Raw genomic sequence first — 57671 nt, forward strand, 5'->3', positions numbered from 1 at the left:
TTAGATTGTTAGTTTATTATCTTAAACATCGTTGTATTCCAATGCCGAGGCTTTGCCCCCCTGAGAATATGGCGATCGCATAATTCATATTGTGATTCAGCAACGCCAATTTTTTTAATACTTCATTAAATTTACTTTGATTTTTCTGTGCAGTAAATAATCGGTATGCAAACTCATCAACAGCTGATGTACGAACAGTAGGAAATCCTATTTGCGTTATATAAACGCTACGAGTAGATTCAGAGCGTGAAAAGTAGGGGTTGAATGTACGCCGTGAAGGTAAAACCAAAAGCTTATTTAAATCTATCTCTGACGGATTGGGATATCGTTCTGTTTCGCTTGAACCAGAAACTACACTGCGAAGCTCCTCTACTTTGTCAGTATGATCTGTGATACGAATTTTTACCATGTCTTCAGCTTTCCGATTTCGTCTTCCTTGCGTAAAACTGGGATTCGGATTTCGCTTTGCTAAAGCACGGAAGGCTTCAATTACTGTTGACTTTCCTACATTATTTGCACCAACCAAGATTGTAAGACCACTACCCAATCCCTGTCCGGCTTGAGCCAATTCGAGAGTTTGAAGCGTAGCGAATCCACGTAGTCCGATTATTTCAAGTTTTTTTAGCATTTCTTTATTTTTAAGAATAAGCAAAATTATAAAAACTAGATAAACAATCTGTGAATAACTTTTGCTAACCTATCTTTTTTTCTACTTCAGTAAAAATTTAGATAAATGCTAAAAGCAAAGTATAATCGCGCCTCTTAGCTAAGTTATTAGGTTATGTAAAACCTATTCTATACCCTCAATTCGGTCTTCAACTTCTTGGTACAACTCGCGGAGGCGGTCTAAATTCTCCTCGCTAGTTTCCCAATAACCGCGACCATTCATTTCCAACAAAGTTGAGACAATCTTGCGAAAAGAATGGGGATTTAGGTTTAGCAACCGTTTCTGCATTTCTTCATTTTCTTCTAAACCAGTGTCATAATTTGTTCATATTCTTCTTTATGGCTTTGTCAAGCAATTTGCAATTACTTCACCAGGATGTATTGGTCTGACTAATCTAGTATCAGTAATATTTTGCAAATTATTCATAATTGAAAAATCAATTACCAAATCATCCCCAAATTCAAAACAAAACCATTTAAAACATCTTCACCCGATACTGTAACAGGAGATTCCAAAACCTCAACTTCCTTACCTTGTCTATAAATTTCTACTTGTCGGGATTTACGATTAATTAACAAACCTAAACGCACACCATTATCTAAATATTCTCTCATCTTTTCTTGAGTTGCTTTCAAGCTATCACTCGGCGAAAGTAACTCAATTACAAAATCAGGACAAATGGGGGGAAACTTTTCCTTTTCTTCATCTGTTAAAATATTCCATCTTTCTAACTTGATCCAAGCAGCATCAAGAGAACGGTCTGCACCATTAGGTAATTTAAAACAAGTAGAAGAATCAAAAGCAATGCCAGTCAAATCGGTATCTGACCAATTAAATAATTGTTGGTTTAGTCTCCCATTACGGTTTCCTGTTTCTCCCCCCGTGGGTGGCATGATAATTAATTCTCCCGTAGCAGTGCGTTCAAATTTTAAGTCACGGTTTGCTTGACATATCTGAAAAAATTGCTCATCTGTCAATTCCAACGCTGGTTTCAAATTTATTGTTAAAGCATTCATAAGGATATCTCTGATTAAAAGATTAAGGCAGGCGTAAAGCCTGCCCATGTAATCCTATTCTATGCCCTCGATTCGGTCTTCAACTTCTTGGTACAACTCGCGGAGGCGGTCTAAATTCTCCTCGCTAGTTTCCCAATAACCGCGACCATTCACTTCCAACAAAGTTGAGACAATCTTGCGGAAAGAATGGGGGTTGAGGTTCATCAACCGTTTCTGCATTTCTTCATCTTTGATGAAGGTTTCGTTGGTGTCCTCGTAAATCCAGTTGTCCACTGCGCCGGCTGTTGCACTCCAACCTGTGGTATTCACCAACCGCTTGGAAAGTTCCCGTACACCTTCGTAACCGTGAGACAGCATACCTTCATACCACTTGGGATTTAACAGTTTGGTACGGGCATCTAAGCGCACTGTTTCGGATAATGTGCGGACTTGGGCGTTAGCTGTGGTGGTGTCTGCAATGTATGATGATGGTTTTTTACCATCTCCACGCAGACTTGCTACTAGCTTGGTGGGGTCTGAGTCGAAGTAATGGGAAACGTCCGTCAAACTAATCTCGGAAGAATCCAGGTTTTGGAAGGTTGCATCAGCAGTTTTGAGAGTGCTTTCAAAAAGCTGCCGGGATTCGTCCATGATTCCGGGGTTATCGGAATTGAAGGAGAAGGATTTGCGTTTGAGGTACATTTCTTGTAACTCGGCTTCGCTGTCCCAAGTACTGTTTTCTACTGCCAAGTTGATGTTTGACGAGTAGGAACCGGAAGCGTTGGAGAAAACACGGGTTGCTGCTTGTCTGAGGTTAATTCCCATTTCCTCAGCTTGCTGCATGGCGTGTTTGCGGACAAAGTTCATTTCTAATGGTTCATCCGCTTCCGCCGCCATCTTCACCCCTTGGTCTAGCAGGTTCATCTGGTTGATGAACAAGTCGCGGAATACGCCAGAACAGTTGATGACTACGTCAATTCTGGGTCTTCCCAACTCTTCTAGGGGTATTAACTCCAACTTGTTCACCCGTCCCAAGGCATCGGGAACCGGACGTACACCCACCATCCACATAATTTGGGCTAGGGATTCGCCGTAGGTTTTGATGTTATCGGTTCCCCAGAGGACACAGGCGATGGTTTCCGGCCATTTGCCATCGTTTTCGGCTTTGTTTCTTGCCAATAGTCGATCTACAACAATTTTGGCTGATTGGACGGCGGCGGCTGTGGGGATGGATTGGGGGTCTAGGGCGTGGATGTTCTTACCTGTGGGCAATACATCCGGGTTGCGGATGGGGTCGCCACCGGGGCCTGGTAGGACGTATTCGCCTTCTAAGCCTTGGAGTAATGCGCCGAGTTCGTTGTCTGCACAAACTTGTTGCAAGCAGAACTCTAAATACTCGAACAGGGGTTTTAAGGCTGAGGTGTCAACTTTGGGATAACCTGCTTTGTGCAGAGATTCTACCCAAGGTTCTTTTTTGCCCATGTTAAAGAAATTCAACTTGGAAACCAGGGAAACCCTTCCTTCCGCGTTGGTTTGTTCTTCTACCAAGGCGCGGACTGCGGCGCGAGTTGCGAGGGTGATGTCTTGCAACAGTTGGACATCTTCTAGTATGCCTCTGTCGCTATTTTGGTAAATGTCGTCAATGTTGCGTCCTAAGCTGTTGGCAATAATGCGGGGTAAGCTGAGGATTTGCTCTTCTTCACGGTCTAAGCTGGCAATGTTTACCAGAGTAGCGATCGCTTCTTCTGCACTTGGGGGTTTACCAATGACGTGCAAACCACAAGGTAACAACCGCGATTCGATTTCCATTAACTTACGGTAGACGCTGCCGACTATATTATCCCGTTCTTCCGGGGTCATATCTTTGGCATCGGTTTCGGGCAAGTTAATATCTCTATCCAAGTTGACGATGCGGCATTTATCCATGATCGTGTTGACGATGGGGATACCGCGACCGCTATCTTTTAAGGTTTGATAAGAAGCAATTAACTCGCTGAGTTCTTTCAAACCTTTGTATAAACCAGCGTTTTCCGCAGGTGGTGTTAGGTAGGAAATCGTCTCGGCGTAACTCCGGCGTTTAGCGATGGTGGCTTCGCTGGGGTTGTTGGCTGCGTAATAGTACAGGTTGGGAATTGTGCCAATTAGATTATCGGGGTAACATTCGCCTGACATCCCCATTTGCTTACCAGGCATAAATTCCAAGGAACCATGTGTACCAAAGTGCAGTACAGCATCAGCGCCCCAAACTTGTTCTAGGTAAGTGTAGTAAGCAGCAAAACCGTGGTGAGGGCTGGCGGAACGTGAAAATAACAACCGCATGGGGTCGCCTTCGTAACCAAAGGTAGGCTGTACACCAATGAAGACGTTACCGAATTGCTTACCGTAAATTAACAGGTTTTGTCCGTCACTGTTGAGGTTTCCTGGTGGTGGCCCCCAGTTTTCTTCTAAGCGTTGGGAATAAGGTGTGAGTGCTTCATATTCTGGCACTGACATCTTATAAGCAATGTTGAGTTCTGGGCTGGCATACTGTGCTTGTGCGTCGTGGATGACTTGTTCCATCAACTCTTTAGCGTTTTCTGGCAAGTCTTGTACGTCGTAGCCGTTGTTTCTCAACGCCTGCATCACTTCGTAGATGGAACCGAATACATCTAAGTATGCAGCCGTCCCTACGTTGCCTTTATCTGGTGGGAAGCTGAAAACGGTGATGGCAACTTTTTTGTTTAACTTGGGTTTGCGACGCAGATTAGCCCACTTTAAAGCACGTTGGGCGACGGCGGCGATACGGTCTTGGAGAGCGATCGCTTTCCCTGTTGCCCCATCTCTACCCGATAATATAATCGGCTCAATTGCCCCATCTAGTTCCGGAATGGCAATTTGCAACGCCACCTGAATCGGATGTAACCCTAAATCGCTATCTAACCACTCCTCGGTAGTTTGGAATACCAAAGGCAACGCCACCATATAGGGACGATTTAGGCGTTTGAGTGCATCAATTGCTTTGGGATGGTCTTGTCTTGCTGGTCCACCTACCAACGCAAAACCAGTTAAAGAGATGACTGCATCTACTAACGGGGTTTTGGTAGTTGGTTCGTAGAAGTAAGCATCCACAGGCTTGGAAAAATCCAATCCACCAGCAAATACAGGTAATACTTTTGCCCCTAGTGCTTCCAACTCCTGCACCATTGCCACGTAATGGGCATCGTCACCAGTTACAAGGTGAGTACGTTGTAATACTAACCCCACACAGGGAGCTAAGGGATCTTTTAAATCGCTGGATATATCCTTACGAGCTGTGTACCAGTTGAGGTATTCTCTGACATCCTCAAACATTGTCGGCGCTAAAGGATGCCAAATGCCCAAATCAGGGTACACCACTGGTGCTTCATAATCCAGGGATGCAGAACTTTGTTTTTCTACAGCTTTTAATACATATTTATCAGTCAGCATCAGCAAGAAGTTTTCCAGGTTTTCTGGTGAACCTCCCAGCCAATACTGGAAACTGAGCATAAAATTGCGAGCGTCCTGTGCCTTTTCCACTGGTAAATACTTCAGCACTTGCGGTAAAGTTCGCAACAGCTTCAGCATTCCATCTTGAAAGCCAGCACCGGATTTTTCCTTGCGTTTCCGCATGAATTGAGCGATCGCACTCTTGGACTGTCCCAATTGTGCCAGGGAAAAGCTGCCCATTTTGTTGAGCCGCATTACTTCTGGCATAGAAGGAAAGACGACGGCAACGTCCAAACTATCACGGTGCGGTTCTACTGCTGCAACTACTTTCTGTGCTAAGTCTTCGATGAAAATCAATGAAGCGATAAAAATATTGGCACTCTCGATCTCCCGCTTGAACTCTTCGTAGTTCTCTGGATCTCTCAGTTCCTCAATCAAATACCCACTGATTTCAATCGCCAGGTTGGGATTGTTCGAGTTAATCGTGCGAACTGCTTGCGACAATGCACTCTGGTACTGGGACTCAAGCACGACATAGACCACCTTAATTAAATTACGTCCGCGCAGGTTATCAGGCGAAATGTGTCTAATGGTGGACTTGACGTGGGTGAACATGCTTCCTCTGCTCCTTTGATGCGTGTTCTCTAGTGGATTTTCTTGGCGACTTATGCCGCCAAAGTTTAAAGATTTTGTTCGGCAATATCAGTTTTTTATCAGAAAAACCTTGCCCAATGGGCATTTTGTCCTCTAACTGACATAAATCGATATAAAAATCGCAAACTTTATTAACAAACATTAATAAATAATAAAAGTAAATGCTCACAATATGTAACAAAAACTTAATATTTGCTTATTGGTGATTGTAAATTGGGATTAAAGAGAAATTTTGACTATAGAATTTGGTTGAGGGATTTTGGGTAAAACTTGGTGATGACTGTTCTGAAGTGAATATTTTCCTAGTTTTGTCCCCTTTTTCCAATGCTAGTAGCAAAGAAACAGCGATCGCGTAATCGCCGAGCATAGCTAATCGCCACCCTCAAAGCCAACTCTGTGTCTGGCAAAAAGCACAAAGAGACGTAGCAATAATGCTACGTCTCTTTGGTGGAATTACGAAAAAGCTTTCCATGATGAGTAGTCTATACTACAGAATATAACTACATAACTCACAAAATCCTTCCCCTTCAGCCGCAGTGGTGACGTAGCTAGGTTGATGCTGCAACTGGTCAACATATTTCAACACATTTGCTACACCTACAGAAATCGGAAAATAACGCCGATCAAATAAACTTTCATCATTAGGGCTATCACCAACCGTCAAAACCTGATTTGAGAAATAGTGAGGAAAATATTTTTGTAACACCTGTAATAGAGCGATCGCTTTTTCCTGCCCTTGTGGTTTGATATGACACTGGACATTGCTGTAAGTAAATCCCCAACCCATTTGTTGACAGAGATTACCCATAATTTGCAATTCATCGAGAGTTAAGCCAGCTACATCAAATGTCCAATCGGTGATACGGAAGCGATTATCGCCCGATTCTTGAATTTGAGGAAACTTAAGTTGTAATTCCTGAAAAACCACAGCCAATTTCTGTCTATGCTCAGTTAATTCGGCAATGGCTGTTAATAATACTGGATGCTCACTACCAGCAGGATAAAACAAACCCCCATTTTCTGCTATAGCTCCAGCGACTGGCATTAAGCTACTAAGCCCACTCACCCAACCGGCTGAACGTCCGGTGACAATTAGTACTGTAATCCCCGCAGTCGTTAAATCTTCTAAGGCTTGCAATAAAGCAGCAGAAAATTTTCCTTGCTTAGTCAACGTCCCATCCATATCTGTGGCAATGAGGCGAATATTGCTTAAGCCAGCAACAGCATCTTGAGAAAGTCTTTGCAGATTTGTCGGATGCCCAGCAGCGACATTTGGATTTATGTACATATGCGGTTGAAGAGAAGCTGTAAAAAATACCAATGATACAGCAATGTACAAGCCAAAATTTGGGAATCCTAACACTAAGTAGTCAAATTTTTCTGTTTCCTTACTATGGTAAATTCAATACTCCTAGCTCAATCCTCACCACCAAAGACAAAAACAGGAATCCAGCAAAAACCAGCAACCGAATCTCAAGTCTCACCTGTTCTGCTTGCAACCTCTGGGGGATTACTTTTAGCGGTGATCGCTCTGGTGGTTTATGGTAGGCTCCAAATTAAGCAAATGGAGAAAACACTGAAGTTTGAAAAATTCCGTGCTAAAGAGCTAGAGAAAAAATTTAAACTCGCTCTCGAAACAATCCGCAAAATGGAAACGAATCCCGACCTGGTGAACTCGCGGGACTTTAACCTCGATTATCTGCGGATGCGGATGTCAGAGGAAGTATTTCATTTTGCAATTCTCAATCAAGTGAAAATTAGGATTAAAGACAAAATATCTCAAGCTTTGCGTCCCAATCAATCGCAGCAAGGGACTGTGGGTATCGCCAATAGTGCTGGGCGACAGGTTGATGAAATCTTTGATGTCGAGTATGAAACTGGTACTCCCCCAAACACAGCTAAACGAGTACTATTTCGGATTCAAATTCGCTTAATGAAGTTACCGACACAGGCAACTTCTACCACTATTAGCCAAATTATCGACTGTATTGAAACTTATCTCAGCCCAATGGATGATGAAGATACATGGCAACCAACTATTCAAGGTCGGATTGCTCATATGCACTGGGATCAGAAGGCTAAACCAACGCCTCTATTGGTGTTAGAGCAATCTAATGATGGTGTCAATGTAACTTTCCGTACAAGTCGCCAAGCAAATGTCTCAACACCACAGAAGCAGTCTGGGGTTAAATAAATTCAAAATTCCTTAATTAGTCAGAACTTATGGTGTTTCGCTCCAAGCACCGGAATCGTAACTAACGATCGCTGTTTGGGAATCACGAGCTAATATACCATCTTCCATTTCGACGATGCGATCGGCTATGTCGAGAATGCGGTTGTCGTGAGTGACTAACAAAATGGAAGTACCTTGGTCTTTAGCGAGACGCTGCATGATTTCCACTACATCCCGTCCTGATTGTTTATCCAAGGCGGCGGTTGGTTCGTCGGCTAGTACTAAGGGCGGATTATTCACTAGGGCGCGGGCGATCGCTACTCTTTGTTTTTGTCCACCAGAAAGATTGTCTGGGTAGTAATCAACGCGGTTGTCTAAACCTACGGCTTTCAGCATGGCTTCGGATTTGGCGATCGCTTCTTCTTGAGAGATATGCTCGTTTAGTTCCACCGCCATCTGCACATTTTGCCTTGCAGTTAAAAAACCCAACAAGTTATGAGCTTGAAAAATATAACCAATACTGCGGCGAATCTGCACTAGTTTACTTTGACTAGAGCCTGACAACTCAACACCTAAAAATTGCAGATTTCCCTCTTGGACTGACCGCAACCCACCAATTAAGCTTAGTAATGTAGTCTTACCTGAACCTGATGGCCCGGTCATAATCACAATTTCGCCGGGATAAATTTCTAGGTTAATGTCAAATAAAATCTGCTTTTTGAGTGCGCCTTTACCATAGTAATGGTTGAGGCTTTTAATGGCAATTACAGCTTCTTGTCTCATGATATTTAGGGTTGTTAGGAGTGAATAGTTCCGAGACGGAACTGTAGTGCCGGGAACAATTCAAAATTCAAAATTATTTTATTTGCAATACATAAATAGGAACTTTTTCTTTCTAATATGATAAATCTTGATATTAAATTATCAATGATAATTAACATTGAATTTATAATTTTAGAAAATATCTGCTGGGTCAGCAGAACGTAATTTGCGCACAGCAATTGAGCCAGAAACAAAACACATAATTATTGTGAGAATCAGCACTGTGATAGCGCGATCGTAACTCATAAAAACTGGCAATAATGTAGCTTGTCTAGCGATTTGATACAGAACCATCGCAAAAACCCATCCAGGTAAATAACCCAAGCAAGCTAATAAAAATGCTTCTTGTAAAATTACCGTTAATAGATACCTTTGGGTATATCCTATTGCCTTTAAAGTGGCATATTCAGATAAATGGTCAGCAACTTCTGTATAGAGAATTTGATATACAATCACAGTACCAACAATAAAACCCATGATTGTACCCAAACTAAAAATAAAGCCAATAGCTGTACTACTCGCCCAATAATTACGCTCAAAATCAATAAATTCTTGTTTAGTCAATACATTAATATCTTCAGGTAAATAACTCCGTAATTCTTGAACAACAGTATTCACATTAGCCCCTGGCTTTAATCTAATTAAGCCAATATCAATTAAACCCTGCTGACGGATAGGAAATAGCCGCAGAAAATTGACATCACTGGTAATTAAATTACCATCCGCTCCAAAAGATGCGCCTAATGTAAAAAGTCCCACAACATTTACTCGTCTGCCACGTACTTCTGCGGAAATATTTTTACCCTGATCAAAATCCGTAGCAATAGTTCCGTATTCTGGTCTAGAAGAACGGTCGAATAAAACAGCATCTGGTAGTTTGATTTTATCTAAATTTTCTGGAACTCCTTGCAAGTTAAATATGTTGGTTTCTGGATTAATGCCAAAAACTAAAATACTCCGAGTCACCCCAGTATCAGGATTTTTCCAAATAGAATAATCCAAATATATAGGATGCACAGATTGTACTGAGGGTAACTCCAAAGCTCTATACAAGCGCCGTTGTGAAAAAGTTTTCATGGCGAGTACGGCGTTAGATTGTTTATTAATTAAAACAATATCGCCTTGCAAACTTGTATGTAAGCGAACATTACTGTAGTAAAGAGCATCGCGGAAACCGATTTGCATAAACATGAGAATATCAGCAAAGCCGATTCCCGCGAGAGCAATAGCAAGGCGAGTTTTTTCTCGCGTTAACTGTAGCCAAGACAGAGGTATTTTTTTACGATTCATTCCCGTAATTATTTATATTTACTAATCAATGAAGAATTGATTATTGATTAATTTCAACCAATACCTTGGCGTAGGTTAAACCAGAGACTTTTTGGCTATCTTCTGGCGTTAACGCAATTTTGACTTCAACAACTCTGGCATCAACATCGGCTGCTGGGTCTGTATTTAAGACATCTTTTTTGCCAATTTTTCTGCCAATTTCGCTGACAGTTCCTCTGATTTCGCCGCCAAAGGCTCCGTTATTGCTGTTGACAGTGACAGTTTGACCGATTCTGACGCGACCAATACTATCTTCAGGAACTTCCGCAATTACCATCATTTGATCGGTTTGTCCCATTTCCGCAATACCATCGGCGTTGATGGCTTCTCCTGATTTGGCGTAAATTTTTAAAATTTCTCCAGCTGAGGGTGCTTGAATGTAGCTTAATTTTAATTCGGCTTCGGCTTTTCTAACGCTGGCGATCGCATTACTGACTTGGGCTTGAGCCATCTGCACATCAGTAGGGCTAACTTCCACCAATCTTTTCAGTCTGGCTTTTTCTTCATCAATTTGTCTTTGTAAGGTTGTTACTGTTTTTTCGCGGGTAACTCTGGCTTCGATTAGTTGCTGTTGCAATGATGAGAGAGTTTTGATTTGATTCGCTCTCGCCTCAGCAACCTGCTGTCTGAGAGTTGCGAGTGCTTGTCTCAAAGCTGCTTGGCTTTCAATTACCTGTTGATTAGCAGTAACCGCAGTCAATCGTCTTCTGTCTCGCTCTTGCTGGGAAATAGCACCTTCACGATACAGAAAATCATAACGTCCAGCATCAACTTGAGCATTACGCTGTTCGGCTTGGATGCGGCTGAGTGTGGCTCTTAAAGTATCTTGCTGTCCTCTCAGTTCAGCCTCTAAACGATTAACTAATGCTTGTTGAGCTACTTTTTCTGCACTTAGTTGGGCTGCAATGCGAGTAATCATCGCTTGTTGAGCATCCCTTTCACCGACTAACTGCGCCTGTAAGCGAGCAATCACTGCTGTTTGAGCTTGAATATCCCTCGGCGAACCAACTCTGACTTGAGCCAAACTAGCGCGAGATTCTAACAATTTAGCTTTTGCTTCTTCTACAGCTGCTAGTTGCGTATCATGGTTGTCTAGGATTGCTATCACTTGACCCTTCCTGACACGCTCTCCTTCTTTAACGAAGAGTTGTTTAACTCGTGAGGCTGATTGTAGTCCTCCCACGGGGGCTGAAAGTTTAATTACTTCTCCTTGCGGTTCTAAACGTCCCACAGCACTAATACTACTAACGACTGGTTTAATAGGTACGGATGGAAGTCTTCTTATCTGCTCAAATTTAGCTGTAGCTAGTAACCCCGCAGCCACGGCTACTGGTAGGGCTACAGCAAGACCCCACCAAATCTTAGGTTGTTCTAGATCAAGTGGCTGCTCTCTTGACCTACGTTCTTCCGTCACCCTTGACATGGTTTTTTATCCGTTTATCTGAATTGTGTTGATGAAATTAATACCAATTCAAAATTCCAAAAGCTAGATTCTTTGAGGGTTTCTAAATTTGAATACATCGGAGAATTTTGGAGAATTGGTATAACAAAAAGTCAGGAGGTAGAAGCAAATAAAAGTTTTTTGTTAAACTTTTTAGTCTTTGTCATTTAAATATTTTTTCCATCACACCGTGCTAGTTTTTGAAGACAAAAAACATTGGCTTGACTCTAAGTATTAGTTAAACTTTGATACCTGATAAATATTTATCTCAACAGCTTTTGTCATATTGATCAGCTACAATGGGCGGAACGCCAAGGTCTACAATAAGACGTAGTCCATAGCCAATAGCAGCCTATGAGGGTAAGATGCAAAATTACTGATAGCAACCTGGTATTTATTAAACTGGCGTAGAGTAAATTATTTAACCCTACCAACAAGAATAATTTCAAGTTTTACCCAAAAATAACAGAGGTCTGGGATGACTTGATGTTGAAATTTTTAGTAGATAATTCCTGTGCCAGTCAATTTGAGTATGCAGATAGATTTCAGTTTGCCAAATCTTTCACATATTTTCTGCAACTTACATGACTTTATTTGTTTTTTTTAATAGCTTATGCAGTTAGGTTTGGTTCAGTAACATAACATTTTACCAAAACTATTACTAATTCGTAATTTGTAATAGCCTAAACATAGGTTTGAACCTACGTAATTTACTATCTAAATTTGGTGATTTACTGCTAATTTATGCTGATTTTTTAGATGATTTGATTTGACTCCATCAAACTCTATTTGCCTAAATTCTACATTTCTCTTTTTGAGATAAAGGTAACAGAGTGTACAAATGTAGGATTAGTATTTAATTTTTGAAATACACATAGGGAAGCCACTGCGCTTTTGTAGGTTTCCTTGTTTAAAGCAATTAGTGTTGGGCATTGTCCACCGTATCATGGTTTTGGTGGGCATTGCCCACCCTACAAATACCTCAGGATTATTCTGGGAGGTCAAACAAGACTGTAGTCATGTAATATTCTGCCCAATCTGTACCAAAAGCTTTTTCTAAAACTCTGCGGGTTTTATCATTTTGTTGCTGTTTGGTACAGTAGTTTTTTTGTCCCGCCAGAATTTGCTGAGTTTGTTCTGGTGAAACAGGACTAGAGGCGATCGCTGCTTGACAATGAACTTCTAAAAACTCCCGCACCCGTCCCAAAAACATGGTTTCTTCTTCTGGGGAACTAGGACGTACAAAAATGCAGAAATCAGAGAATATATTACCCCATTCCGGTAATTCTCGTGGTTGGGAAAAATTGATTGTGTCGAGATTTGTCAGGGCAGAATTATAAGATTCTGGTAAGCTACGGTCTAAGTGTAGAGGAGAAAGGTCAGCGATCGCTGCACTAATTTGACCCCTACCCCCGACTAAATCACAGCCAAACATGGGTAGGTCATACTCTGGACGCGGAAACATCACACAGTGCAGAATGTCTAGCATATTTCCTACCTTGGCTAATTCCAAGTGCATCTTCCGAAACTGGGGTGTTTGATAGCACCTATTTTCAATCGTCAGTTTCTCACCCTCCAGTCTCCCTTCCACATACCCCAACTCAGCAGGCAAATTATAAGGCGACAAGTCCAAATTTTGATGCCAAACTTCTTCAATACAGTCAGCTAGTTGGCGAATGAGGGGATGTTGTTGCTCACGTAGCGAGGGAATGGAAGTAAGTGACATATTCTATTCGAGAATGCAATTTAGATGTCAGTCTACGGCCTGTCGAGCTACTTCTGTTCTGGATTGCAACATAAGTTTGGGGATTGGGGTAAATAGTTGATCTTAGGTGTTGTTCGGGATGACAGGCTAGAGTTTGGCTGATTACCTCACCTTACGTATGTGGTTGTCTAGGTAATTAACGAGAATGAAGCCGTGATGAAGCCCCTATAAAATTACTATTAATCGGAGGAATTACAGTAGTCAAATAGAAGCTAAGGTTCTAGAATCGAAGCGTAAGTAACTATACAGAACCAATTATAGTCTATCACCTATAGTAGCCCCCTGACCGGATGAAAACAACCCGTCAGGGGGTCTTAATTTTGGGCATTGCTGAAGAAAGGGATAGTGGGCATCTTGCCAGATCCGAAATACAAGAAGCAAGATGCCCATCCCACAAAAATATTGAAATCATCCCGCATTTATGCAGTGCCTAATTTTGTTAGCCATTGGCTATAAACCTTCTATATCATCTATTGAGAATAGTTCTTAATTGTTATAAATGCTTGTAGTATGTATTGATATTCTCAATTTTTACCAACCCTAAAATGTTCAACCAGCAACAAAGTAAACATTATGCCCTTGTGGGTGGATATATATTGACTGCGATCGCTTTTCTGACTGGATGCAATTCTGCTCCTAGTGAACCAACAAGCGATAACACAAAGACACTTGAAACCACTGCTCAACCCGTAGCAGGTACGGAACAAATGAGTGAGGGAGAAAAAGCCAATGCGGATTTTCAGGATAAACTCAGTGGTAAAGCCCTGCTGAATGCTTTAAAACAAGGCGGACACATAATTTATTTTCGTCATACCCAAACCGAAAAAGATTATGCTGACCAAGTAAAAGCGGTGATGGGTGATTGTTCAACTCAACGGATGCTGAGTGAAGTCGGATGGAAACAAGCTAGAACGATTGGGGAAGGATTTCGCAAGTATGCTATTCCCGTTGATCAGGTAATTTCTAGTCAGTATTGTCGAGCTTGGCAGACAGCAGATTTAGCCTTTGGTAAATACGAGAAAAATGCTAACCTCAACTTTCCCAAGGCTGAAGACTATTCCCCCGAACAAACGTCTCAGATGAAAGCCCAGCTAACACCAATGTTAACGGCTGTACCAACAAAAGGGACTAATACTGTAATTGTCGGTCATGATGATTTGTTTGAAGCCGCAACAGGGATTTATCCAGACCCACAAGGTATGGCTTACATTGTTAAGCCTGATGGCAAAGGTAGTTTTGAACTGGTTGCCAATCTGCTTCCCGAAGAATGGGCAAAATTAGAGTAAAGTTAGTGTAATCTGTCAACCCAAAAATTCCATACACTGAGTAGGGGTAATGTATCGCTTGGGCATATCCCCAACTTATCGCCATCCCAGAAACCTTAATCCTGGCACAATTAGGTAGTAACTAACTCCTAACCAAAAACTCATTAAGATACCAACAGAGCTAAAAAAGGCAAGAGGTAGGGATAAATCTGACCAGAGGTGGCGGCTAGAAACTTCTAAGATGTTGGCAGGGAATCCTAAAACTATCAACACTGCCACAGCGATCGCTGTTCCAAATGAGCTAATCATGGCATAAACTATGTGATGGCTACGGAAACCCATACTTAGGGCTAATAAAAATACAGATATGGCGGTTGCTCCTACCAATCCTTCACCACTATCTGCGGTTGATGTGATTACTTGCCAAACTAACCAGCCGAAAGCATAGCTAATTATGCCCATGAATGAGGCGACTAAAAACCGCCTTCTTTGGGCAAAACACCCGGATGCTGTGAGTCCCCAGGCTGTACCTAAGCCGGCGACAGCAAATATGAAAATTTCCGCCCCGAATCCCGATTCAGGGTTAGGGATTAATTCGGGTAATTGGCTGGCGAGAAATTCTCTGAAGCGATCGCCTAAGTTTGTCTGATATGCCAAAATAAATCCAGTGATTGTCCCAGAACTAGCACCAAGACCAGTTAACAGCATTGCCCAAATTGTTAAAAAACAAGCTTGGATGGTTTGGAAGATTGTCTGTACAATCCATCTCAATATTTTGCCTAAGGTTTGGTTCAAGTTGCTGAAAGCTTGCTCAGTTCCTTGACTCAAGAGTGTTAATTGATGAGTAAACTGGGTTAAGAATTGCTGAAAACCGTTCTGTGGTGAAGCGGAAGGGTTAATTTTAGCTAACCGTTTTTGAATCATAGCAGCGTTAGCTGGACGCGATCGCACATCTTCTTGCACCATCTCGTCTAGTAAATCTGCTAACTGAGGTCTGACACTAACTCTATTACGCCATTGCAAAACCCCTGTCTGGGAATCTTCTAATTCTGGCGGATACTTACCTGTGAGTAATTCAATCATCGTCCGACCGAGGGCATAAAAATCAGCAGTCAGACCGATATGTCCGCCTGTAACTTGTTCTGGTGGACTGTACCCAGAAGAAAATAACCTAGTGGAACTAGATTCTTGGCGCTGTCTTCCTGTGTTAAATTGTTTTGCTCCACCGAAATCAATTAAAACTAATTGTTCCCATCCTGTTCGCCCTTGAGATGCAAGCATACTGGGTGAGGGAGTGCGTAACATCAAATTAGATGGTTTAATATCACGATGTATAATCTGATGCTTATGTAATTCTTGTAAAATTTTGACTGCTTGAGTTAACCAATTTAATACCAAATCTTCTGGGCATCCTTGGGGATATTTATGTAACATTTCCTCTAGGGTAGGCCCGTTAATTTTTTCCATTACCAAACAAGGTAGTTGGCGTGGCTTGGGGTTGGATACATTAACTTGAAAATGTCCATCAGCCTCAACTTTTGGGACACCAGGATGCCTTAACCGGACTAAAACCTCTGCTTCTTGCGTAAATAATTCTAGTGCTTTTGGTGAGTCTTCTATCAACACCTTTAGCACTTTTTCCGTTTGAGTATTCTCATCCCACACGGTATAAATTTGCGCGAATCCCCCCGCACCCAAGGTTTGTAATGGCACATAGCGATCTAACAGTTGTAGCACCGCGCCACAGCTGTTACAAAATTTGTTACCCCAAGGTTGGGGATAGGGACGTTGACAGTCAGGATTTATGCAATGAACCTCAGAAGAACGGTATATCAAGGCTTCCAATCTCTAATTCATTTTCAATGCTCAAGTAATGTTGACAATGGCGGATTGTTGGTTTTGAGCATATTGAGTCAGTCCCTATGTACTATTTTTATTATGCTCAATGGATGCTCAAAATGTTCTCTTAATCAAAAAAATCAAGTTATGGCAGTAGCTAGATAGATTAGGACATTAAGGAATCATAAAACCATTACACTCAGAGGCATTCAAGTCTGTCACCTGTCACCTGCTATAGATAGATTTTGAACGAGAAAAAATAAGTGTTGTTTGATTCTGTAATCAATTTTAACTGTGTAGGTGACTTAGAGGGCGATCGCCTACGGTGGGGCGTAGCCCATCGCCTGTCTTCTGGCAGAATTTCTGAGGCGCTGGGGTTAATTTTCAGCTGGTTTTTCAAATATCATTAGGTGTTGTTGGGGTAATAAGTTTTTAGTTTCTCGCCAAATTAAACCAACATCTGCCATTTCTTGACGTACTTGTTTTTGCGTCATCTTATGCAGTCGCTTAATCATAATAAATGGATTTTCACCACGGTATTCTACCAACACCGCCCTACCTCCTGGTTTCAGGGCTTGGACAATTCCTTGCATTACTTCCTGGGGATACTCAAATTCATGGTAAGCATCCACCATTAAAGCTAAATCGATACTTGCAGGAGGAAGATGAGGATTACTCGGAGTTGCTAACACAGACTCAACATTAGTAATATTTTTCTCTTGTTTCAAATACTCCAAAATCTCTAACATTTCTGGCTGAATATCTACAGCTAAAACCTTTCCTGCTGTCAGTAAAGGCGCAATTTGCCAGGTCATGTAACCCGTACCAGCACCAATATCAGCCACGACATCATCCGGTCTTAAATTTAAGGCATTAATTATCTTACTTGGTTGTTCCTCTGCTTCACGGCTTGGTCTTTCTAGCCAACCTGCACCAGTGTGTCCCATAAATTTGGCAATTTCTCGCCCCATGTAGTATTTACCAATACCATCGGGACTGTGAATAGCCCGTTGTTCATAGACATTAGCAGATAAGGGACTGGCGATCGCTACATTAGTAGCATCTAATCCCCATATCAAACTAATCATTGCTATCAAATAAAAAAATTTATAAATCATCAGCGTTAATCGATGGATTCATTTCCATTTAAATCACAAAAGGTTGCAACTCATGCTGATTCCACTGTTCATCAACCCGTTCTGCTACCAAAGGTCGGACAATAAATTTAGGTGGATTACCATCTTGAACATCAATTCGCACACCAGAATAAGCCAGTCGCTTTGGGAAATTTTGCTCACTGCGTCCCACATACAGCAGTGAATCTGCAACTTTTCGCAGAGAACGACCCGGAATATCGCTAAAAATCTCCATTAACTCTGTACCTTCTGGTCGCTGGCGACGGGGACGGCGACCACTACCACCAGAGATAATGCAGTTGAGGTGCGAGTCTGCATAGCCTGTATCAGTGGTGCGGAGATATTCTAAACAGTGGGCGTGACCGTTAAAAATTAAATCAACTATAGGACGTTCCTTGACCAAAGAACCAAGAGTTTCTGCAACTTGGTTAAATACCCAGCGCAAGCGGTGACGTACAGCGAGAGTCTGGGCTTGATTCCACTTAGTCGCTTCTGTAACATAAGGTGGATGGTGGAAAAATAAGATTCTTCCCCGGACTTCTTTGGTGTTCCAAGATTCAATGAGGCGATTTCGTAACCAGTCTAGTTGTTCCAAGTCAATATTGGGTGCGTCGTGAGCTGCTAATTGCTTTTCGATATCGATTTTGACCTCATTGATTTGGTCTAACTTGGCGCTGAGGTCATCGAATTGTTCCGCATCATCTGGTTGATCTGGATTGAGGCGATGCCCTCCGGTCGGTCGTAGACCAACGCATTCTGCTAAAATTTGTAATTCTTCTTTGTCTATTTCTTGGCGACGCTTTTGCAACTCCCGGCGATAAATATCTCCAGCTTGGGTTGTGGGCAAAGGTGATGGTGCATTCCAAGTATTAGAATCAAGAGCAAAAAAATCAATCCCACCGTAACGAAAACTGTAATAACGGTTAGGTACACGAGTAAAGTTTCCCGGTACATAACGTAGACAGCGACCCGTATCAGTTTTACCAGTGTAGTGTAAATCTAAATGACGATGTAAATCTTCCGGGGCGATGGTCGAAGACTCACCTTCGGCGATGGCTGCTAGATAATCAATAAAGGCTCGTGCGTAAGCATCACCTTGATTAGAACCGTGCCAACCAATTTCAAAATCCTTATAGCGCAGTATCCGCCGTAACCGTAAAGTACTACCAGTTAGCCACCGATACATCAAAGGCACATCATAATAATCATGATTGCCCAGGACTGGTAAAAACGGTAAATTAAAAGTCATGCGATCGTAAGCAATATTCTGGGGAGCCTCACCACCCACTAAAAACTCCCGATAGGGTTCAATAAAATTTCCTGGGTAATACTCATGGGAACCCACCACATAAATCACATCCCCAGTGTGCAGCACAAAACGGCACTCATCCTTATGAGCCAGCATGAGTTCAGCCACTTGTCGTTGGGGATGATGACCATAGTGAGACTTTGTACCACTATCACCAATCACCATAAACGAAAATTCCGGATGATCATCCCGACCATCGTCTATCACCATACTCGTTTGGTCGATTCCCCGTTGCACAATACTAGGATGCTTCCACCGCACCCTTTCCTTCATCTTTTGTATTTTTACAGGAATCGACGGTTCGGAAATCAGTTTCATAATTTAAGTACCACTTCACATAAATTAGTTACTTTTTTAAACGCAGAGTATTTCCCAAATTTCAAATATGAAAATTCATCTCTCTGTGTGTTCCTCCGCGCTTCCCTCAGCGTACTCTGCGTTGAAAAAGAAACCTCCTCTCTACTGATAACCCGCCGCCTGCAATAAAAACAGCCTAGCGTAGTGTCCGCCATCCGCCAGCAACTCCTCATGAGTTCCCTGTTCTACCACTTCCCCATTTTCAATTACCAAAATTTTGTCAGCCATCCTTACAGTAGAAAAGCGGTGGGAAATCAAGAATACCATTTGATTTTGAGTAACAGCGCGAAAATGATTAAAAATCTCAAACTCAGCTTGAGCATCAATTGCCGATGTCGGTTCATCTAACACCAAAATATCAGCCTGAGTCCGCATAAAAGCACGGGCTAGAGCAATTTTCTGCCACTGTCCTCCAGATAATTCCTGTCCTCCCTTAAACCAACGTCCCAGCTGCGTCTGAAAGCTTTGGGGCAAATTTTCAATAAACTGTTGCGCCATACCTTTTTGAGCAGCCACTTGCCAACGTCTGTTATCCTTGAGATTTTCCACATCACCCACACCAATATTTTCACCCACCGTGAACTGGTAACGAACAAAGTTTTGGAAAATCACTCCAATACGACGGCGCAAAGCATCCACATCCCATTCTTGCAAATCCAAACCATCTAATAAAATCCTGCCAGAGTCTGGTGTGTAAAGTCGGGTCAGTAGTTTGATTAAAGTCGTTTTACCAGAACCGTTTTCACCGACAATGGCTAATTTTTCCCCAGGTTTTAAATGTAGAGAAATATTTCTCAACGCAGGCTGAAAACTACCTGGATAAGTAAAGGATACATTCTCAAAACGGATACCATCTTGGGGTTTTATACCTATAGTTGCATTTCCCCAAGGTGTGGTTACTTTCTCTTCTAAAAAGTCATAAAGATTGGAAAGATACAAGTTATCTTCATACATCCCACCAATAGAAGTCAGGGCATTAGAGAAAGTAGACTGGCCTTGACGAAAAACGGTCAGATACATTGTCATATCACCCAAGGAAATTCTACCCAAAACCGCTTCTATGACAATCCAAGCGTAGGCAATGTAGAATGCCACAGTACTCACCAAACTTAGGCAATAACTCCATATTCCTCGGCGTACAGTCAAATCTCTGTCTTCGCCATAAAGTTGATTAAATACGTTACGGTATCTTCCTAATAGCATCTCACCTAGCTGGTAGAGTTTGACTTCAGTGACAAAATCTTCTCTAGCTAATAGGTTTTCAAGATAGTGTTGCTGGCGGGTTTCTGGCGCACGCCAACTAAATAGGCGAAAGGCCTCTCCGGCAAATCTAGTTTCAACTATGAATGCAGGCATTGCCGCCAAAATTAAGGCTATCACAGCCCAGACAGAGAAGTTTACCAGCAATATGCCATAAGTGATCAGGGAAAGGGCATTTTGTACTAAACCAAAGGTGCGGTTGACTAAGGAAAGAGGACGAGTTGATGCTTCTCGTCTGGCATTGGTGATTTTGTCATAGAATTCTGAATTTTCAAAATGAGCGAGATCCAATGTCAGGGCTTTTTCTAAGATCAGAACATTGACTCGTTGGCCAAGTAACACCCGCAGTAAAGATTGGCAAATAGTCAGTCCTCTTTGACTAGCTGCAAGTAAAGCTACTGCGATCGCTTCTAAACCCACATACAATAATGGTTGCGAAATTGGGGCGTTAACTTGGGATGACAAAACTACCGCATCCACAATTAACTTACCAATATAGGCGATCGCCGCAGGTAACAACCCAGCCACTAAAGTTAAAGTAGCCAGAATTATAGTCATAGTGTGGCTAGTACTCCACACCAAATTTATCGCCCTGCCACTATAACGGAAAACTGCCAGTGATTGGCGCAGGGGATGCCGTCGCTTTTTATTCTTCATTATTATTTTTATAGCGCGATCGCTGCCCCTTTGTTGTACGGGTTATCACCAGCGCCGCAATATTTTTACCTAAGTTTTCTTAGTTCTCAGATATCTACTAGCTTTAAAATTGGGTAAAAGTATCAGGTCAATGGAAAAAATACCTTATGGCAGTTAATATTGACTCAAAAACGCCTAATCATCCTCTTTTTTCAATCAAAGTCCTGGCTTTTTTGTTGATTGCTTCAGTATTTGCCACAGTCGCCACCATTCTTTACGGTTTAATTATTGCTCATCAAACTGTTTCATGGCCTAAAGTTTTACTAATTGCAGTAGTCTTAACAGTTATAGTTACAACCCCTTTAGCAGCATTAGGCTTGTGGTCACGAGGTAGGCAAGATTTAGAAGTTTCCAGTTTTGGCAAACTCTTAATCCCAGATAGTTGGCTCATCACTCTGTTATTAGCGTTGACTCTTGGCAGTTTTTGTGGAACTTTCGTTGTTCTATCAGATCAAGCTTTTTATCCATTTCTACCCAGTGCTATCAAAGATATAGAATTACCTGGTTCCATCCCAGGGTTGCTTGCTGCATTGGGAGCCGGTATCAATGAAGAAATTTGGTTCCGTTTAGGTACACTAACTGGGTTGATGGAATTGGGACGCTGGCTAATAAAAGCATCTCAACCAAGTAAAGCCTTATTTTGGAGTGCTAACATCATTTCTTCTCTGTTGTTTGGTGCTGCACATTTACCGCAATTCGCATTCATGGCGAGTGGATTACGATTAGCAGTTGTTGGAGTGGTATTACTACAAAATGGTGTTGTAGGTTTAATTTTCGGCTGGCTTTACTGGCGAACAGGGCTTCTAGCAGCTATTTTGGCTCACATTACTGCTGATATCGTCATTCATGTCATTATGCCGAAATTTTTCTCATGAGTGATAAATCACTCATGAGAAACAAAACTATGTGACTTTACCCATAACTTTGCCGTTATTGGAATCATAACTTTGCCACACTAGAGCCTGAAATACTTATCCTCATGTCAAGCGATCTCAGTTGTTTTTTCCGACTTGGAACCATAACTTTGCCAATAGTCAAAATTGGAAGCATAAGCTTGCCGTGAGTCATATTATAGCTTTATGGCTTTAATCGCTCTACTAAAATAGCTATTAGACGACTTAATTCGTTAAGACGCATCTCTAACAAGTCAGTTTTATTATCTGTTGTCTGAATTTTTTTATTTAAATTGGATATACTCTGTTCCAACGAACTCACTCTGTCTTCAATCGTATTCTCATCTTCTGGTAAGCCTAAGTACAAAGAAATGGCTTCCCGGATTAACTGAGTTCTGTCTTTTTCTTCCAGAATAGCGCGTGCGTCCAGAGCCTCTAGCATGGACTGGGACAATCTTATTGATATAGCTTTATCTTTACCCATTATTTGACATATCATCTTTGAGATACGGACGTGATATCTTTGAGATACAAGATGTCTGGTTGAGCAAAGAGTGACATGGACATTAAGAGAATATCAGTAATGGAGTAAACTATGGCTGGAGGATTCAAGCCGAGAGATTGGCAAGACAGGTTCGTTAGGAAGTATCAAACTATCCTCAAAAAAAATTTTTTAGTTGAGGCTTGTACAGCAGCCGGTAAAACAGCTGGTGCAATACACGCTTTTGTCTCACTTCAAGGTGTTTTAGACTGGCGCTTTTTAGTTGTTGTTGTTCCTACCGAACACTTAAAGAGACAATACGCTAAAGATGCACGTAATCTTTTTGGTCTTAATCTCTGTTATTCAGGAACTCAAAAAAGGCTAGGTCGGTTGCCTACGCCAAAGGAGTTATTACTAACACGCTACCACGGATTAGTTATTAGTTATCAATGGTTAACAAAGCCTGGTAATGCCAAATGGTTGGCTGATGCCTTAAGCCAAGACGTAGCCGGTAAAGTATTTTTGATTCTTGATGAGGTTCACCATGCAAGCTCCGCACTAGCTTATGGTCAAGGATGTGAAACGGCTTTTCCAGATATGGTGATCTCTCATCGACTCATGACTTCGGGTACACCATTCCGCTCAGACAATAATAGGATACTGGGAAACTGGTTAACTTACGAAAAAGTAGAAGAAAACACTTATAGATGTGTACCTGATTTCCGGTACACATTAGCTGACGCTCTAAGCGACGGCATAATCCCTCCTTTTGCATTTGTGACAATGGAAGGAAAATTTGATTACATTCGAGGTCGTGCTGTTTACCAAGGTAAAACTTTTACCAATGCAACCAACGAACAAGAGCTAAAAGATGCGCTAAATACTGCTATTCATGTCAACGGTGATTGGGTAAAAGAGGCAATTTTATGGGCGTATAGGCGGATGCTTCGAGACCGGGCCAAGGGACTTCCTGAATGCGCTACTTACGTGAGAGTTCCTACAATTCCTGCGGCATGGCAAATGAAAGAACGGATTCGCATCCTGACTAATGAAGATGCTTTGGTTATAGTATCTGGGGATGATGACCCCAACTTCAATAACAGTCTACTGTCGGGCAAAGAACCAAGCGAACTAATTGAGAAATTTGCTGCGGAAACAGGTTCGAGCGCACAATCTTGGATTATCGGGGTTGGAATGTTAGGCGAAGGTGTTTCGATTAAGCGTTTAAAGTACCGTATTCATGCCACCAACAACTGTGCTGCCCTATCTTTCAGGCAGGATTTAGGACGCTTATTACGTCTTTTCCCTGAAGATGAGCCAGAATCTGTCGAAACACTAATTCCAGCCCATCCAACTTTAAAAGACTTAGCCTTAGAAGTTATGGACGAAGTTGCTCACATTGTTCAAGAAACAGAAAACGACATGGAGCAAGACCCAGATAGAGCGGATGATGAGGCAGATAGAAATAGCAGTGGTCAAATTACACTTTCTACATTTACACCAATTTCTTCAACTGGAGAGCTAGGGTCGCAAATTGTAGACGGAGAAGAAGTACTTTCTGAGTATGCAATTATTGCTGAATGGGCAATAGAGAATAAACCAATTTGGCAACAATGGTCAAAAACTCCTGCTCATTTGGCGCAATTATTGATGGGAGAGCAGGCTTTATTCGACTTACTGCGTCAAGAATACCAAGCATCTGGGAATCAAGTCTCAAACTCTCAAACTATTTCCTCTGTATCTATCCCTCCAGGTTTTCCTCCTGAATATGCGAACTTGTTAAATGATGACAAAGCCAGTTTTGCTAGCAAGGAAGTTAACAAAAAAGTATTTTATCTAGCAACTCTTTTATTTCCTAACTCGACTGATGAGGAACGCCAAGAAACACTCAAGCAAATTCATACACAGGCTAAAAAGACGAACAACCTTTCACTAGACGGGTTTATCAGCCATGAAGGATGGGAAAAAATTTATTTGTGGCTGTGTGACCGTATTGCTCATACAAAGAAGATGAAAGAGAAAGGAAGTAAAAACTCATGAATAATACAAACTTTAACACTATCGATCCCAATCAAGCTCATCTTCCTGATGAAGCTGTTATTCAAAAAGTTTTTTCTGATGAAGACAAGCTACCTAATGAGCAACATAATAAAGCAGTTAAAGCTTTTTTTGTATCTGATGGAATAGCATCAGGGATTGGTAAAGATTTAGCTTTTGTTGACCAAATACCCAATCTTGTCAAAGAAATAATTGAGAACAAGTTGTGGGAATGTTTATATATTGCCAAAGGTGTTTTCACCCCCTACTACTGTCGCTACATCAAAGCCACAGATTCTGAAAATTTTCGAGCATTTATTACTTCCAAGCGCCCTAATGGGCTAGAGACAAGTGTAGAGACGATAGATCGAGTTTTACAGGCAGATCCTGAAGTACAAAGAAAGTTTCGAGGCATTATTTCTGAGTCTCGTCAGGGAGAGCGGACTGACTTGATTAATGAAACTTCGGCTCATGAAGAGCCGAAGTTATTTGATCCGAGCCATCAAAAACGCATTAGAGCTGCAAACCGTGCAGCAGAAGCTATTCCAGAAGTTGCCGAGTTACTAGACCGTGGATTAATAGCCATAGATGTTGCAGCACAACTTGGACGTGACATAAAAGACCCCGAAAACCTTACAGCAGAAGAACGAGAGTATGTAGACAAGCGAGATTTAATTGGAATTCGACTTAGGCAGTACATATATACTAACCCAATTCCTGAAGATGAGGATAGAGAGCCAGCTTATAGTCGAGACATTAATAACTTTGTTAAAGACTTGCTTGGGATTAAAGACCGTTCCAAGTCTGTGCGAATGGACAATCCCAAAAAAGCTGCTGAGAAACTACTTCAGTTTTATCAGGGAGATAAGCTTCAAGAATTAATCACCCATTTAAGGACGGGTTTAAACGCAAATACTGATAGCCATGAACCGATTAAGAAGCATTCTGGTCAACAAAATAGCCAAGATTTTTCCGAACTGTCCCGTTATGACGATTCTGTTCCTTCTAGTGACATTCAAGACACTAATGGGACGCAAGCGCATAAAAATCAACCTGCCTCTGACGAAGCGCAATTAACAACTCAACAAGCTGAATTGGATGAATGGGTGAGGACAGGAAAATTACCTACGACGTTTTCAAAATCGCCATCAGGTTTAGATTCTGAAACCAAAACCAACATACCTCTCTTAAAACCTGCACCTATTGACAATCGCACATCTGAGTTTGCCGATACTTACAAAGTTACGAAGCGTGAAACAACAGAACTGCAAACCCCAGATCCAAATATGGAACTAACCGCAGATGAACTAGCAGAAAGATTGCAAGTCAAGCCGGATACACTTCGCTCCATCTTTAATAGAAATAAAGAAAAATTCCCTAGATGGGCAAAAAAACACGACCCAGATGGCATTGCTTGGCAGCGCACTGATGTGAAAAAAGGACGCTGTTGGTTGTTTGTTCCTATAAATGAAGCCACCTAGTCATCATTAATTACTATGAGGTATTCATGCTGTCAAAAGCAGAATTTGATGCTTGGTGTTGTCACCTTAATGTCTCTCAACAAACTCAAAATTTAATTGAAAAAATCCGCTCATCAGAACCATCCCGTCGTGTAGGAGGTGGACGAAAAAACGTTTCTGGACGCTATCCTAGCCGAAAAATGGGAGTTACCATTCAATTCGAGTCCCACCGTGTTGAACTTCCTACTATTTACGAATTTGAGCATGATGAGGAAGTTTTAGAGTTTTACGATCAACCATTACCCATTAAATTGGATTATCAAGGTAAAAATGGGCGGAATCTTGGAGTTTTGCATACACCAGACTTTTTTGTAATTAGGAGTAATTGTGCTGGTTGGGAGGAGTGCAAAACTGAGGAGGAGTTAAAAAAATTAGCCCAGAAAAACCCAAACCGCTATTTTTGTGATTCTGAAGGTAGGTGGCGCACTCCACCTGGAGAAAATTATGCTCAACAACTTGGACTTTACTACCACTTACGTGTAGACACTCAAATTAACTGGGTTATCCAGCGCAATACAATTTTTTTGGAGGATTATTTTCGAGCCGAGTCTCTTCAGGTAGAAACAGCAATTAAAGCCGAAGTTCAGCATTTAGTATCAGCCTCACCAGGAATTTCCTTGGCTGATCTGCTAAATAATGGGACAAAAGCTAGTGCAGATGATGTTTATGCTTTGATTGCCACAGAGCAATTATATGTTGATTTAAGTGTTGCACCGTTGGCTGAACCAGAACGAGTTTGTGTTTTTGCTGATGAGCAGACGGCTACTGCCTATGGTTTGATGCTACACACAACTTCATCAACTCCCATAAGTTTCTCTGCAATTAATCTTTCTCCTGGGACATTAATATCTTGGGATGGCAAGGGTTTAAATATTATTCATGTTGGAGACACTGAAGTTACTTTACAGGACGAACTGGAGCAGTTAATTCAACTGAAAAAGACTTTATTTTTAAATCTGGTTCAACAAGGAAAAATAAAAAGCTTACAAAAAGTTGAAATACCAGATATAAAAGCAGAGTCTTGGGAGCAATTTTATCAAGCAAGCCCTGAAGATCAGATAGAAGCCCTTCGCCGCTACAAAGCTATTGAGCCATACTTAAATGAAAATCCACCCGAAAACGAAACAGTCTCAGAAAGAACTATTCGCCATTGGAAATCGAAGTATTTAGCGGCACAACAGCAGTACGGTTGTGGTTATATAGGGCTTCTCTCGCATCGGAGTGCTAAAGGCAACCGTACTCGAAAACTGCCAGAAGAAACTTTGGTGCTGATGGAAAAATTTATCCTTGAAGACTATGAAACTCTCAAACAAAAGAAAATGTGGGAGGTATATGGTGCTTTAGTTCGGGTTTGCGAACAACAATTTGTCATCGCTCCAAGCTATAAAGCATTTACAAAAGAAATCAAAAAACGTTCTGGCTACGAACAAATCAAAAAACGCCAAGGTCGTCGGGCTGCATACAAGCATGAAACTTTTTATTGGGAACTGAGCAGAACAACACCTAGACATGGCGATCGCCCATTTGAAATTGCTCATATTGACCATACAGAATTAGATGTTGAATTAGTCTGTTCCCGTACTGGTCGTTCATTGGGAAGACCTTGGGCAACTTTCTTGATAGATGCCTATTCCAGAAGATTCTTAGCTGTTTATTTAACCTTTGACTCACCTTCATATCGTTCTTGCTTAATGGCATTACGATTGTGTGTTCAACGCCACAACCGTTTACCACAGATAATTCTGGTAGATAACGGTGCGGAATTTCATAGCGTTTATTTTGAAACGCTTTTAGCAACCTTTGAATGTACGAAAAAAAATCGACCTCCAGCCAAAGGGAGGTTTGGTTCTGTATGCGAACGTCTGTTTGGTACTTCTAACACTCAATTTGTCTATAACTTGCTTGGTAATACACAGATCACTCGTAATGTTCGCCAAGTAACCAAGTCAGTTAACCCTAAAAATCAAGCTATATGGACACTGGGTTTACTTTACGAATATCTATGTGCTTGGGCCTACGAAATTTACGATACAGATGAACATCCCGCTCTTTTCCAGAGTCCAAGGGATGCTTTTGCTGCTGGTATAGCAATTAGCGGTAGTAGGCTTCATCGCATTATTCCTTACGATGAAAACTTTCAAATTCTGACATTACCCACAACTTCACAGGCAAAGGCGAAAGTTCAATGTGGAAACGGCGTAAAAATTAACTCAATCTACTACTGGTCTAATATTTTTCGTGACCCACAAATTGAAAATGCCTACGTCCAGGTAAGATACGACCCATTTGATATCGGTATCGCTTACGCCTTTGTTAGAGGGCAATGGGTACAGTGCATTTCTCAATATTATGCAGAATTTCAAGGTCGTTCAGAAAAAGAACTGAAGTTAGCTAGTTCCGAGTTACGCAAACGCTACTCAAATCATGCACGACAATCAAAAGTTTCCGCCAAGAATCTGGCTGAATTTTTAGCTTCGGTAGAAGCCCAAGAGACCCTATTAGAACAGCGTTCTTATGATGCAGAAGCAAAAGAAGTCTTCAGGGTAATTGAAGGTGGCAAAGCTAATTTCAGCAGCAATGAACAACCAAAAGTTATTCCAATTCCTTCTAGGGATATTAATAATCTAGTGGCTGAAGATGAAGTAAATGCTCCAGAAAAACTTGTAGTTTACGAGGAGTTTTAGTTATGACAATACATAATAATGGATTCCCTCTCAAACTCCTCCAACAACCAGCTACAGAAAGGCTTGCTTACTTTGAGAATTACACGGTAGCACATCCCAGACTCAAAGAAGTATATGAAACTTTAATGCGGACAATTGCCGAACCCGCAGGTGCATCATTTATCTTTGTCTATGGCCCTAGCGGTATCGGTAAAACAACTTTGAGACTGCGAGTTGAACAGAAATTAACAGAGTTAGCATTACCTAAGTTGGAAAGCGATCGCGGTTATGTTCCTGTTGTTGGAGTTGAGGCTGTAGCTCCTGAATCCAGAAACTTTAACTGGAAAGATTACTACACACGCGCATTAATAGCTTTAGAAGAACCACTAATTGATCACAAGTTTAATTATGGTGTACGAGGTATCTATCGTGATATCTTTGGAAAAATTAACGTTGAGTCAAAGGTGGTTGCACCTGCTCTACGTAGGGCTTTAGAAAACGCTCTCAGTTATCGTCATCCAGATGTGTTTTTCATAGATGAAGCGCAACATTTTGGGAAAATGGCAAGCGGAAACAAACTGCAAGATCAGCTAGACTGTCTTAAATCTGTAGCAAATATGACAGGCATCTTGCATTGTCTGTTAGGCACATACGAATTACTGACATTCCGTAATTTAAGCGGTCAACTCTCACGTCGTAGCGTTGATATTCATTTTCGCCGTTATTGTGCTGACAATGCAGAGGATGTACAGGCTTTTAAAAGTGTGCTGTTAACTTTCCAACAGCATATACCACTAGCAGAAACTCCAGATTTAGTTAGTCATTGGGAATATTTTTATGAGCGTACTTTAGGATGTGTTGGCATACTGAAAAATTGGCTGACGCGCGTTCTTAAAGATGCTTTGGATCGAGAAGCCACAACTATCACCATTAAAGACTTACAAAAACGTGCGTGGTCAGTTGCTCAATGTCAGAGAATGTTCAAGGAAATTCAAGAAGGTGAACGACAATTATCTGAAACAGAAACAGATGTGCAAAACTTACGCTCTGCATTAGGACTTAGTGCAAAACCAATTGTGCTACCAGAAGAAACTCCAAAAATCATTCGCTCTCAAGAAAAAGTTGGCAAACGCAAACCAAAAAGAGATCCCATTGGAGTGCAGCAAGATGTTAGCTAATGGATTAACAACATACGAATATTGGGATTTAAAAAAGGTTTCCATTCCATCTCGCAGTCGTTTGTATCAATTAGAGCCTATTGGTATTGGCACTCCATTAGTAGAAAGCTTAACTGGTTATATATCTCGACTAGCAGAAGCTCATTGTGTAACCCCAAAGGCTTTAATATCAAAAGAACTTGTATCTTTTATACCCAAGACTTACAAAACTACAAATCTCTTTGAAATGCGAAGCTTGACTGGAGCAGTCAATGGAATAGGTACAATGGCATTTGATTTGGTCACAGTCCTAGAGTCATTGACTCTACATAGTGATTTGCGTTTCCTCACTCTACTAACATGGGCTGATATCTTTCCTCAAAGGAAGTTGCTTCGTTCTAAACGAGCTTGGTGTCCCTACTGTTATGAAGAGTGGTATTCCACAAAAAATAAAGTAATTTATGAACCCTTGATCTGGTTTTTTGAGGCAGTTACAGCTTGTCATTGCCACAATAAGTTTTTATGTCAGCAATGCCCTTACTGTCAACGAGATGTTCCCCCACTTGCTTCATATTCCAGACCAGGTTATTGCCCGTATTGCTTAGAATGGCTTGGTATGACTGTTAATTACCCGACTACTGATAAGACCCAAGCGAGCAAGGAAGAAATGATATGGCAAACATGGGTTATCAAAACTCTTGGAGAATTACTCGCTACTAGCCCTCGCTTATCACAACCATTGTCAAGGGAAATAGTTGCTCAAGCATTTTGTAGATACGTACAGCAATTTTCTGAAGGAAATACATCCGCTTTTGCTCGTATGCTCAAAATTCCCAAAAACAAGGTTTGGATGTGGCAGATGGGGAAAGTCCTACCAGAACTGAATGTAATATTGAAAATATGTTTTACGCTTCAGGTATCTGTGCTGGATTTTTTGACTCAAGAGACTGTTAAGGTAAACTCTCAGCACTGTCCTAGTATCCCTCAAAAGCAGGTGTTAGATAGCAGCGCCAACAAACTGGAAGTAAAATTCGATCTTCGTCGCACTCAACATTTACTTGAAAATGTGCTTCAAACGAATGAACAACCGCTACCTATGACAGCAGTAGCGAAAAGTCTTGGGTATCCTAAGCGAGTCCTTTACAGGCATTTCCCAGAGCTATGTCGAGCGATTTCAGCCAAGTACGTTAATTATATGAAAGAATCTCGCATCAAACGAATTGAATACTGTTGCGAGGAGGTAAAACAAGCTGTTAGGCAAGTTCACACTGAAGGTATTTATCCTAGTGAGGCAGCTATTTCAAGGCTATTGGCTAAACCAGGATGTTTTCGTGACAGAGAAGTTCGCGCTGCTTTAAGAACAGCGAGAAAAGAAATTGGTTTGGAACCATAACTTTGCCGCCCTTCATTGGAAGCATAAGCTTGCCGTTGCGGCAAAGTTATGGGTAAAGTCACAACTAGCTGGTAAAAGTTTTTATTTGATTGATGGGGGTGGAGGGACTTGAACCCACACGACCGTTTAAGGTCAACGGATTTTCATTCTCTCGCAGCTTTCGCTACTGCCTATTGGCTTTGAGAATTGGACTCTCTCTTTACCCTCGTCTTGACGTTAGGGTAGCTCCCGTCGAGTCTCTGCACCTTCCCTATATTTTGGATTTCCTCGCAAATCGAAAATCTAAAAATTTTAGGGCTTGGCTCAGGATTGCCTTGTCTATTAATAGATTTAGGTTTCCCTGAGTTTGAGAGCATCCACTTAAAGAATTTCTTCTTTAAGGCTCAATTATTTAAGTCCGTAGCGTCTACCATTCCGCCACACCCCCCCATTATGTTGGGAGCTTGTTATTTTTTGGAGGCAGCAAATACCTCCTCATATATTCCAGCATTAATTGCGTCTTTTGTCCAACCAGATTGAAAAATTTTTATCTCCCCTGGGAAATTAGCTTTTTCTAGCTGTGAGTTGCATTTTCTGCTTCATAATCAACTAGGTTTAGCATTTTTAATCTTGCTTAACAAGAACGCTGATTTTTTACTGGCTTTGCCATTGTAGCATTATTTTATGATTTTGATCAGCAAAATTTCTTAATTTTTGCTGGACTCATTTAAAAACCCGATAATTATGGTTTCTTCCGGCTTTCAGTTCAGCCTATGATGGAAAATAGATGCACCAATTGATCTGATCGACTCAAAGAAAGGATTTATGATTGTACCCCTGCTATATCTGGCTTTAGCCGGAGCCTACTTGTTAGTTGTTCCCGTTGCTTTAATGTTTTACTTAAAGCAGCGCTGGTATGTGGTTAGCTCTGTTGAGCGCACCTTTATGTATTTTCTGGTGTTCTTGTTCTTTCCTGGGCTTTTGGTTTTATCGCCATTTGTGAACCTGCGCCCCCGTCCACGAAAAATTGAAGTTTAATTACAATTGGTAGGTCATAACTCTCATGCGACGTATTGACGCTATTGGAATTGGCATTGGCATTTTCATTGTCGGTGGCTTGGCATATCTAGGATTCCAGCTATTCGGCTTAGATGGTCAACAAGCTGGTATTTGGAGCCAAGTCCTACTAGTAGTTGGATTGATTGGCTGGTTAGCCACCTATGCCTTGCGTGCGGTGGGAAAAAATATGACCTACCATCAACAACGGGAAGATTACGAACAAGCCTATTTCCAGAAACGCTTAGACGAACTTTCTCCCGAAGAATTAGCAAAAATTCAAGCTGAGATTGAGCAAGAAAGGCAAACTCAGGTGTAAAGTGATCATTTAGGAGTCAAGAGTCAAGAGTCCATTGTCAAAAGATAAAGACTATTGACTATTGACTCTTGACCAATGACTAATGACTAATGACTAATGACCGCCATTTCCGATCGCTTTGAAATTCTCAGACGGAATCATGAATGTGCGCTGATTCCATTTATTACTGCTGGTGATCCTAATTTAGAAACCACAGCCGCCGCATTAAAGATTTTAGATGGCAATGGCGCTGACATAATTGAATTGGGCATTCCTTACTCTGATCCTCTAGCCGATGGGCCAGTAATTCAAGCAGCCGCTACTCGGGCTTTACAAAATGGCACAAAACTGGAAAGTGTGCTGGAAATGTTAAAAGCCACTACGCCCAGTTTACAAGCGCCAGTTATCTTATTAATTTATTACAACTCCATTCTGCACCGAGGAATTGACAAGTTTCTTGAGCAAATTGCGGCTGCTGGTGTCGCGGGATTGGTAGTGCCTGATTTACCCCTAGAAGAAGCCGCAGGACTACTGAAACCAGCCAGTGAAAGGGGGATTGATTTAATCCTGTTGATTGCACCTACAAGTTCATCTGAGAGAATAGAAGCGATCGCTCGTTCTTCTCAAGGGTTTATCTATTTGGTCAGCGTTACAGGTGTTACAGGGGTGCGATCGCAAGTTGAAAGCCGTGTATCTGATTTGTTACAACAAATTCGCCATGTTACAGATAAGCCAATTGCTGTGGGTTTTGGCATTTCTCAGCCCGCACAAGCCACTCAGGTAAAAGAGTGGGGAGCCGACGGGGCTATTGTTGGAAGCGCCTTTGTGCAACTTTTAGCCGAAGGAACACCAGAACAGGGACTCAGTGCGATCGCGCAATTTTGCCACAGTCTCAAAGCAGCCATCAAAACATCTTGATGATTAAGATAAAGTAGATTAAAAAGTATAACAGTGTAGTTTTTTTACTCCTATTTGGTGGACAATTCAACATTTATGGTCTTGAATATTAACAAGACATTCTAGGTGGTAAAAAAACTAGTACAGCGCAGCGTCAATAAAATTACATTCAACATTATGGAAAAGCTTGCCATACAAGCTTTTTAAATTTTGAGGTTCGCGTAGCGGTGCTAGCTGACACAACAGCTTATATTTTGGGTATTATGTGAATTAAGTAGGCTATAAAGATTATGAGTGTGAGAGTAGGTCAGTTAAAAGTTATGAAAATTACATCGCAGATGAGGGGTGAAGGCGATGAGTGAAAGTATGGCATTTATCGGCGGTGTCGCCGTAGCTGGACTGGCGGCTCTCTTAATGCTCAGAGGGACAAGTAATTCCTTACAGCCTAACTTTGGTATTAGCCCACAAATGCCAGCTACTATAGTTGCTCCTCAAGGGATGCCGCCGCAATATTCACCTTACGGGCAAGTACCATATAATAACCCGCAACCACCCGCGCCTAATCCTGTTCAAAGTGTAGAATTAGAACGCTTGAAAATGGATTTTGAGCGCTTGAAAAGTGACAATGAACAACTAAGAGCGCAAAATCAGCAACTCCAGTTCCAATTCCAAAACTGGAACAACAACCAACAGATGCAGTTAGCCCAACAAAATACTCAAAGGGTAGCATCTGCTGCGTTACCACCTCAAAGCACTTGGTGGTCTTCACCAATCGTTTGGGCAGCCGGAGGCGCAACCCTCACCATTGGCGGTGGTGTTGTAGTGGCTGGTGTACTATCTTTATTCTCGCCACGTTCACGCCCCACCCGTACAGTACAAGTTATTCACCCATACCAAGGGAATACACAACCTTTGGTTCCCGTGCGTCGGGCTGAATTCTTGCCACCAGGGATGGAAACAAGACGAGTGGAAGCCCACGAATACGACGAAATGAGATAGTTTGAGGACTAGAGGTTAGAGGTTAAAAACGAGACAAAAATTTTTGTCTCACTCATAATCGCTTTTAACAATGCAAGAGTTTTGCTAGCCTCTAGTCTTTAGTCCCTAGTCTTCAACCTCTGAACTGGGAGTTTCTTGTGTAGATTCTTCCTTAATATCAGGTATTTCCTCTGGAAAAATATTTTGCTCCCCTTGATTGTCTGTCTTGGGGAGTGCTTGTTTTGCTACATTTTCGGCGGCTTGTTTAAACACTGGGTCTAATTTATCTCGCCAGTATTTAATATTAGGTAACTTTTCGGGATTGTTTTTGTATTCTAAAACTGTATCCCATTGACCGTCTTCCAATGCTTTGTTGATGTCATTAAAAAGAGCATCGGCTTTTTGCCAATCTTGCTGCCATTGGTTGATGATGGCTGTCGTTTCTCTAATGCCAGCAGAAGCATTTCCTGGTATTGACCTTAGCATAGCGATCGCCCCTACTAAATCCCCTGACTCATACTTCCTTCTAGCTTGTTCCACAATTTTAGGGGAATTTTCCTGCGGCTGTACTGGTTTTGGGGAATTTTCTGGTTCTGGATTAATGAAAGTATCCGATTTTGGTTTGAGTTTGGGTACTGGTCTTGCCGCAATTAGAGTACTATCATCTATTATTTTGATTGCAGTACCTTGATCACGTAGACAAGAAGTCCATTGTGGGTTATTCACAATCACATCAGAATGCGCCCAAGCTAAACGTCCAGAATTAAGTTTTATTTCTACCCAACCTCGTTTTGTCCGCTTACCCGTCGCCTCAAAGTTAGTGTTAACACCAATTGTTTGCAAAACAGTGTCAGTGTTAATCGAACTAGGTTCAGAACGGATATTCGAGTTACTAGCTACTGTAGCCAAGCATTTATTTGCTGTTGAATTATTACTCAACACATTAGCCGCTAAATTTTTCACATCAGGATAGATGTTTGCAACCAACGCCGCAGCACCACCGGCCAGTACAATCCCGATTAACAGGGGTAATGGGTCGGGTTTGTGGGAATCTTTATGTACTGGTTGGGAAACGACTTGGTTGACTGGTGCAACGGCTACAGTTTGTTGGCGGGATACAGGTGATGATGGTTTAGTTAGTTGATAGTGGGAATGATTGAGAGATTTTGGCGATGTGGATGATACAGCTATTTCTACAGGATTAATGGCATTTTGTAAAGCTTGTAATGCTTCCGTGGCAGTTTGGTAACGGTCTTTAAAGTGATAGCGCACCATTTTATTTAATACTACTGCCAATCCATCACTCACATTCACTAAATGCCGCCAAATGAGTTCTCCTGTTTGGGGATCTTCTTGTAACTGTGTTGGTGATATACCTGTCAAAGCTTGAATAGCGATGATACCCAAAGCATAAATATCACTGTTAGGACGGGGTTTACCTTGACCTTGTTCTGTAGGCATATAGCCAGGAGTGCCAATAGCCACTGTAGCTGTAGGTTGTCCGCCAACTGTCACCATTTGGGTACGCAATTGTTTGACAGCCCCAAAATCGACTAAAACTAATTTATTGTCGGCGGTGCGGCGAATGATGTTATCTGGCTTGATATCGCGGTGAATCACCCGTTGATGATGGACAAATTCCAAAATACCCAACACTTCTTGTAATAAGTGAATAACTTGGCTTTCACTCCAACGATTACCAAGAATCAGTTCTTCTGTGAGGGTGTGTCCGTCAATAAACTCTTGTACTAAATAAAATTCTTGATTTTCGTCAAAATAAGCCAATAACCTGGGTATCTGGTCATGATGACCCAGATTTTCTAAAGTTTCGGCTTCACTGTTGAACAGGCGTTTAGCTGTCTCAAATACTCTGGGGTCAGAACTGGCAGGCTTGAGGTGCTTGACAACACAGGTGGGGTTGCCTGGCCGTCTGGTATCCTGAGCAATGTAAGTTTGACCAAATCCCCCTATTGCCAGGACTCTAATTACTTGGTATCGATGATCTAGTAGCTTGCCAATCATATTCCCTCCCCAGAGTTATTACCTAGATTCTGCCGATGGTAATAAATATCTCCAATTTTTTTTACATGAAATCCGCTATCTTGATAAAAGATTTGGACTAAATAAGCAATCTTTTTAATAAACAAGACTGTAAATTTTTCTTTTAGTGCCTTTGTTAATTACCAATGCCACCCAGAATAACAAACCAAGATACATGGCAGCAGGCGGAACTCCTCATGCAACCGGCTTTTATTCGCGTTGTCGATAATCTCCGCAAGCAGCTAGATGAATCTGCTTGGAAAGGAACTTACCAAGATGTACTGATTTGGCCGTCTCACACCACTGATGAGACAAAAACTTTGGTGACACAGTTGTTGCAAGAAATGGAATCTGCAACCTTAGAACAGGCAGATGCCATCAGAGAGACTTTGGCTAAATTGCCAATGCCCCACCCAGGATATCATTTATGTTTGCAACGTCAAGACCACAGTGTCAGTATTGATTTGTGGGAACTGTGTTATCAGGTTTGTTTTATTAATTACAGTCCTGAGGGTGAGGCGGTTGATATTGATACTAGTTTAATTGATGAATCAGGTGAGGTTGATTGGCAACTGTTGGAAGTAAAGACGAAGGAGTTAGTTGAACAGGTGTTTGCTAGTTTACCAGAAGGTTGAAGAAATTGAGAGCGATTAGCTACGCTGGGTGGAACAGCAAAAAATAAATTATGCCAAATTGACGGTTAGTAGGGTGCGTCAGTGTGAGAAAACCTAGCTGTACCAAGAAATTATTCATACTGATGCACCCTACATTTTGGGTATTTTTTTATCTGGAAGTCCCTTATGTCTAGTATTTTTGACTTTACTAGTAGGACTAATGAATTGGTGTTGTACATTTCATTTACAATATGTATACTCAATACCCCAAAATAAAATTCTGACAATCTAGAGAACTCCTCCATGCACAATAAATTAACTAACGCAAATATTGAAAATTATCACGTTCTATTAACTCCAAACGAAGTAAAAGCTAAATTGCCTTTAACAGAAACTGCGGAAAAAACTGTTTTACAGTTTAGATATGAAATAGAGAAAATTTTAGATTTTCAAGATAGACGAAAATTTATAGTAGTTGGGCCTTGTTCGATACATGATCCTAATGCTGCATTAGAGTATGCCCAGAAATTAAAAAAATTGGGCGATCGCGTCCAAGATAAGTTACTCTTAATCATGCGGGTTTATTTTGAAAAACCCCGCACAACGGTAGGCTGGAAAGGATTGATTAATGATCCAGAAATGGATGATTCTTTTCGTGTAGAAAATGGCTTATTGCTTGCCAGAGATTTACTGATAAAACTTACAGAGTTAGGGCTACCCACGGCGACAGAAGCCTTAGATCCTATAGTACCTCAATATATTGGTGAGTTAATTACATGGGCAGCGATCGGCGCACGCACTACAGAATCCCAAACTCACCGGGAAATGGCTAGTGGTCTGTCCATGCCCGTAGGTTTTAAAAATGGTACTGATGGTAATATCCAAGTAGCCTTAAATGCTTTACATTCCGCCAGAACGCCTCATAATTTTTTGGGCATTAACCCTGAGGGACAGGTGAGTGTATTTGAAACTAAAGGTAACGCCTATGGTCATGTGATTTTACGTGGTGGAAATCAACCTAATTTTGATGCAGAAAATGTCAAACAAGTTGAGGAAAAATTAAAAGAATCTAAACTAACGCCTAGAATTGTCATCGATTGTAGTCATGGTAATACTAATAAAAATTACAAGTTACAATCTAATGTTTTAGAAAAAGTTGTGCAACAAATTGTTGATGGTAATACCTCAATTGTGGGGATGATGCTGGAATCGAATTTATATGAAGGTAATCAACCAATTAACTGTCAACGGGAAGAATTAAAATATGGAGTTTCTGTAACTGACCCTTGTATTGGTTGGGAGGAAACGGAAAAAGTTATCTTGGCTGCTTACGAAAAACTTAATTGATACGCTTGATGTGAATTAAAATTTCTCAAGCAATATCAAAGGTCTCGGACTTAGCTTGCATCGTAAACTTTAGTCTTATGAACGAGACTGTGTTATTTCCGCTTTCAACTTACATAAGCCGTTTGATGGAAATTTGTAGAGATGTTGCAATGCAACATCTCTACAACTGTTTTTACAAAACCGTACCGATTTCTTTGAGATAAACCCTTGTAAATGGTTCATCTTCGCCTAATGTGTAGTCTTCTATTAACCCTTTGCGACGAATGGAAATGTCGTTTCCTTTTTTAATGACGACAGTAGAACCATCGAACACATCCCGCGCCAACATCATTTCTATTTCGCTGGGATTATCCAGAACTACCAAATTACTTCCTTGATAAAACATTCCGTCTTCTTCTAGGGTATCTTCTGGATATTCAGCAATTAATAAATCGAGTTTGGGATTACGGAGCAAACTTTGAATGTTGCTATTGTAGTCTTCGCGTAATACCTTTTGCGAACGATTGACAAAAACGGCATCATGACAAACTGCGCCTATTGTCCAGTCAGGATGTTGTACCAGAATGTGGTCTATTGTGGTTTGCAGTTCCTGAATGGAGATTTTATTAAAGGTGATAATCGGTATTCTGGCATCTAAACCAGACTCAAAAAAGGTTTCTAAGACATGAGAAGGAACGTCAACACTGTCACCAACAGCTGGGTTGAGGTGCATCATCACACCTGGTGCAGCGTTGATTTCTATAATGGCAAAGTTACTCGCTTTCCAAGATTCGGACAGACTTTCGGTGATGACATCAATCCCCAGACAAGTCAGACGGAAATATTGGGCGATATCTTGTGCCAAGATGATATTGTCATCATGAATTGTGTGGGTGGCATTAATACTCATTCCTCCGACTGAGAGATTGGCAACTTTCCGTAAGTGAACAGTTTCTCCTTTATCAAGGACTGTTTTTAAAGACAAACGCTGTTCTTCTAGGTAGTGTTCCATTGCGTCATCGACAATAATCTTACTCATCGGTGAAGTTGGAGTATCTAAACGCGCTGCTTTGCGGTTCTCTTGCTGAATTAATTCCCAAATTGTTGAGTTCCCATCACCAACTACTGATGCGGGATGGCGTTCTGTGGCAGCGATAAATCGACCATTAACACACAACAAGCGAAAATCTTTGCCTGAGATGCTTTTTTCTACAATTATTCGGTTGGGTTCGTTGTCGGGAATCGCTGCTAATGCTCTATCATAAGCAACCTCAAGTTCCTCTATATCTTGCACATCTGCGGTAACACCAATTCCTTTGTGACCCACCACTGGCTTCACTGCTACGGGATAGCCAATTTTTTTGGCTACTTGTCTAGCTTCTTTTTCTGAATAGACAATTTCACCAGTTGGTACTGGAAAACCTAAAGTATGCAGAAATGCTTTGCAGTCATCTTTACGAGTGGTAAAGTCAGAATCGATATGGCTGTCGCAGTTAAAGGTTGTGGCTACACCCCGGATATGTTTTTTTCCCCAGCCGTACTGCATTAATCCTTCGTCCCACAGATAAAAGGTGGGAATACCTTTTTCGTAGGCTGTTCGCAATAAGGCGTAAACTGTGGGGCCGCCGTAAACAGATTGGCGGAACCTATTTTGTAATGTAATTAGCTGGTCATCCCAAAAAAAGTCATCATCTTGGTTAATGGCTTCAAACCAGTCCCAAACTAGGTAAACTACTGATTTAATTGTGCGCTCGTGCAGTGATTGAACGGCAATTCTTGTATATTTACTGTATGGTTTTACACTCCAACGATTGAAGTGTAAATTCATGTCTAACTTGCCGACTTCTGAGACAGTTTGGGCAAATAAATGGGCATAAGATTCATAGTTTTGCTCCCGTAGATGAGGATAGCGATCGCCTACTCTGGCAATATAATCTTCTATAGGCAAAGGATCTTTATCTTCCACAAAAGCAAAGTCAAATACTAGCGCCCCCGTATCTAGATAAGGATTAGAGCCAACATAATATCGACAGTTGAAGAGATCGAATACATCTGTCTTTCTGGCATTAATGCGGACTAAATCGGTGCTTGTTTCCTGAACCATTGATGCTAAACCTCTGGCTAAACACCTTTAAATTTAACGTTTAATTTCAAATAAACAACTTTAACAAGTTTAGATTAATTTATATGATAATTTTGGCTATTTTAAATTTACAATTGTTTTTTTTAACTTTAACTTTACTCATAAGCGTTTTCAACTATCCTAAGGCATAATTACGTCAATACTTGAATCAGTATATAAGTCGATACTTACCTAAATATATACATTAGCAATCAAAAATATACCCTTTGAAGGGTGTAAGACGTTTATAAAATTTATATAAAAGAAAGGATGCTTACAGGAAACAGTAAAGATATGAATAGCACACAAGCTGATCTAAGAGATGAAGTTAGACAACTTGCAGAAGAAGCTTTTCACCTTAAACTAATTTCTGGACACGGAGATGGGCCAGATGTAGAAGAGTATCAAATTGTCTACCAAGGTAAACCCAGACATCTGCCATTAGAACAAGCACGGCTTTTTTTAATGAACCTACTCTACAGAAACCGGATTCACTAAAAATTTTTCATTAAATATGTACTTGCTCTAAATTTTAAATTTTTTTTGAAAGAATTTAGGCAAATAAATTACTTTAGTAATAGGTAATTGGCTGAATAGATTACCTATTACAGACATTACTACTTAAAGTGCCACTAGAGTCTAATTAAATTTAGATATACTTATAACTTATTTGGCTGATTAGTAATATCTCCTCAGAAATAGTTAAGTTATTTTTTAACTCCTTTTAATCTATCGCTTGGGCGATTTTATATATATAAATGTCATGCTTTATTGATGTTACATAAATAAATTTATGTTAGGAGATATTATGACCACAAGTGGAAATAAACGGCAGTTAATAATTATTGGTGGCGCAGAAGATAAAGATGGTGATTCGCAAATATTGCGGGAGTTCGTGCGACGCGCTGGCGGTACAAAAGCCCATATTGTGATTATGACGGCGGCGACAGAATTGCCAAGGGATGTAGGTGAAAATTACATTAGAGTATTTGAGCGCTTGGGTGCAGAGAATGTTCGGATAGTTGATACAGAAACTCGTGAAGATGCGACTTCATCGACTGCATTGGAAGCGATCGCCAAAGCAACAGGTATATTCTTTACAGGTGGAGATCAAGCTCGGATTACTAGTATCCTCAAAGACACCGAAATTGACGCAGCAATTCACAAACGCTGTTCTGAAGGTGTAGTTATTGGTGGTACCAGTGCCGGCGCGGCAGTCATGCCCGATAAAATGATTGTAGAAGGCGACTCACAAACCAATCCTCGTTTAGAGATTGTAGAAATGGGGCCTGGCTTAGGTTTTCTTCCTGGCGTAGTCATTGACCAACATTTTTCTGAACGTGGGCGCTTGGGACGCTTAATGACAGCGTTGATTAGAGAACCAGCAGTATTGGGATTTGGCATTGATGAGAATACGGCTATGGTTGTGACTGACAGCCACATTGAAATCATTGGTCAAGGCTCAGTCACAATTGTGGACGAATCAGATTCCACATACAACAATATGGATCAAATCCTTAGGGATGAGGCCTTAGCAATTTGTGGCGCAAAATTACACATTTTGCCACACGGTTACAAATTCGACCTCAACACCCGCCAGCCTATTCTCAGCAATGGTGTTACTGCGGATGCTTCTGTACCAGTTGGTTCTGCGAGTGTTTAATTCTTGAGAAACAAGAGTGTAGGAGTGTAAGGGAAAAAGAAGTGTACTTTCATAGTTTGGGGGAGTGTTTTTCGCTCCCGCAACTTATACCAATTCAAAATTCAAAATTAGGAAAGCCAAACAGAATAAGGGTATGTCCGTATGTATCTGTAGCATTCTTTTTTTAAATTGGTATTAGAAAGAGATGATGCTTGTGGGGTAGCAAGATGTCCATCCCACAAAACTATGAAAATTATCCCGCATTTATGCAATGCCAGATATCTTAATTCACTACTTGACTACCATGACTGCGAGGATCGTCTTGACTACCGATAGGTGCAACTGGCGCAGAGAATTTAGAAACTGCTCCATTAGCTTGAGCATAGGGTAAAGCGGAACCACTCACCAAGGCTTCTAAATTACTTGTCATAATTGTATGTGGTTGATCGCCGATCGCCTGAGCTAAACTTTCCCCTTCTTTATTTAAAAATACAAAATGGGGAATACCATCCACCCGATATTTCAGCATCTCAGGCAACCACTTAGTATTATCTACATTGAGCATGACAAAATTTACCTTGTCTGCATATTGTTGTTCCAGTTCGGCAATATCTGGAGCCATTTTTTGGCACACAGTACACCAGTTAGCATAAAATTCAACTATTGAAGGCTTACCATTGCTGATAGCCACTTCTAGAGGTGTAGAAGCTTCATATAATTTATTTAGAGACACAGCAGATGTTTCTATCCGCAATCCCAAGACTAACGCAACGGTGAGAGCGATCGCTACAATCGCAATCAAAAAGTTTCTCAACCGCTTTCCAGCACTAGTTTCTGGCTTGATAGGTGAATTTGTAGTCATAACAAAATTTATTAAATCTTATTAAGTAATCTCATTTTTAGTGTAACTGACTAGGAGAAGAAGCAAGTGGCATAGCAGGGGGAGAAGAGAACTATTGACCAAATACTTTACGCTAGAACAGAGAGAGAAGTTTCTGCCAAATCCGTGAAAAAAAGAGTTACCCTTACCTTTCCCAAACGTGCAATACAAATGCCAGTGACTTATGTACTGGCGAAAGAGTTCAATGTGGCTGCTAATATTATCCGCGCTCAGGTTGCACCCAATCAAATTGGCAAACTGGTGGTGGAATTGTCGGGAGATATTGATCAGTTAGATGCAGCTATTGAATGGATGCGATCGCGTCATATTAATGTTTCCCTAACTCTAGGGGAAATTGTCGTTGATGAAGATGTGTGCGTTCACTGTGGCTTGTGTACTGGGGTTTGTCCTACAGAAGCTCTGACTCTGCACCCAGAAACATATAAATTAACATTCACGCGATCGCGTTGTATTGTCTGTGAACAGTGTATTCCCACCTGTCCTGTACAAGCAATTTCCACCAATCTCTAACCTAATTGAAACACATCAGCGATCGCACTATCATTCCCCACTAACCTATTTTTTGCTGGAGAGTCATAAACTACCAAAAGTGAAGGTACACCCGATACATCGTCAAATAATGTTATACCTTCAGCATGATCATGGCGATCGCCATAGGGAATTTCTTGGACTAAATTTGGTCTATTAAGAATATTTTCTTGTAAATTGACACTATTTTCTAAACGATAAACTTGTACTGGCCCGTCTAAATCCATAGTTGGGCCAGCTAAAATTAACAAGTCTTTACCAGCAGGACACAAATCCCGGATTCCTAACCCATTTAACCAAATAAAATGCTTTTTGTAGCTTTTTCCTTCTTCTCTGATGTTGCGTAGTCTCATCAAACCTGGCTGGGAATCTTCTAACTCAATTTCCAAAATAATTGCCCAACCGCGCAACACAGGGCCACGCAAACCTAGAAAAATCCTGTTTTCATAAACAGCTAAACCTTCAATATCAAAACCATTATCTTTACCAGGGATTGCAGCTTTCACAAAGAACCCTAAATGCGGATCATCCGCTAAAGCTAACATCAGCAAATTCCCTTGGTTGGTTAACTCTAATTTTGCAGCTATTAACTCCTTACTTGAGTTTTGTGGATGAGGAGAAGACTGAAATAATTGCCCATCTATAAGGGGAATTCTGCCCAAAATGTAGCGATTCTCTTCTGAAGTAACTTTGGCTAATCGAGAAATGTTTGTTTGATCTGTCTTGTCTGGTTTAACATTTTTCCGCTTGTAGCTATGAGAACCGACGAACCACAAGTAATGATCCGCAAAAGCTAATCCTTCAATATCAATTTCTTCATCTTCTGGCGCTGGTAAATCAATAAATTCCGCTACCCGAAATTGTTGGTGATGAGTAAATTTATCACCATTCACCAAAGATAAACGCTCAATCGTGGAAGTTTCATCTGACCCCAACCATAAATGCTTCTCTTGAGTAAGCAATACCGCCGAAATATCTTCCCTATGTTCTTGAAAACTATCAGCAAATGTCAAGGTTATTTGTTGGAGCAGGCGTGATTTTACCATGTCATCAAGCTTTTCTGGTTAAGAATAAGTTAATGTAGTTATTTTATTGGCTGATTTTATACTCCGCAAAAAGCAAACTCGAACATTTTACGGATTTCTTGCTCAGTTAAGTAAATATGCCTGGTATTTTGTCTGAGCCAGTAATTTATAAATTCTATCAACAAAGGTGAATAAAAAACCGTATTTTCTAACTTCTCATTTCTAGTCTCTAGACCTTTTTATTTATAAAGGAGCATAATAATACTTACAAAGGAATAATTTTCTTAAAAAGACATATCAAAAGATAGATATAAATTTTTCACTAATCCTATGATTTGCTATCATTCAATAATCTGTTTCAATAAGTAAATAATTACAATCAATGATGGAATTAGCTACAGAACCCACAGTAAAAACTCTAGGAGACTACGCTTATGAAGCTATTCAAAAACATTTCAAGAAAACCCTGAAATGGGAAAAAGCTGTTAAGAAAGATGAAGATCCAGAAGCATTACACCAAATGCGAGTAGGGATGCGTCGTTTACGAACAGCTATTAGTAGATTTGACATAGCATTAAATTTGTCGAAGCCAGCGAGTGATAAAAATATTGGTAAACTTTCTCGCCGTCTTGGTAATCTCCGCGATTTAGACGTATTAAAAGAAACCTTAGAGACTCTTTATCAGCCAAACTTACCAGAGAAAGAGCAAAAAACTTTGCAAAAAGCTTTTGATGCGTTGGCTAAACAACGAGACAATACCCTAGAAAGAACCCTAGAAACATTGAAGGATGAATCTTATAAGTCTTTAAAACACACATTAGAAGTATGGTTAGAAAAACCCAGTTATCAACCATTAGCTTCTCTACCTATCAAGCAAGTATTACCAGATTTACTGTTACCTGAAGTAAGCAGTTTCTTGCTGCATCCAGGGTTGTTAGTTGGAACCCATATTATAGATTCTGAGGTTAAAATTCGCACCGACTGGAAAGCTCAAAAGATAGAACAACAATTGACTACTAAAGGTGAAACTATTCATAATTTACGGAAACAAGCCAAGCGCGTGCGTTACCAAATGGAACTCTTTGCTGAGTTATATGGAGAGTCATACACCGCCTACATTACAGAAGTCAAAAGTATCCAAGATATTTTAGGTAACATTCAAGACAGTGTAGTTATGGGTGAGTGGCTTGTAGATGTATTCAAGTCAGAGATTCACAATCAATTACCAACACTTGCTAATTTACTAGCAGAAAATCGCTACCAGTGGTGGCAACAATGGCAACCTTTGCAAGAGCAATACTTAAAAGCCGAAAATAGACATAACTTTCATTTAACAATACTCCACCCCGTTTAAATGCTGGTCAATTCAATAGTCATTTAGTCATTAGTTAGTTATCTTCTCCCCCTGCTCCTATGACACTAGCGTGAAGACAAGATGATAGGGGCTTCCAGAGATAAAACATAAACACTACTTTGGGGAATTTGTACAACACGGGTGTTTTCTGCGGAACGCAAACCTGAGAGTAAACCTACAGCACTACCTAACATTGCTCCCCGGTCAAACTGATCTGGATCACCGTTGCTGAAAAAACCCAGGGTACTACCACCAATCCGACCCCAAACAGAACCATTCTCTACCGCTTTGTCATTAGCTCGTTTATGGGTAATGGTAGTACCGGGGATTGTTTGACTAGAGGCTTTAATGGCAACGATACGGCCGTTGATTACCAAAGACTGTGCCACAATTTTTGCACCGCCATCGGTTGGTTGGAGAACTATGGTTACAGGTGTATTTTCCGCCGCTACGATGTTACCTTGAGCATCTTTAATGGCACTTGCTAAAGGAATAGTCAGGGGATAATCTTTTTTTTGCCCTACATCTAGGGTAACGGGTACGGGAAATGAAACAACGATCGCTGTATCTTGAGGAATGCTCACTTCTGGACTTGCTATTTCTTGTTGGCTTGTTTGAGTGGGAAGTTGGGCCGTGGCTGGTAATGCTAGTGAGCCTAAAAGAGAAATAGAACAGGCTAGGCTCATTAATGTTTGCGTTTTCATGATCTTGTCTCCCTTTGATGTGAGTTGTTGGTAGTGTGTTTGATTCCCTTCACTCAATCAATAGGTAGATGATTTTGGGTTTATGCAGTCTCAGGAAATGCGATATCTGTCATATTTTTTGGGCAAATTGCTGTTGCGTTAGACAATACATCTATCTAAAGTTAAGAGCGATCGCTATCAGCCACAATATCAGTAACTGCCTCATCTTCTCACTGTTTATTTCGCAACAACCAATGCCATCCTGAACCCTCACGAGTCAGCCAATCATCCCCAAATTCTCTATGATGCTGATCTGAGTAAGGATTGTAGACTGGATAATCCGAATAGTCAGAGTCATTTTGCACGCGAATTTTTACATGACGACAACTGCCTGCGATTTCAATGGTTACAGTGTCATAGCGATCGCTTACATTGGGTCTTAGTAAACTATCTCTGATCATGCTGCGTTCTCTATTTACTTCTTGTCTAAATCGGGGAACACAACGCACTTGTACCAAAGAATTATTATGCGGATTATCTAATAAATATGGTAAAACTCCCGATTCACGAATTGAGCGAGTAGGTGTTTCAGCTCTTGCCAAAGGCGTAATAGTTAATAATAAAGCTGTACTTGTGGCAATGATTCTGCCTAATCTGCTGTTCATAGTGCCTCCTAAACATAAATAAAGCAATAGCCAGGGTGAAAACCCTGGCAATTAAACAATTCAAAATTAATTACTTGAGATTAAGGAAACGAGAAATTCAATTAATTCTCCAAATGAAGCTAAAGATTAATCTAGCTTTTGTAATTACGAATTAATCGCACTCTCAATGAATTATTTATTTTCGATGAGCTGATTTACTTGATCTCCACGACGACCAACTTTAACTTTGTAACGCTCGGTGAGGTTGTCTTGGTAGTTCATGTCTCTAGCGGCTGCGGCGTTGACAAACGCATCGCAGTTCTTACCTTGAACTACAGTTGCGGAACTGCTGCTATTTTCTTCTGTGCGGTTGATCCGAATATCTCTAGATTCGCTATTGTTCTGGCTACCTTGGCTACTACCACTACCGTTCACACCAATTCCTAAGAAACTCACCCCACCACCACCACCATTATTGTGGTTACGAGCAGAAGTGGAACGAGTGCTGGTAGAGGTTGCTAAAGCTAGTTTTCCAGAACTGTTGCTGGTGTGATTACCTAACCCGATATCGCTACATAAAGCACGAGGGTCATTTGCTAAAGTTTTGGGATCAACCCAAGATTGATGGTCACCTAAGCCTTGAATTTCACTGTTACCAACTGGATTGCTGGGTGCGCTGGAAGCAGGAGTTTTCAAATTATTTACATTGCCAATTGCACCAGGAATCACATCTACAGGTTTGAAGACACCATTCGGCTTTACATCAAAAGGGCCTGCAAAAGCTGGAAGTGTGCTGGTCAAAAGTGTGGTAGCTGTTAGCAAAGAACTAGTGAAATGGCGGAATTTCATGGTCATGCTCCTAAAGTTTCAGTGTTGATGTGTATCTTGGGTTTCAATCCCTTCACTGATTCAATAGGTTGACCTGTTTGAGTTTATGCACCATCTTGCTAATTTTCGGAAATATTCATCATGCAAAGATTATGTAGGTTGACGACTCTGAAAACAAATGTTGCAAGTTACATTTATTTACATTTATAAATTAACTATGAATCCCATACATGGAAAAGTCATTAGTCTACAGCCCAAATTCCAGATTTATACAACCAGTTAACGAGCTAATGACTAATGACTAATAACTAAACTATTCTTCTTCAGGTAAAATTTGATTGATGCTGATAATCCAAGGTATACCTTGGTTAACTGGTGAACTAATACTAATTTTTGCTTGGTTAGCAAAACGTTTTAACTTACTAGCTAAGTAAGGAACAATCATCATGATATTTTGGTAACTCTCGATATCATGACAAACCATAACTAACATGAGAATGCCGCTATTAACTTTAAAATACCAATGACAACTAGATAGCAAAATGCGTACCGTGTGCTTACAAGCTAAATAGAAGCTTTTTTTTGTCGTTTCTTCTAGTTGACTGAGCAATATTTCACTGATTAGCGTTGTTTTATGTGTGGGCAAATCATCGGGAGAGAGATATGGTTGCTTCATAGAACTTCGCCCTAATTTCATAGAGTAAAATACTGACGTTCACTGAACAACTTATAAATGATTACAGAATAATTATTTCCAGTTACTAAGTTACGTCAGGTAGAAATATCATCTAGTGTGACATCCGTTCACTCCCATACAACTGTTTATAAGTTGAGTTTGTCTAGCCTCTCATTTTCATCAGATTTCCTTAGCAATTAGTCTACAAAAGTCAATATTGGTTATCTTTTCGTGACATTCTACCTTGATTTAAAATATCTGCCTCACATTTAATATGGATGCGAGGTTAATACTTTCTGACTATCAACTATAGGATTCATACTTGATTTATGAAATAAGCGTAGGGGAGCCACTGCGTTGGTGAAGCAGTCCGGTCTTGGGGGTTCCCCCCAGGAGGAACTGCTGAAAGGGTTTCCCGGCTTATTCGCTCTTAGCCTTCCCGCAGGGTCGCAAGTGGCGTTGGGCAATGCCCACCCTACATATACTTAGATTTTTTCAATAATCAAATCGGATTCCTATATCTACTTCGACTCATGAGGAATATTGCTGTAAAATTGCCGTCAAAGAATTATGTTTACGCCAATCTAACAACTCAACCAAAGACTCTTTGCTATCATCAAATGGATTTCTCTGTTCTGCTGGCAAAACTGTCACCAGAGGCTTTTTGATAACCTGCATGGGTGTCATTGGCGGCAAGGTTTGTCTTGGGACAAACCTTGGCTGAGTCTTGAGAACCTGCTGTTCCTGTTTTTGGGTGTGGGGTGTTGTCGATAGGGCTTTATGGGAAATAGCCCGTCGTTTCTGGATTGGAGGACGCTGTGTTGGCTGGTTGAGTAAACGAAAAATTACTAAGCAACCACTGGCACAACTGAGAGCGATCGCTGCTACCATCCACAAAGGCAGAGGATTGCTATTCTCAGTGGTAGTTGTCATTGGTTGCTCAATAACTGCTGGCAGTGGTTCTACGTCTAACTTTTCGACATCGCCAACATTAGTTATGCTATACAGTGCCAGGGCCGCACTCCCCATAAGTGTTGTGAACACCCCAGTCAATAAAAGTAAGGGATGACGTGTCAGCAGATAGATAAAAATGTTGTAGCTACTGATTACTACAGACTGACCGCTTTTTAGTGCTGCTTTAGGTCTTTTTTCCTGAGTTAGCTCATGCTTTATGCTCTGATTGTTTTCCATGATCACTTTCAGATTATTTCCCCTCTAGTTCATGATTGTACTAAAGGGGTGAGCCATCAGGTATCCGTAACCAATTTGGCGATTTTAGTAGCCTTTTTGTGCCATTTTGGCTACAAAATTCAAATTTCTGCCAAAATGGCTGCTTTAGGAAATATAAGCAGTCCTGAGAGGGAAGCAGAAACCAATGAATATGGACTAATGACTATTGACTATTGACTAACACCGTGTCTTTCTATCGCCAACTGCACTAACTTATCTACCAATTCTGGAAAGGGGATGCCACTATAGGCCCAGAGTTGGGGATACATACTGGTAGCGGTGAAACCTGGTAAGGTATTGATTTCATTAATCAACACTTCTCCTGTAGCTTCCACGTAGAAAAAGTCTACTCTTGCTAACCCGGCAGCGTCAACAGCTGCGAAGGCTTGCAAAGCCATGTCTTGAATTTTACTGCTAATTTCTTCGGGAAGAGGGGCAGGAATCAGCCAACTTGCTTTACCTTCGGTATATTTAGTTTCATAATCATAAAAATCACTATCAAAAGTAATTTCACCAACTACGGAAGCTTGGGGTTGGTCGTTACCTAAAACTGCACATTCAACTTCCCTGGCGACTACTCCAGCCTCGACTATAATTCTACGGTCATAATTAGCGGCATTATCTAAAGCATTCTCTAATTCTTGACGCGATCGCACTTTGGAAATACCCACGGAAGAACCAAGGTTGGCAGGTTTGACAAAACAGGGATAACCCAAATCTGCCTCAATTTCATCGCATAATTTCGGGAATACACAAGGATTAGACCATACCTGCGCTCTTGTGACAGCCTTATACTTTACCTGGGGGATACCCGCTTGGGCAAAAGCCATTTTCATGGCGATTTTATCCATTCCTAATGCTGAACCCAAAACACCAGAACCAACAAAAGGTATTTGCATGAGGGTAAGTAAGCCCTGAATGGTACCATCTTCACCATTAGGCCCGTGGAGAATGGGAAACCACACATCTACTTCTGCAACTTGAGAAGGTGACTGCCAACGTTCGAGTGCTTTTTGTTGAGGGTTGGATACAATATTACTTTCGGCTGGTGATGGGGAGTTTGACGATTCTAAGAGAGGTACACCTGATTTCAAAACCTTTTGCGGCGCTTCTCCTGCTAACCACCGCCCATCCTTTTGGATATAAAAAGGTAAAATTTCGTACTTATTAGCATTTTCCTCAGCACTGAGAGCTTTAGCGATCGCCCGTGCTGAACTTATAGAAACTTCATGTTCTCCAGAACAACCACCAAATAACAATCCCACCCGCAACTTACTCATCTTCCGTACCTTTACACTCCTGACGCTGATAGCGTATCACAACCTGTTGAAAAATTAAGGAATGGGAATTTGATATTCTTCACCATTCCTTATTGTTTAATTAATCAAAATGTTGAATGATTGCATTAGCAAACTCAGAACATTTTAGTGGTTCTACTGGTGGTTCGAGTAATCTAGCTAAGTCGTAGGTGACTTGACGGTTAGCGATCGCCTCTGATAAACCTTTTTTAATCAGGTCTGCGGCTTCTTGCCAACCCATATACTCCAACATCATCACACCAGACAAAATCACCGAACCAGGGTTAATTTTGTCTAAGCCGGCGTGTTTAGGTGCTGTACCATGAGTAGCTTCAAATACGGCACAGGAATCACCGATATTTGCCCCTGGCCCCATCCCCAAGCCACCGACGATAGCCGCAGCCGCATCAGATAGGTAATCGCCGTTCAGGTTCATTGTCGCCAGAATCGAATATTCATCCGGTCTGGTCTGGATTTGTTGAAAGATACTGTCAGCAATGCGGTCATTCACTAAAACTTTATCTTTCCATTTACCGTTACCGTGGCTTTCCCAAATTGAGTTAAGAACTGTTTCCACTTCCTTGACAATTTGTGCTTTCTTCTCTGGTGTAAGGACATCAAAACCAGGATCAATTTGACGGGCGTTTTCTTCCAAGGAAATATTAGGGTTGTTTTCCTTGTTGCTTAAAATCCACGACTCCCTTTCTGTGACGGTTTCTTGACGAAACTCAGTTGTGGCTAATTCGTAACCCCAATCACGAAAAGCCCCTTCGGTATATTTCATGATGTTACCCTTATGCACCAAAGTCACCTGCTGCTTGTCTTTGGGTAGTGTTAAGGCGTGTTTGATAGCGCGACGCACAAGACGCTGGGAACCAGTTTTACTGATGGGCTTGATACCTATACCAGAATCTAGGGGGATTTGCTTCTTACCGTGTTCTGGGGTGGCGGGGATGAGTTCTTTGTTGAGAATAGAGATGAGGCGATCGCCTATTTCACTACCTTGTTTCCACTCAATCCCCAAATAAATATCTTCGGTGTTTTCCCGATAAACAATGACATCCAGCTTTTCCGGGTTCTTGTGGGGTGAAGGCGTACCTGCATAATAACGGCAAGGACGTACACAGGCATATAAGTCAAAAATTTGTCTTAGCGCCACATTCAAAGAACGAATACCACCACCGACGGGAGTAGTCAAAGGCCCTTTAATTGCTACGCCATATTCCCTAATTGCCGTCAGGGTATCCTCCGGTAAATACTGATAAGTACCGTATACATCACAGGCTTCGTCCCCAGCGTAAATCTTAAACCAACTAATTTGACGCTTACCTTGATAGGCCTTGGCTACAGCCGCATCTAGTACTTTTTGCGTAGCTGGCCAAATATCAATTCCTGTTCCATCGCCCTGAATAAAGGGGACAATGGGATTATCAGGCACAATCGGCTCACCATTTTTGAAGGTGATTTTTTCTCCGGTTGTAGGGGGGGTAATCTTGTTGTACATATTTCACACACTCCACAAAAATACATTGTGTATTGGAGACTGGGGAAAGATGGGGGAGTGGGGGAAGAATTTCTCCTTAACCTCATCTCCTCATCTTTCTCATCTCTCATCTCCAGTCCCTAATCAATTGAGGCGCAGATTTTCCCCCTATTCATCTTTTACAGCATTTGAAGATTCAGGTATAGGATTTCAGTGAAACCGCCGCAATTTTGTACGATCAAAAATAGTAAACTACTTTTCGCTATCACTGCTTCTTCACCAAGAAGGGCGATCGCTGACCGCTTTTTCACGCTCCCGTTAATCACAAGTAATGGCATGACAGACCCAATGATTGTATCAGGCACTGCTAATGACATCGACCCCCTCCGGCAAAAGTTAATCGCTGGGTCTATTCAAGTCCAACAACAGATAATCCTAGAGTTAGCTGATTTGGGTAATGAGGGATTAGATGTTTTGATGGAGTTTTTACTGAAACGTCGTGAAAACCCAGCGACTTGGATTGATGGAAAAGCTTACCAAGTGCTTTACAACTCCGATGCACCCCAAGCCCAGGAATTTTTGCAAAATAATTTTCCTGAGGGCATTGTAACTCTAAAATCAAGCTGCGGGATTAATTACAATCCTTTGCAACAGTTACTTGCTAAACAAGACTTCCAAGCAGCCGATCTGATGACCATTGAAACCATGTGCGAAATAGCAGGGCCAATGGCTGTAAAAAGAAAATGGCTGTATTTTACTGATGTAGAAAGTTTTCCCGCCGATGACCTGCAAACCATTAATCAACTGTGGATAGTTCATTCTGAAGGTAAGTTTGGCTTTTCGGTACAGCGAGAGATTTGGTCGAGTCTCGGCAAAAATTGGGATAATTTCTGGCCGAAAATTGGCTGGAAAAATGGTAATAACTGGACACGTTATCCCAATGGCTTTACTTGGGATTTAACCGCACCTAGAGGTCATTTACCCCTGTCTAATCAACTGCGGGGTGTGCGGGTGATTGCTTCGTTATTTGCTCATCCTGCTTGGACTAAGTGAGTAGAGAGCGAAAACTATGTTGATTGAGTGTTGACAACTAAGGATCATGGCAAAAGTTCTTTTAGAAGATATCAAGCGGAGATTTAACAACGTCACCGCGATTGAGGAAATCAGCTTTGAAATCCCTGATGGGGAATTTTGGGTGTTAGTGGGGCCTTCTGGTTGTGGGAAGTCTACGATTTTGCGGACGATCGCTGGTTTGGAAACTGCTACATCAGGTAATCTATTTATTGGCGATCGCTTGGTGAATAATATCCCCGCAAGAGCGCGTGATGTGGCGATGGTGTTCCAAAATTACGCCCTTTATCCCCACATGACGGTAGCGGAAAATATCGCCTTTGGGTTAAAGATGCGGAAAATTAACCCGAAGATTATTCAAGAACGAGTGGTGAATGTAGCGCGATCGCTTTCTTTGGATCATCTGCTGGATCGTAAACCCAAACAACTGTCGGGGGGTCAACAACAACGGGTAGCCTTAGGAAGAGCGATCGCTCGTGAACCACAGGTATTTTTATTAGATGAACCTTTATCTAATTTAGATGCCCAATTACGAGATGATACTAGGGCAGAATTAAAGCAGTTACATCAGCAATTAGGGATTACAACTATCTACGTAACTCACGATCAGGTAGAGGCGATGACCTTGGCTGATAAGATTGTGGTATTAAGTGGAGGACGGATTCAACAAATTGGCGAACCTCAAGCAATTTATGCCCGTCCAGCTAATCAAATGGTGGCAACTTTCTTAGGTAATCCACCAATGAATATTCTGCCAGCAATTTATAAGAATGATGGTTTTGATGTCAATGGACAATTGCTAGAAATTCCCGTATTTATGAGGGAAAATTTACAACTACGTCAAGGACAAAGTGTTGATTTGGGTATTCGTCCAGAACACATTTCAATTAATAATGACTCAATCAGCACAGAGAACTCAGGACTGTTAGTTGAAGTAAAATTAGTGGAACCTTTAGGGAGAGAAACATTAATTCGCGTGAGTTTACCTAATTCGAGTGTACTGTTAAATGTTCAATTGGGTGGAAACATTCGTCTACATCCAGGCGATCGCCTGGCTCTACAACTCGACTTAAACCAGTTATTCGTTTTTGATCCAAAAACTGGCGAGAGAATATTGCCTCATAATTGAATAATCCTAGTTACTGTTAGAAAAGCCTACAACAAATACTCATGATATTTTAGTTAAAGGGAAGGTTTTATACTATGTATCAAAAAATTTTGGTTGCCATAGATAACTCTGATATGGGACAACATATTTTTGAACAGAGTGTGGATTTGGCAAAAGCAACTGCGGCTGAAATCATGTTGCTGCACGTTGTGTCTCCTTTGGAAGACCCTTATATCAGTCCGATATTTTTGCAACCAGATACTATTTATCCAGCTTGGCAAGCGGAATCAATGGATCACTATATTCAGCATTGGGAAAAACAGAAACAAGAGAAACTAGACTGGTTGCGATCGCTAACTGATACAGCAATTAATGTAGGTGTAAAAGCTGGGTTTGCCCAAAAGATGGGTGATGCCGGCCGGATAATATGTGAATTAGCTCTTAATTGGCCGGCTGATTTAATTATTGTTGGTCGTCGTGGTCTTGCTGGAATCAGCGAGTTTTTCTTAGGTAGTGTGAGCAATTACGTCTTGCATCACGCTCCTTGCTCAGTTTTAGCTATGCAAGGCAAAATTTTGCCTGAAATGAAGTTGTAGGTGACTAGTACCGCAAAGTGGAGGTCAATCATACCATTGGTATATTTATTTTTGAGGCAATTTGACGGGAATTTCTATCCAGAACTCTGTTCCCTTGCCTATTTCGGATATGCACTCCATAACGCCATTATGTTTTTCTACAATAATCTGGTAACTAATGGCTAAACCTAGCCCTGTACCCTTACCTACAGATTTAGTAGTGAAAAATGGGTCAAAAATCCGATTTTTTATCTCTTGTTTCATTCCTGGCCCGTTGTCAGCAATACGAATTAACAACCGAGATTTATCTATAGAAAGTTTAGTAGAAATGTGAATTCTGAGATGTTGAGTTATCGGTTTTTTTGGTAGGTTTGCTAGGAGATTTTTTGTATTGTCAGTTATTTTCTTATTTACCCCTGACTCTTGACAATTGACACTTGATTCTTCCAAAGCATCAATAGCATTACTCAAAATATTCATGAACACTTGGTTCATCTGTCCGGCATAGCATTCTATTAATGGTAAGTCACCATAATCTTTAATAATTTCAATACCCGGAAAATTAGCAGCTGGTTTCAGCCGATGTTGCAAAATCAATAGAGTGTTGTTAATGCCTTCATGGAGGTCAACAGGCTTATTTTCCGCCTCATCTAGACGTGAGAAATTTCTTAAGGAAAGAACTATAGAACGAATGCGATCGGCTCCTAGCTGCATAGAAGCAATGATTTTCGGCAAGTCTTCTACCAAAAAATCTAAATCCATCGCTTCTATTGCTTCGCCAATTTCACTAGGAGGTTGGGGATAGTAATCTTGATAGAGTACTAAAAGTTCTAGTAGTTGTTGGGTATATTCACTGGCATGGCAAAGATTACCGTGGATAAAGTTAACAGGATTGTTAATTTCGTGGGCAACACCTGCCACTAGCTGTCCTAAACTGGACATTTTTTCATTTTGAATCAATTTTGTCTGGGTTTCTTGCAGTTGATACAAAGCCTGTTCTAACTGTGTGGCTTTAGCTTTAGCTTCAGTTTCTGCCAAACAACTCTGTTCGTAAAGTTGCGCTTGTTGAATGGCGATCGCTGCCTGATCTGCTAGTTGTTGCAATAAATCAATTTCTACATCCTGCCAATGTCTAGGGGCTGCACACTGATGGACAATAACTAATCCCCACAGTTTGTTCCCCATATTGATTGGTACTATCAAGTTAGCTTGCACTTGCAAATTATCTAAAAACTCTTGATGGCAAGCACTTAAAGAATCCGTTGAGACGTTGTGAATTGCCCTGACTCTACCTCGAAAGAAAAGGCGGGCATACTCATCAGGAAAACAATTCAATGGCATTTTTATGCCTAAAACCGAATCCCAATCGCCATGTACTTCCTCTACAACCACCTCACCATCTTCACCAGTGATTTGGTAAATGATGGCTCTATCGGAATTTAGCAAAAAACGGACTTCCTTAACAATAGTTTGGAGAATAGTTTTTAAATCTAACGTGCGACGAATTTGCTCGGTTACTTGCTTGAGTACCTCAGTCAACAAAAATGATTTTTCCAGTTCAGCAGTTTGTTCTTGAACTTGAAATTTTAAATCAGCATTAAACGCCTGTAGTTTTTGGGTTGTGTGTTGTTGCTGAATTGCTATAGAAAAGTCAGACGCTAAAATTTGCGCTAGAGAAATTTCTTCTGGACTCCATTCTGCTGCTTGTCCCTTTTTTTGTTCACACCACACATCAAAAGAAAGCTGGGGTAAGCGTTGACGTTGATTCTGCTCGCATCTCCCAGCCCACAAGATTTGTGTATTCAATTCTGGGCGAAAAATACTGATAACTCCAATCAATATTTGGCGATAATGTAGGGGCAAGACCAACATTCCCCTAATCTTTGTCGATTGGAAGGCGAAAGCCAAAACCCGCAACCGAGCTTCTTGATAAATATCAGTAATTACCGAAACATGACCAGGTTTACACTCAGTCATCCAACTTTGCCACACTGGATGTTGTTCAATGGCGCTATT

46 protein-coding genes and 1 pseudogene (1 of these 47 running past the window's edge) are annotated in these 57671 nt (G+C 41.1%); 21 read left to right on the top strand and 26 right to left on the bottom strand.

Features of this window, described 5'->3' with window-relative positions; genetic code table 11:
• Positions 1-16: 16 nt before the first annotated feature.
• The 5 genes and pseudogenes from H6G18_RS15310 to H6G18_RS15330 all read right to left on the bottom strand — a co-directional run bounded on the left by H6G18_RS15310 (position 17) and on the right by H6G18_RS15330 (position 7051).
• Positions 17-628, bottom strand: coding sequence for an AAA family ATPase (locus H6G18_RS15310; RefSeq protein ID WP_190407960.1), 612 nt, complete (start codon positions 626-628; stop codon positions 17-19).
• A gap of 162 nt (positions 629-790) precedes the next feature.
• Positions 791-967, bottom strand: a pseudogene (locus H6G18_RS15315) (cobaltochelatase subunit CobN); the annotation flags it as partial.
• A gap of 140 nt (positions 968-1107) precedes the next feature.
• A complete protein-coding gene (locus H6G18_RS15320) occupies positions 1108-1683 on the bottom strand; it encodes a Uma2 family endonuclease (RefSeq protein WP_190407962.1) in 576 nt (191 codons plus the stop codon).
• Between the two features lie 54 nt (positions 1684-1737).
• On the bottom strand, positions 1738-5724 hold the full coding sequence (locus H6G18_RS15325; protein ID WP_190407963.1) for a magnesium chelatase subunit H: 3987 nt from the start codon (positions 5722-5724) through the stop codon (positions 1738-1740).
• Between the two features lie 526 nt (positions 5725-6250).
• Positions 6251-7051, bottom strand: a complete 801-nt coding sequence (locus H6G18_RS15330; protein WP_190407964.1) for an HAD-IIB family hydrolase — start codon at positions 7049-7051, stop codon at positions 6251-6253.
• Positions 7052-7156: 105 nt separating this feature from the next.
• Between H6G18_RS15330 and H6G18_RS15335 the strand changes: the two genes are divergently transcribed.
• Entirely contained in the window at positions 7157-7957 is an 801-nt protein-coding gene (locus H6G18_RS15335) for a hypothetical protein (RefSeq protein WP_190407965.1), read from the top strand.
• Between the two features lie 27 nt (positions 7958-7984).
• On the opposite strand, the gene H6G18_RS15340 is transcribed toward H6G18_RS15335, so the two are convergent.
• From H6G18_RS15340 to H6G18_RS15355, 4 genes are all read right to left on the bottom strand, one after another.
• On the bottom strand, positions 7985-8719 hold the full coding sequence (locus H6G18_RS15340; protein ID WP_190407966.1) for a DevA family ABC transporter ATP-binding protein: 735 nt from the start codon (positions 8717-8719) through the stop codon (positions 7985-7987).
• Positions 8720-8890: 171 nt separating this feature from the next.
• Positions 8891-10048 carry an ABC transporter permease DevC gene (gene devC, locus H6G18_RS15345; RefSeq protein WP_190407967.1) on the bottom strand — a complete coding sequence of 386 codons (1158 nt, stop codon included), beginning with the start codon at positions 10046-10048 and terminating at the stop codon, positions 8891-8893.
• Between the two features lie 40 nt (positions 10049-10088).
• Positions 10089-11510, bottom strand: coding sequence for an HlyD family efflux transporter periplasmic adaptor subunit (locus tag H6G18_RS15350; RefSeq protein WP_190407968.1), 1422 nt, complete (start codon positions 11508-11510; stop codon positions 10089-10091).
• 1006 nt (positions 11511-12516) lie between these two features.
• Complete coding sequence (locus H6G18_RS15355; protein WP_190407969.1) at positions 12517-13254, bottom strand: phycocyanobilin:ferredoxin oxidoreductase; 738 nt, start codon at positions 13252-13254, stop codon at positions 12517-12519.
• A gap of 584 nt (positions 13255-13838) precedes the next feature.
• Between H6G18_RS15355 and H6G18_RS15360 the strand changes: the two genes are divergently transcribed.
• Positions 13839-14579: a histidine phosphatase family protein gene (locus tag H6G18_RS15360; protein WP_190407970.1), complete on the top strand. Its 741-nt coding sequence runs from the start codon at positions 13839-13841 to the stop codon at positions 14577-14579.
• A gap of 75 nt (positions 14580-14654) precedes the next feature.
• On the opposite strand, the gene H6G18_RS15365 is transcribed toward H6G18_RS15360, so the two are convergent.
• From H6G18_RS15365 to H6G18_RS15380, 4 genes are all read right to left on the bottom strand, one after another.
• Complete coding sequence (locus tag H6G18_RS15365; RefSeq protein ID WP_242040348.1) at positions 14655-16403, bottom strand: serine/threonine protein kinase; 1749 nt, start codon at positions 16401-16403, stop codon at positions 14655-14657.
• A gap of 371 nt (positions 16404-16774) precedes the next feature.
• Positions 16775-17485 carry a class I SAM-dependent methyltransferase gene (locus H6G18_RS15370; protein WP_242040350.1) on the bottom strand — a complete coding sequence of 237 codons (711 nt, stop codon included), beginning with the start codon at positions 17483-17485 and terminating at the stop codon, positions 16775-16777.
• Between the two features lie 58 nt (positions 17486-17543).
• On the bottom strand, positions 17544-19160 hold the full coding sequence (locus H6G18_RS15375; protein WP_190407972.1) for a metallophosphoesterase family protein: 1617 nt from the start codon (positions 19158-19160) through the stop codon (positions 17544-17546).
• Between the two features lie 141 nt (positions 19161-19301).
• Complete coding sequence (locus tag H6G18_RS15380; protein WP_190407973.1) at positions 19302-21116, bottom strand: ABC transporter ATP-binding protein; 1815 nt, start codon at positions 21114-21116, stop codon at positions 19302-19304.
• 146 nt (positions 21117-21262) lie between these two features.
• On the opposite strand from H6G18_RS15380, the gene H6G18_RS15385 reads away from it, so the two are divergent.
• Positions 21263-22030, top strand: a complete 768-nt coding sequence (locus H6G18_RS15385) for a CPBP family intramembrane glutamic endopeptidase (RefSeq protein ID WP_190407974.1) — start codon at positions 21263-21265, stop codon at positions 22028-22030.
• A 202-nt stretch (positions 22031-22232) separates the two neighbouring features.
• Here the strand turns inward: H6G18_RS15385 and H6G18_RS15390 are convergent, their stop codons facing one another.
• Entirely contained in the window at positions 22233-22547 is a 315-nt protein-coding gene (locus H6G18_RS15390) for a ribbon-helix-helix domain-containing protein (protein ID WP_313954437.1), read from the bottom strand.
• A 96-nt stretch (positions 22548-22643) separates the two neighbouring features.
• Between H6G18_RS15390 and H6G18_RS15395 the strand changes: the two genes are divergently transcribed.
• The 9 genes from H6G18_RS15395 to H6G18_RS15435 all read left to right on the top strand — a co-directional run bounded on the left by H6G18_RS15395 (position 22644) and on the right by H6G18_RS15435 (position 34528).
• Positions 22644-24569 carry a DEAD/DEAH box helicase gene (locus H6G18_RS15395; protein WP_190407976.1) on the top strand — a complete coding sequence of 642 codons (1926 nt, stop codon included), beginning with the start codon at positions 22644-22646 and terminating at the stop codon, positions 24567-24569.
• A complete protein-coding gene (locus H6G18_RS15400) occupies positions 24566-26047 on the top strand; it encodes a hypothetical protein (protein WP_190407977.1) in 1482 nt (493 codons plus the stop codon). The genes H6G18_RS15395 and H6G18_RS15400 overlap by 4 nt, the downstream gene beginning before the upstream one ends.
• Positions 26048-26073: 26 nt before the next feature.
• Positions 26074-28770 (top strand): TnsA endonuclease N-terminal domain-containing protein, encoded by a 2697-nt coding sequence (locus H6G18_RS15405; RefSeq protein ID WP_190407978.1) that lies wholly within the window; start codon positions 26074-26076, stop codon positions 28768-28770.
• A gap of 2 nt (positions 28771-28772) precedes the next feature.
• Positions 28773-29927, top strand: coding sequence for an ATP-binding protein (locus H6G18_RS15410; RefSeq protein ID WP_190407979.1), 1155 nt, complete (start codon positions 28773-28775; stop codon positions 29925-29927).
• The gene (locus tag H6G18_RS15415; protein WP_190407980.1) at positions 29917-31299 is read left to right on the top strand and encodes a TniQ family protein; all 1383 of its coding nucleotides are present in this window, start codon (positions 29917-29919) and stop codon (positions 31297-31299) included. Before H6G18_RS15410 ends, H6G18_RS15415 begins: the two co-directional genes overlap by 11 nt.
• Before the next feature lie 804 nt (positions 31300-32103).
• Positions 32104-32316 (top strand): NAD(P)H-quinone oxidoreductase subunit L, encoded by a 213-nt coding sequence (gene ndhL / locus H6G18_RS15420; RefSeq protein WP_011318871.1) that lies wholly within the window; start codon positions 32104-32106, stop codon positions 32314-32316.
• Between the two features lie 25 nt (positions 32317-32341).
• Complete coding sequence (locus tag H6G18_RS15425) at positions 32342-32653, top strand: DUF3007 family protein (RefSeq protein ID WP_190407981.1); 312 nt, start codon at positions 32342-32344, stop codon at positions 32651-32653.
• 96 nt (positions 32654-32749) lie between these two features.
• Positions 32750-33550 (top strand): tryptophan synthase subunit alpha, encoded by an 801-nt coding sequence (gene trpA / locus H6G18_RS15430; RefSeq protein WP_190407982.1) that lies wholly within the window; start codon positions 32750-32752, stop codon positions 33548-33550.
• Positions 33551-33883: 333 nt separating this feature from the next.
• Entirely contained in the window at positions 33884-34528 is a 645-nt protein-coding gene (locus tag H6G18_RS15435; protein WP_190407983.1) for a heterocyst differentiation related protein, read from the top strand.
• 105 nt (positions 34529-34633) lie between these two features.
• Here the strand turns inward: H6G18_RS15435 and H6G18_RS15440 are convergent, their stop codons facing one another.
• Positions 34634-36529, bottom strand: coding sequence for a serine/threonine protein kinase (locus tag H6G18_RS15440; RefSeq protein ID WP_190407984.1), 1896 nt, complete (start codon positions 36527-36529; stop codon positions 34634-34636).
• A 164-nt stretch (positions 36530-36693) separates the two neighbouring features.
• Between H6G18_RS15440 and H6G18_RS15445 the strand changes: the two genes are divergently transcribed.
• Both H6G18_RS15445 and H6G18_RS15450 read left to right on the top strand, forming a co-directional pair.
• Positions 36694-37182 (top strand): hypothetical protein, encoded by a 489-nt coding sequence (locus H6G18_RS15445; RefSeq protein ID WP_190407985.1) that lies wholly within the window; start codon positions 36694-36696, stop codon positions 37180-37182.
• Between the two features lie 282 nt (positions 37183-37464).
• Positions 37465-38508: a 3-deoxy-7-phosphoheptulonate synthase gene (locus H6G18_RS15450; RefSeq protein ID WP_190407986.1), complete on the top strand. Its 1044-nt coding sequence runs from the start codon at positions 37465-37467 to the stop codon at positions 38506-38508.
• 172 nt (positions 38509-38680) lie between these two features.
• On the opposite strand, the gene H6G18_RS15455 is transcribed toward H6G18_RS15450, so the two are convergent.
• Positions 38681-40591: an ATP-binding protein gene (locus tag H6G18_RS15455; protein WP_190407987.1), complete on the bottom strand. Its 1911-nt coding sequence runs from the start codon at positions 40589-40591 to the stop codon at positions 38681-38683.
• A 312-nt stretch (positions 40592-40903) separates the two neighbouring features.
• Between H6G18_RS15455 and H6G18_RS15460 the strand changes: the two genes are divergently transcribed.
• Positions 40904-41107 carry a hypothetical protein gene (locus tag H6G18_RS15460; RefSeq protein WP_190407988.1) on the top strand — a complete coding sequence of 68 codons (204 nt, stop codon included), beginning with the start codon at positions 40904-40906 and terminating at the stop codon, positions 41105-41107.
• 310 nt (positions 41108-41417) lie between these two features.
• Positions 41418-42272 carry a cyanophycinase gene (locus H6G18_RS15465; protein ID WP_190407989.1) on the top strand — a complete coding sequence of 285 codons (855 nt, stop codon included), beginning with the start codon at positions 41418-41420 and terminating at the stop codon, positions 42270-42272.
• A gap of 262 nt (positions 42273-42534) precedes the next feature.
• Here H6G18_RS15465 and H6G18_RS15470 read toward each other — a convergent pair whose 3' ends face one another.
• Positions 42535-43113: a thioredoxin family protein gene (locus H6G18_RS15470; protein ID WP_190407990.1), complete on the bottom strand. Its 579-nt coding sequence runs from the start codon at positions 43111-43113 to the stop codon at positions 42535-42537.
• Positions 43114-43257: 144 nt separating this feature from the next.
• On the opposite strand from H6G18_RS15470, the gene H6G18_RS15475 reads away from it, so the two are divergent.
• Complete coding sequence (locus tag H6G18_RS15475; protein WP_010994745.1) at positions 43258-43662, top strand: NIL domain-containing protein; 405 nt, start codon at positions 43258-43260, stop codon at positions 43660-43662.
• On the opposite strand, the gene H6G18_RS15480 is transcribed toward H6G18_RS15475, so the two are convergent.
• Positions 43659-44726, bottom strand: a complete 1068-nt coding sequence (locus H6G18_RS15480) for a DUF3616 domain-containing protein (protein WP_190407991.1) — start codon at positions 44724-44726, stop codon at positions 43659-43661. The genes H6G18_RS15475 and H6G18_RS15480 overlap by 4 nt on opposite strands.
• A 364-nt stretch (positions 44727-45090) precedes the next feature.
• On the opposite strand from H6G18_RS15480, the gene H6G18_RS15485 reads away from it, so the two are divergent.
• Positions 45091-46059 carry a CHAD domain-containing protein gene (locus tag H6G18_RS15485; protein WP_190408022.1) on the top strand — a complete coding sequence of 323 codons (969 nt, stop codon included), beginning with the start codon at positions 45091-45093 and terminating at the stop codon, positions 46057-46059.
• Between the two features lie 65 nt (positions 46060-46124).
• Here the strand turns inward: H6G18_RS15485 and H6G18_RS15490 are convergent, their stop codons facing one another.
• The 7 genes from H6G18_RS15490 to H6G18_RS15520 all read right to left on the bottom strand — a co-directional run bounded on the left by H6G18_RS15490 (position 46125) and on the right by H6G18_RS15520 (position 52922).
• Positions 46125-46763 carry a hypothetical protein gene (locus tag H6G18_RS15490; protein WP_190407992.1) on the bottom strand — a complete coding sequence of 213 codons (639 nt, stop codon included), beginning with the start codon at positions 46761-46763 and terminating at the stop codon, positions 46125-46127.
• A gap of 209 nt (positions 46764-46972) precedes the next feature.
• Entirely contained in the window at positions 46973-47407 is a 435-nt protein-coding gene (locus H6G18_RS15495) for a hypothetical protein (RefSeq protein ID WP_190407993.1), read from the bottom strand.
• Between the two features lie 171 nt (positions 47408-47578).
• The gene (locus tag H6G18_RS15500; RefSeq protein ID WP_190407994.1) at positions 47579-48235 is read right to left on the bottom strand and encodes a hypothetical protein; all 657 of its coding nucleotides are present in this window, start codon (positions 48233-48235) and stop codon (positions 47579-47581) included.
• 292 nt (positions 48236-48527) lie between these two features.
• On the bottom strand, positions 48528-48890 hold the full coding sequence (locus tag H6G18_RS15505) for a hypothetical protein (RefSeq protein WP_190407995.1): 363 nt from the start codon (positions 48888-48890) through the stop codon (positions 48528-48530).
• A gap of 531 nt (positions 48891-49421) precedes the next feature.
• Positions 49422-50081 carry a hypothetical protein gene (locus H6G18_RS15510; protein WP_190407996.1) on the bottom strand — a complete coding sequence of 220 codons (660 nt, stop codon included), beginning with the start codon at positions 50079-50081 and terminating at the stop codon, positions 49422-49424.
• 209 nt (positions 50082-50290) lie between these two features.
• Positions 50291-51400: a D-alanine--D-alanine ligase family protein gene (locus tag H6G18_RS15515; RefSeq protein WP_190407997.1), complete on the bottom strand. Its 1110-nt coding sequence runs from the start codon at positions 51398-51400 to the stop codon at positions 50291-50293.
• A gap of 100 nt (positions 51401-51500) precedes the next feature.
• Positions 51501-52922 (bottom strand): NADP-dependent isocitrate dehydrogenase, encoded by a 1422-nt coding sequence (locus H6G18_RS15520; protein ID WP_190407998.1) that lies wholly within the window; start codon positions 52920-52922, stop codon positions 51501-51503.
• A 315-nt stretch (positions 52923-53237) separates the two neighbouring features.
• On the opposite strand from H6G18_RS15520, the gene H6G18_RS15525 reads away from it, so the two are divergent.
• The 3 genes from H6G18_RS15525 to H6G18_RS15535 all read left to right on the top strand — a co-directional run bounded on the left by H6G18_RS15525 (position 53238) and on the right by H6G18_RS15535 (position 55676).
• Positions 53238-53954, top strand: a complete 717-nt coding sequence (locus H6G18_RS15525; protein ID WP_190408023.1) for a GUN4 domain-containing protein — start codon at positions 53238-53240, stop codon at positions 53952-53954.
• A 46-nt stretch (positions 53955-54000) separates the two neighbouring features.
• On the top strand, positions 54001-55101 hold the full coding sequence (locus H6G18_RS15530; protein WP_190407999.1) for an ABC transporter ATP-binding protein: 1101 nt from the start codon (positions 54001-54003) through the stop codon (positions 55099-55101).
• 74 nt (positions 55102-55175) lie between these two features.
• Positions 55176-55676 carry a universal stress protein gene (locus H6G18_RS15535; protein ID WP_190408000.1) on the top strand — a complete coding sequence of 167 codons (501 nt, stop codon included), beginning with the start codon at positions 55176-55178 and terminating at the stop codon, positions 55674-55676.
• 45 nt (positions 55677-55721) lie between these two features.
• Here H6G18_RS15535 and H6G18_RS15540 read toward each other — a convergent pair whose 3' ends face one another.
• On the bottom strand, positions 55722-57671 hold the 3' portion of the coding sequence (locus H6G18_RS15540) for a GAF domain-containing sensor histidine kinase (RefSeq protein WP_190408001.1). Its footprint extends 843 nt past the window's final position; the window shows 1950 of its 2793 coding nt (coding positions 844-2793); its start codon lies off the right edge, out of view; the stop codon is at positions 55722-55724.

Source organism: Anabaena subtropica FACHB-260 (assembly GCF_014697105.1).
GTDB classification, from domain to species: Bacteria; Cyanobacteriota; Cyanobacteriia; order Cyanobacteriales; family Nostocaceae; genus Trichormus; species Trichormus subtropicus.

Excerpts from the sequence above, each read along its gene's own strand:
- H6G18_RS15460 (WP_190407988.1), top strand. The coding sequence starts at position 40,904 with ATGAATAGCACACAAGCTGATCTAAGAGATGAAGTTAGACAACTTGCA.
- H6G18_RS15455 (WP_190407987.1), bottom strand. The coding sequence starts at position 40,591 with ATGGTTCAGGAAACAAGCACCGATTTAGTCCGCATTAATGCCAGAAAG.
- H6G18_RS15505 (WP_190407995.1), bottom strand. The coding sequence starts at position 48,890 with ATGAAGCAACCATATCTCTCTCCCGATGATTTGCCCACACATAAAACA.
- H6G18_RS15530 (WP_190407999.1), top strand. The coding sequence starts at position 54,001 with ATGGCAAAAGTTCTTTTAGAAGATATCAAGCGGAGATTTAACAACGTC.
- H6G18_RS15380 (WP_190407973.1), bottom strand. The coding sequence starts at position 21,116 with ATGAAGAATAAAAAGCGACGGCATCCCCTGCGCCAATCACTGGCAGTT.
- H6G18_RS15335 (WP_190407965.1), top strand. The coding sequence starts at position 7,157 with ATGGTAAATTCAATACTCCTAGCTCAATCCTCACCACCAAAGACAAAA.
- H6G18_RS15465 (WP_190407989.1), top strand. The coding sequence starts at position 41,418 with ATGACCACAAGTGGAAATAAACGGCAGTTAATAATTATTGGTGGCGCA.
- H6G18_RS15415 (WP_190407980.1), top strand. The coding sequence starts at position 29,917 with ATGTTAGCTAATGGATTAACAACATACGAATATTGGGATTTAAAAAAG.
- H6G18_RS15395 (WP_190407976.1), top strand. The coding sequence starts at position 22,644 with ATGGCTGGAGGATTCAAGCCGAGAGATTGGCAAGACAGGTTCGTTAGG.
- H6G18_RS15350 (WP_190407968.1), bottom strand. The coding sequence starts at position 11,510 with ATGTCAAGGGTGACGGAAGAACGTAGGTCAAGAGAGCAGCCACTTGAT.
- H6G18_RS15520 (WP_190407998.1), bottom strand. The coding sequence starts at position 52,922 with ATGTACAACAAGATTACCCCCCCTACAACCGGAGAAAAAATCACCTTC.
- H6G18_RS15340 (WP_190407966.1), bottom strand. The coding sequence starts at position 8,719 with ATGAGACAAGAAGCTGTAATTGCCATTAAAAGCCTCAACCATTACTAT.
- H6G18_RS15330 (WP_190407964.1), bottom strand. The coding sequence starts at position 7,051 with ATGTACATAAATCCAAATGTCGCTGCTGGGCATCCGACAAATCTGCAA.
- H6G18_RS15325 (WP_190407963.1), bottom strand. The coding sequence starts at position 5,724 with ATGTTCACCCACGTCAAGTCCACCATTAGACACATTTCGCCTGATAAC.
- H6G18_RS15525 (WP_190408023.1), top strand. The coding sequence starts at position 53,238 with ATGACAGACCCAATGATTGTATCAGGCACTGCTAATGACATCGACCCC.
- H6G18_RS15410 (WP_190407979.1), top strand. The coding sequence starts at position 28,773 with ATGACAATACATAATAATGGATTCCCTCTCAAACTCCTCCAACAACCA.
- H6G18_RS15435 (WP_190407983.1), top strand. The coding sequence starts at position 33,884 with ATGAGTGAAAGTATGGCATTTATCGGCGGTGTCGCCGTAGCTGGACTG.
- H6G18_RS15375 (WP_190407972.1), bottom strand. The coding sequence starts at position 19,160 with ATGAAACTGATTTCCGAACCGTCGATTCCTGTAAAAATACAAAAGATG.
- ndhL (WP_011318871.1), top strand. The coding sequence starts at position 32,104 with ATGATTGTACCCCTGCTATATCTGGCTTTAGCCGGAGCCTACTTGTTA.
- H6G18_RS15355 (WP_190407969.1), bottom strand. The coding sequence starts at position 13,254 with ATGTCACTTACTTCCATTCCCTCGCTACGTGAGCAACAACATCCCCTC.
- H6G18_RS15495 (WP_190407993.1), bottom strand. The coding sequence starts at position 47,407 with ATGAACAGCAGATTAGGCAGAATCATTGCCACAAGTACAGCTTTATTA.
- H6G18_RS15405 (WP_190407978.1), top strand. The coding sequence starts at position 26,074 with ATGCTGTCAAAAGCAGAATTTGATGCTTGGTGTTGTCACCTTAATGTC.
- H6G18_RS15515 (WP_190407997.1), bottom strand. The coding sequence starts at position 51,400 with ATGAGTAAGTTGCGGGTGGGATTGTTATTTGGTGGTTGTTCTGGAGAA.
- devC (WP_190407967.1), bottom strand. The coding sequence starts at position 10,048 with ATGAATCGTAAAAAAATACCTCTGTCTTGGCTACAGTTAACGCGAGAA.
- H6G18_RS15470 (WP_190407990.1), bottom strand. The coding sequence starts at position 43,113 with ATGACTACAAATTCACCTATCAAGCCAGAAACTAGTGCTGGAAAGCGG.
- H6G18_RS15490 (WP_190407992.1), bottom strand. The coding sequence starts at position 46,763 with ATGAAAACGCAAACATTAATGAGCCTAGCCTGTTCTATTTCTCTTTTA.
- H6G18_RS15370 (WP_242040350.1), bottom strand. The coding sequence starts at position 17,485 with ATGATTAGTTTGATATGGGGATTAGATGCTACTAATGTAGCGATCGCC.
- H6G18_RS15425 (WP_190407981.1), top strand. The coding sequence starts at position 32,342 with ATGCGACGTATTGACGCTATTGGAATTGGCATTGGCATTTTCATTGTC.
- H6G18_RS15360 (WP_190407970.1), top strand. The coding sequence starts at position 13,839 with ATGTTCAACCAGCAACAAAGTAAACATTATGCCCTTGTGGGTGGATAT.
- H6G18_RS15500 (WP_190407994.1), bottom strand. The coding sequence starts at position 48,235 with ATGAAATTCCGCCATTTCACTAGTTCTTTGCTAACAGCTACCACACTT.
- H6G18_RS15485 (WP_190408022.1), top strand. The coding sequence starts at position 45,091 with ATGGAATTAGCTACAGAACCCACAGTAAAAACTCTAGGAGACTACGCT.
- H6G18_RS15445 (WP_190407985.1), top strand. The coding sequence starts at position 36,694 with ATGCCACCCAGAATAACAAACCAAGATACATGGCAGCAGGCGGAACTC.
- H6G18_RS15390 (WP_313954437.1), bottom strand. The coding sequence starts at position 22,547 with ATGATATGTCAAATAATGGGTAAAGATAAAGCTATATCAATAAGATTG.
- H6G18_RS15535 (WP_190408000.1), top strand. The coding sequence starts at position 55,176 with ATGTATCAAAAAATTTTGGTTGCCATAGATAACTCTGATATGGGACAA.
- H6G18_RS15450 (WP_190407986.1), top strand. The coding sequence starts at position 37,465 with ATGCACAATAAATTAACTAACGCAAATATTGAAAATTATCACGTTCTA.
- H6G18_RS15320 (WP_190407962.1), bottom strand. The coding sequence starts at position 1,683 with ATGAATGCTTTAACAATAAATTTGAAACCAGCGTTGGAATTGACAGAT.
- H6G18_RS15480 (WP_190407991.1), bottom strand. The coding sequence starts at position 44,726 with ATGGTAAAATCACGCCTGCTCCAACAAATAACCTTGACATTTGCTGAT.
- H6G18_RS15400 (WP_190407977.1), top strand. The coding sequence starts at position 24,566 with ATGAATAATACAAACTTTAACACTATCGATCCCAATCAAGCTCATCTT.
- H6G18_RS15310 (WP_190407960.1), bottom strand. The coding sequence starts at position 628 with ATGCTAAAAAAACTTGAAATAATCGGACTACGTGGATTCGCTACGCTT.
- trpA (WP_190407982.1), top strand. The coding sequence starts at position 32,750 with ATGACCGCCATTTCCGATCGCTTTGAAATTCTCAGACGGAATCATGAA.
- H6G18_RS15385 (WP_190407974.1), top strand. The coding sequence starts at position 21,263 with ATGGCAGTTAATATTGACTCAAAAACGCCTAATCATCCTCTTTTTTCA.
- H6G18_RS15440 (WP_190407984.1), bottom strand. The coding sequence starts at position 36,529 with ATGATTGGCAAGCTACTAGATCATCGATACCAAGTAATTAGAGTCCTG.
- H6G18_RS15510 (WP_190407996.1), bottom strand. The coding sequence starts at position 50,081 with ATGGAAAACAATCAGAGCATAAAGCATGAGCTAACTCAGGAAAAAAGA.